This window comes from Nonomuraea sp. NPDC001636 (assembly GCF_040298265.1).
Taxonomy (GTDB): Bacteria; Actinomycetota; Actinomycetes; order Streptosporangiales; family Streptosporangiaceae; genus Nonomuraea.
In genome coordinates, this window is the sequence record NZ_JBEOZT010000049.1 from 1 (window position 1) to 48,884 (window position 48,884).

Genomic DNA, 48,884 nt, shown 5'->3' on the forward strand with positions numbered 1-48,884 from the left:
CAGAGGAGTTCGAGGGTCTCTACTACGCTCAACACCACCCCAACGAACCCATCGCAATCAACCGCTGAGGTCTCCATCAAATTCGGGGCGATTCACTAGAGTCTCTCAATCTCCGTAGTGCTGCCTCCGAGGCAAAGCGTCTATTCATTGCTGGAGATCCTCTGGCGCCAGCCGCCTACGCGGATCTGGCGAATCGTTTACGTGAAGCAAACTTCGCCCCGCATGCAGAGCTGATGCTGAGTGGTCAAGTTGAGGCTCTGAACGCCAGTGGCCAGACAGATGAAGCCATTCGACTGAGTGTCGATCTGGCTTGGGACCATCTCGACCGTGTACGCCCCTGGGAAGCGCATTTTGTACTGCCGACCGACCTCGATCGTAAGGGGAGTACGGCGGTCGTCAATGAAGAATCACGGCGAGTACTGAGCGCCGCAGACGCTGCCGTGTGGGTTGCAAAGGGAGGCGATCTGGATATTTATGTGCCGAAATTCGATGCCCTTTTGGCCGATGATTACAATAAGGTTAGAGCGGCGGTCTTTCTTTGCGAAGAAGCCATCGCTGAGAGTAGGCTGGATATTGTCCGTGAACGTGCTGTGGTCCTTGAGTCACTTGTGAACAGGTCCTCGTCAATCATGGACGAGCAATTGCGGGTATTGGTAGTACGCCTTCAGATGTGCCTTGCTGACGTCAGCGGCGAATGGGAAGACCTCGTTCGGCAGGTGCACCGAGCGCAGCCTCGTCGAGTGCTGGCTTGGCTATATGCTAGGTACGCTCGGTATCTCGCACTTTCTGGGGATGGGGCCGGGTCCCAACATTTCTATCTAGAGGCGATCGAGCGTGCTTCGGCAGAGAAGCTGTTCGATGAAGCTGCTGATTGGCTTTATGCACTAAGAACCGTGCGTTTCTGGTTTGATGTTAGCGCTGGCGATCCACAACATCCGATCGCGCAAGCTCTGCGGCCGCACGCCAAACCAAGCGCCCTTCCCGGGTCTCCCCATACGTCAGAGTTGGCACTCAAGGTTGCGCACGATTACGACAGGCCGCACGAGGCGGTTCAAATGGCCCAACGATGGCGATGGCAAGCTTACGTTCGGGCACAGCTAACAGACGAGCTTCATGCGGAGAAGATTCTGGGTGTTTTGCTCGAGCAGCAGGGGGATGCGCTAGGTGCGGCATCCTGTTACATACGTTCAGGGGACGCAAAGCGTGCGAAATCTGCCGCGAATTCTTTTCCCGAAGAGCCTGCTCACGTGTCTAGCTCCATCCATGTTGCTGTGCCAACCAGTCGAGCTGCTGCATATGCTGTCGTGGCCACGGTATCTGATTTGCTAACTGATGAAGACGTGAAATTGTGGGCAGATAAGGCGCTGGAGGAGATATCGCAGGACGTGGAGGGCTTCCGTTCCATCGACCCGTCGCCGTATGTTTATGCGTTCGATCTCCTCGAATCAGTGGCCGATGTCTTAGACGATCACCGAGCGATGCGTGCGATCCAGCAAATTGAGTCGTTGTTCGCAACCCCAACAGCACGGCTTCGACAGGCCGATAGACAGGTCGTGAACACACTATTGTCCTTTGCTGAACGGGGACATGAGATAGCATTGACCCTCCTTGTCCAACCGCTGCTTACGGATCAACGAATGGCCGAGCTGATCTGTGTCGGTATCAAAAGGGGGAAAAGGTTATGCGGAGCCGCTGAGTCGTCTTCTGTCCTCGGTCGCTCCTGAGAGTCGTCCTGCATGCTTAGCATTGATTCGCGCTGGAGCGGATAGTAATCCTGCCCTGGCTCTGGCCCGTCGGGCGGTTGAGCGACAATTGATGCCTAAATGTGAGGATGCTGGTAAGGATACTCGGCATTGGGACGCTCCTGATGATGCGATTCTCGCATCTATTCTTGATCCGGAGAGTCGAAATGGGTTCGCAACAACATTGCTGCATCGCGCCATGAATCAAGAATATTCTTATCAGGACCGAGCTTCAGATGTCGCTGCTCTGCGCATCCTCGGGCCCTATTTGGATATAGAGGTAAAAGGGCGATGCCTTTCTGGCCTATTGGAGCTTGTGCATGGTTCACACTGCACGGCTCCGACTCGTGAGGGAGCGCGTAACCTCCTTCCTGTTAAAGCCCTGCAATGTGCGGCGGAATTTGGGCCAGATGCAAATCGGTCGCGGGAGATACAAGATTTGGCTCTAGCCAAACTGGGGGAGAATGGTGAGGATTTCCAGTGGAGCATGGCTCGTGTGCTGACGAAATTGCCGCATGGGGACTGCTCCCTCCATCCGGGTCAGTGCGCCAGTCATCCTTATCCCGCGATACGAGCACTGGCTGCGTATCGGTGGGGAGCGGATTCAGCATCGCTCGCGGATGAGGTGGCCCTCAAGTTGGCAAGCGATGGAGACTTCAGAGTGAGACGAGAACTTGCCAACTCCATCGCGAAGGCAGAGGCTCTAGAACCGGGCCGGGCGCAAGTACGGGAACTTCTGAGGAGGGATCCGCGCAGGAGCATTCGCGCCCGGATGGGTCGGTGAAGGGCGCACGTTCGACGCGTTGTTGTCTGCACGCTTGAGGATGTTTCGCTGTGTCCTGCCCCGTGGGGGAGGAGGCAACTGCGTGACGAACTGAGTGACGGCCGTCATTGACGATCTCGTACGCCGACGGACGTCGGCGATCCTTCGGTGCAGATCAGTGCATCTTCATGCCAGGTCGGCACTGCGGTCGAGTTGCCTCGTTGTCGGTGTGAAACACCGCGCCGCACAGGCCGCCGCCGCGGGTGTGCGCCGCGGCCTGCAGCGCGTCGACGACGAGCTCGGTGCGCATGTGATCAGCGATCGACCAGCCTGCCAGCCGACGCGAACACAGATCCACGACCGTGGCCAGGTAGAGGAACCGGCCACCGCTGACGGGCAGATAGGTGATGTCGCCGACGTAGCGGGTGTTCGGTCGCTCGGCGGTGAAGTCGCGCTGGAGCAGGTCCGGCACCGGTGCCGCGTCCGGTTCCGGGATGGTGGTGCGGACCTTCTTCCGTAGCCGTAGCCCGGTGATGCCGTGCTCGCGCATCACCCGTTCCACCCGCTTGTGATTGACCACGATTCCGGCCGTGCGCAACTCGGCCGTCATCCGGGGCGAGCCGTAGGTACCGTCATGCTCGGCGTGGATCCGCCGCATCCGTGCAGCCAACTGCTCATCGGCCTGTTGGCGGGCCAGCCGCGCCGCGGCGCCCTTCAACCATCGGTAGAAGCCCGAGCGCGACACCTGCAGCATCCGGCACAACCGCTTCACGCCGTAGAGCGCTTTGTGATCCTCGACGAACTGAAAGCGGTTCACCAGTTCGTCTCGCCCGCGAAAAGCTTGGCCGCCTTACGCAGAATGTCCCGCTCCTGCTCCAGCTCCCGAATCCGGGCCCTGAGCTGCTTGTTCTCCTCTTCCAACACGTCGTCCGAGGGTAGGTGCCCGGCCAAGGTGTCCTTGCCGGGTCCGACCCGGCCGGCCACTCGTTGCCCGCCTTCACCCCGGGCCTGCGCGGCTCGTACCCACACCCGCAGCGTCTCGCGGCTGACCCCGAGATCCCGCGCGATCGACGTGATCGTCCGGTCCGGCCTCGACAGCACCAGCGCCACCGCGTCGGCCTTGAACTCGGGCGGGTAGTTCTTCATCACCATCAGTGACATCTCTTCCCCTGGACCTCGAGATCCAGTCTCCAAGGTGTCCACGTTCAAGGGGAAAGGCCCGTCGAATGGATCTTTCGCTGCTGGTCAACGTCTTCGCCCTGGTGCTCTCTGTGCTGGCACTCGTCGTGTCGTCGATCACCGCTCTTAAGCAGTACGCCATGATGCGGCACGCGAACGAAGTCCCCATTCTGGTCGATCTCATGCAAGAGTTCAGAACTGACGAATTTCAGCAGTCGGAAACATACGTCATCGAGCGTCTCGCGGCGGAGCATGATCCGGACCTCGGCTGTTCAAGGCTGCCCGATGAACCGAGGCTCGCCGTGAACGCAGTAACTGCCTTCTTCAGCGGATTCGGGGCGTTGGTGGCGATGAGGATGGCCGACGACGCGCTCGTCGTCCCGCTGATCGGCTACCGCGCGAACCGCGCGTGGATCGCGCTGGAGCCCTTCATCCGTCGCGAGCGTGAACTGAGAGGCCCCAACGACGGGGTTCGGTACCTACTTCGAGGACCTGGTGTGTCGTGTACGGGAACGGACACCGTTGGACAGCGGCTACGGTCTGCGATTGAAGAAGCTCCCCTCTGATCCGACCACGTCGTGTCCTGGCCGTTCGACCGAACTGCCGCCCCAAGCGTGCCAAGCCAAAGCAACTCCGGACGGAGGCGTCGCCGCCGCAGGGTGAGCGCGCCGAAGGCGGGACTTCCCCAGACGATATGCGGCTGCGCGCTCACCGGCAGCGCCCTTGCGCCCAGTGACCCGGTCTTGAGGTTCAGGCGCAGTAGCGGCAGATGATCTGATGGAGGTCCTGGTTCACCTGAACCGGCTTGGCGTCCTGGCTCCAGACCTTGATCCACTCCTCCAGCGCGGCCTTGAGCGCGTCCAGAGAGCAGAAGTTGCCCCGCTTCAGACAGCGGCGTTCCAGCTCGGCGAACCAGCGCTCGACCTGGCTGATCCTTGAGGAGTAGGTCGGGGCGAGGTGCAACGTCAAGCGCGGATGGGCCACCAGCCAGGCGTGCAACATCGCTGTGCAGCGCGCCCTGGAGAAGGCCGGCTTCACCAGGGAAGGCGCTGCGCGGCTGCGGGTTCCGCGCGGGCGCGTGGCGCGACAGCGTGCTCTACAGCGTGATCCGCTCCGACCTTCCCGAGCTTGTGTGATCGTCTTCAGTGCGTCCGTGGACTCCACCGCCACGAGTACGCGCGCTCGCCCCTGAAGGGGACGGGGCCATCGCCCTATCCCCGGGTCGGTGCGGGGCTCCGGTCGGCCAGCCGCAAGGTGAGGCCGTGGGGTTCCAGGTGCATCCGCGGCCTCGGGCGTACGGGGGCGGGGCAGGGTTGCAGGCGCCAGGATCGGGTGATGTGGGCCAGGGACAACGTCAGGTCCATGAAGGCCAGTTCATAGCCGATGCATTTGGATTCCCCCGCTCCGAAGGGCAGCCAGCCCTTGGTCCGGTGCGGGTCGCGTCCGTCCCATCTGTGCGGGTCGAAATTGTTCGGGGACGGGAACAGGTCGGGCCGGTGATGCAGCACGTACGGGCTCAGCAGCACCTGCGCGCCGGCCGGGATGCGGCAGGAGCCGATCGCGGTGTCGGCGACGGCCACCCGCGTGAAGATCCAACTGGCGACTCGCCTTCGCAGGACCTCGGCGACGACGCCTCGGGTGAGGGGAAGCTGGTCCATCACCTCGGCGGCCGAGCGCCCCTGGTCGAGCAGGGTGATGGCGTGCGCCTCGCCGGCCACTTCGGTATCCAGGGCGGGATCCTGGGAGAGTTGGTGCAGGGCCCATGCCTGGCTGAGGGCTGTTGTGGTGATGCCGCCGAGAAGCACGGTCATGGCCGTGTCACGTACTTCCCGGTCGCTGAGCCGGTCGTCCTCCGGGTGGGTGGTGAACATGGACATCAGGTCGCCGTGGTCGATGCCGTCGCGGCGGTAGGCGATGATCTCCTCTTGGAGGAAGCGCAGCAGCCGTGCTTCGCTCTTGCGGTAGCGGCGGTTCCGAGCCGTGGGCAGGCGGTTCAGGCCGGGGGCGATCATCCGCAGGATGGTCTGGTGATCGATGAAGTCGGTGACGGCCTGCCGCAGTCCGGCGATCTCGGGGCCGAATTCGCGGCGGCGGAACATGGTCGCCAGGGTGGTACGGGTGGCCAGCGACCGCAGCTGGGGCAGCACGTCGAGGATCTGTCCGGGGCGCCAGGTGGAGGTGAAGGCGTCGAGCTGGGCTTGGATGGTACGGGCGTAGCCGGTCATCCGGCTGGTGGCGAAGGCGGGCTGGGCCAGGCGGCGCAGTCGTTTGTGCTGGGCCAGGGGGCAGGTGGCCATGCCGTCGCCGATGATGGAGCGCATGTTCTCGTAGAAGGTGCCGCCCTTGTCGAAGGCGTGGTCGGGGTTCCTGAGCACGTGCTGGGCGGCCTCGGGCGAGCACACCACGTACGTCGGTGTCCGGCCGAACCGCAGCTCCACCACGTCGCCGAGGTGGGGCAGCGCCGCCAGCAGCCCCAGCGGGTCGGCGAGCAGGGCTTTCATGTGCCCGACCAGTGGCCGGCCGCCCGGTGCCCGGGGTGGCGTGTCGAGGTGTTCCGGTAGCTTCTTGTCCTCGGCGAGTGTCATGGGTGCCCCCTCCATTGCCCGGTTGGCGGCCTACGGGTACGCCCGCCGTCTGCACGCCGGCGAGCAACGGTTTCTTATGGCACGCGTACGAACGCCACGCTGCCGACCTGGTCCGCCGGGTCCGGCAGAGCCTGACGGCTGCCGCTGGCGGTGGCGTTGCTACCGAGAAGGCCTGCTTTGTGGGGCATCACCACTCCTTGAGATCCAACTGCCACCAAAAGTAACGGCACCGGAATGGACGGGGAAGTGCCACCCGTACGGCGGCCAGATGGCGGAGTGGTCACGTTCCCGTATCCCCGCAGCCGGCGACGAGACACCGCCATGCAGCGCTTGCTCACCGTTCACGATGTGAACTGCCGCGTTCAGCTCCTGCGTTCGACCAGCTGGCGGCCGGTCGACGGTGTGATCACCGGCGACCCGCCGGGCGGGCCGCCCAAGGACGAGCGTGTGAAGTAGATGCTGCTGATCTGCAGCAACCCCGCCGCCCAGCAGGCCGTCGCCGACGGGTTCGACAAAGTGATGGCCGAGGTCGACGCGCTGATGAAGGAGCTCGACGACAGCGGCGAGCTGGTCGGCGGCCAGGCCCTCGGCGACCTGGCCATCTCCCGCACGGTGACGGTGCGCGACGGCGTGCCCGCCGTCACCGACGGGCGCTTCCTGAAGGCCGAGGAGTACCTGGCCGGCTACCTGATCGTCGACTGCGCGAGCATCGACCGCGCCACCGAGATCGCCGCCCGCTGGCCCGACGCGCGGTTGCGCGCGATGGAGGTGCGGCTCGTCATCGACGAGGTGGCGGAGTGATCGAAGGGCTGCTGCGCGAGCTCGCCCCGCAGGTGCCCGGCGTGCTCGTCCGCCGCTACGAGCAGTTCGACGCCTGCGAGGACGCCGTGCAGGAAGCCCTGCTCGACGCCTCCGTGCAGTGGCTGGACCAGGGCGTGCCGGACAACCCGCGGGCCTGGCTGATCGCGGTCGCCTCGGTCGGGGCGCCGACCGCGCCATTCTCGACACCAGCCCCGCCGAACCGTGGCGGCAACTCACCTACAAGACTTCCTGGTACGGATCCACCCTGGCGGTTCTCGACCGCTGGTATCCGTCCAGCAAGACCCGTCCGGCAGCGGACGCCGGGCAGGGACACAACCTCGCTCACCCGCGGCGGACGGCTGCAGTTCGGCAAGCACGGCATCGGGCGGGCCGATCGGCGCCGCGCTGCCCGCCGGCAAGACCTGGTACAAGCAGTCGCCGGGCTGGACGAGCGGGATGACCGCCATGGAGGGCGACTTCGTCATCTCACGGTGGAGCTCGGCGGTGACCGCGAGCAGGTTGATCGGGTCGTCGGCGTTCACCGCTTGGGCGAGCACTGCGATGCGGTCGCCCTCCATGCCGTCATGAGGTTGACGGTTGGTGGTGCGTCAACCAAAGATGACGACACGCAGGCGCCAGGTCCGGGCCCGGTCCGGCACCTGATCACCCTGGGCGCCGACGCGTCCGCAACGACCAGTCCCGAACGGGCGCGAGCCCCCACCAGGGGGCCACGGTGTGCGCCGAGCGCTGGGGGATCCCGTGTGCTGCTGACACTCTCGTGGCGGATTCACTGACCTTCGATGGCAGAATCCCCTGGCACTCTCGTGGCACTTGGCACAGGCGGGGAAGTGCCGGGTGCGTGCCGGGGTGACCGACACGGCGCCCGCTGAGCCGAGCGTGATGAGCGCGTGCCGCACGCCGCGCTCGAGGAACCAGGCGGCGGCCCGCTCGGCCGACTCGACGTCGATGACTTCCACGCCGGTCAGCGCCCTGATGCTCTCGTCCACCATCTCGGTGCTGAGGTCCGCGTTGGTGAGAGGGGCATGACGATGTCGTTCTCACCCGACGCGTCCACCCTGATGTGCGCGACGCCCGTACGGTTGCCGACGGAGCGGACCTTCGACAACCCAACGCCGTGGGAGCGGAGCGCCGACGAGACGATCCCGCCGAACGGGCCGACGCAGCCGACCGGCCAGGTGGGCGCCCCCGCACGGGCGGCGGCGAGTGAAGGCGGTGACATCCGCGGAGATGCTCCCGACGACGACCCGTGCGGTTCCATGACGTTTCTTCTGTTTCGAACTGTCAACGCTGAGTCGAGCGTCCCCGAAGGGGGCCGGCTCCCCGGCCCTCAGGAGGCCCGACCGAGCGCCTCGATCGCGCCGATCACGAGATCCCAGAACCGGTCGCGGTCCAGCCCGATCCCGACGTTCGCGTTGGGCTCCCAGTCCATCCGCCGGTGGAGGTCGGCCACGGTCGCCCCCCGGGTGTGCGGGCCGTCCAGCTCGATCCGCAGGCCCACCCGCTCGTACGTCAGGACCGTGGGGTCGATCAGGTACGCCACCGTGATCGGGTCGTGCAGCGGCGGCGCCGGGAATCCCCACGTCTCGTGGTAGGTGGACCCGAAGAACGTGAGCAGCTCCACGCAGACGCGGGCGAGCGGGGTGCCGAGCGCCTCGATCCTGGCGAGCACGTCGGCGGTCACCAGCGCCTGGTGGCTGACGTTGAGCCCGACCCACGTCGTCGGCACGCCGCTGCCGAGCACCTCCGCCGCCGCCTCCGGATCGGCGTACACGTTGAACTCCGCGTACGGCGTGTGGTTGCCGCGATCCGTGGAGCCACCCATGATCACGACTTCCCTGATCCGCTCGCGGTCCTCGGGGTGACGGCGGAGCAGCGTGGCGATGTTCGTCAGCGGGCCGATGGCCACCACCGTCACCGGCTCTGCGGCGGCCGCCAGCGTGTCGTGGATGAGGTCCACGCCGTGGCGGGGGTCGAGCGGGACGTTCGGCTCCCCGAACGCCGGGCCGTCCAGGCCGCTCTCCCCGTGCACGTAGTCGCCGATCTCCAGCGGCGCCGCGAGGGGACGGCCGCAGCCGGCGGCGACCGGAACGCCGACGACGCCGGCCAGGCTCAGCATCCGCCGGGCGTTGAGCGCGGTCTTCTCCACCGTCTGGTTCCCCGCGACCGTCGTGACCGCGCGCAGGTCGATCTCCGGGTGGGCCACAGCGAGCAGGATGGCCATGGCGTCGTCGTGTCCGGGGTCGCAGTCGAGGATCACCGGGATCGGCATGTCAGATCTCCTTCGCGAGCCAGCGGACCGCCCGCGTGAACAGGGTGCGGTAGCCGTCCCAGGAGACGAACTCGTCCGGGCACCAGTGCGGCGCGATGTCGGAGGCCCAGGCGAGCGTGCGCCCGGCCCCGGCCTGCCGTACGGCGAGCAGGGGGTCGCCGCCGACGGTCGCAAGCAGCGTCGCGTCCCCGGGCAGCGCGAACCGGTTGTAACCGAGCAGGTCGGGCCACTGGGCGGGGAGTCCGGCCACGATGGGGTGGGCGTCGTCGGCGAGCAGGCCGGGCACGCCCTGCGGGGTCTCGACGCGGTCGTCGTAGCGGGAGATCCGGGCGGGGAGCACCCGTTCGACCGCCGTGCCGGCGAAGGCCGCCTTGGCCTCGAAGCCCTGGAAGCTCAGGTAGCCGCCGGCCATGGCGAGGCCGCCGCCCTGCTCCACCCAGTCGGCCAGCAGGTCGATCCGGTTGACGGTCTTCTCGCTGGACAGCCAGGTGGCCGGGTGCAGCAGGATGCTGTTGACCCCGATGTCGGAGAGCACGACCACGTCGTAGGCGGCCAGCGCCTCGGGCGTGCCGGGGAACAACGCGGGCACGTCGTGCGCGGGCAGGTGGTCGACCTCGATGCCGTCGGCGACCAGGACGTCCCGCAGCGGATCGATTCCGGTGTGGTAGGTGGTCGAGGTGAACGCGTCGAAGCCCTTGTAGTGGGTCGACACGCTCACCCACGACTCACCGGCGACCAGCACGCGGGTCATGAAAATCGTCTCCTTCTCTCTCTGTGTGTGTGATCAGTGGCCGCGCGCGGCGGCGAGGAAGAGCTCGCGCGGGTTGCCCGCGAGCATCCGGGTGGTGTCGTCGGCGGTCAGCCCGTGCCGGTGCAGGCGCGGGACGAAGTGGGTGAGGACGTGGGCGTAGCCGGTGCCGCCGTGGCGGACGAGCATGGTCTTCAGGAACACGTCCTGGGAGAGCAGGATCCGGTGCCCGAGCCCGGCGCGGACCAGCCAGGCCACCGCGGCGGCGTTCTCCTCGTCGCACGGGGACTGGCCCTCGCCCGGATAGAGGTAGTCCATGCCGCACATGTCGTAGCCGAGGTAGGCGCCGCGCAGGGCGAGGGACACCTGGTAGTGGCGGTCCGCCCCGCTGGGGTTGAGGTGCGAGAGCACGGTGCCGGCGAGCAGGCCGCCCTCCTCGGCTATGACGTCGAGCACGCGGTGGCCGTGCCGCACCCAGCCGGGGAGGTGGACCGAGAGCGGCACGCCGGTCCGGGCCTGCGCCCGGGCCGCGCCGCGCAGCACCTTCTCCTCCTCGGCGGTGAAGTCCGGCGAGACGCCGATCTCGCCGATCACACCCGCGCGGACGCCGTCCACGCCCCCACCGGCGCCCCCACCAGCGCCCCCGCCGACGCCTTCGGTCAGGTCGCGCTCGATCTCGTCGGCGACGTCCGTCGCGGTCATCGAGCGGACCCGGGCCGGATGGGTCTTCTCCAGGTAGAAACCGCAGCCCATGACAATGTTCAGACCGGTGGCTCGGGCGATCGCGACCAGCTCGGCGGGCGCCCGCCCGATCCCCTCGGGGGTCACCTCGAGCAGCGTGCGCCCGCCGCGCCCGGCGAACCTGCGTACCTCCTCGATCGCGGTCCCCGTGTCGTCCAGCGACACGTTGTCGCGGGAGAGGTACGGGTCGTGGCGAAGCCTGCCGAGGAACTCCGTCCGTACGGGCTCGCGGGCGATCAGCTCGCCCTCGGCGTCGCCCTCGGGCGCGGGGTGCCAGGCGAGAGCGCCGTCGTTGCGCAGGTGCTCGTGGCACAGCGTGATCCCGAGGTCGTCGGGGGACACCGGGCCGAGCACGGTCGTCACGGCGGGAGTCCGGGCTGAGGACGTCATTTTCGTATCGCTCCGAACTTCGCCCACACCTTGCTGTTGGCGAAGATGGCCAGCAGCAGGATGCTGCCCTGGACGATCTGCACGTAGAACGGCGAGACGTGCAGCAGCACCAGGCCGTTGGCGATCACGCCGAGCGTGAGCGCGCCGAGGATCGTGCCGAGCATGCTCGCCCGGCCGCCGAAGAGGCTGGTGCCGCCGAGCACGACGGCCGTGATGACCTCCAGCTCGAAGCCGGACCCGGCGTTGGACGAGCCGGAGCTGAGGCGGGTGGCGATCAGCACGCCCGCGACCGCCGCCGCCACGCCGGTCAGCACGTAGACCGTCAGACCGACCTTCCGCGTGTTCACGCCGGTGCGGCGCAGCGACTCGCCGTTGGAGCCGAGGCCGATGACATAGCGGCCGAACGGCGTCCGGGTGAGGACGAGCCAGCCGACGAGCGCGACGACCACGGCGAGGATGGCCGGGACGGGCACCCCGGCGATGCGGCCCTGGCCGATCTGGACGATCCAAAGGTCTCCGCTGATGGGGGTCGAGTATCCCTCGGTGGCGCGCAGCGCCGTACCCCGCATGATCGACAACATCGCGAGCGTGACGATGAACGGCGGGATGTTCTGGTAGGAGGAGAACCACCCGTTCACGAACCCGATCAGCGCGCCGAGCGCGAGGATCGCGACCAGGGCGAGGGTGGGGCTCCACCCGTGCTGCAGCACGATCGCGAGCAGCGACCCGGACAGCGCGACCGTGGAGCCGACCGACAGGTCGATGCCGGAGGTGCTGATCACGAACGTCATCGCGGTCGCGACGATCAGCGTGGGGGCCATCTGCCGCAACAGGTTGAACAGGTTGCCCGTCGTGGCGAACCGGTCGGCGGAGAACGCGAAGAAGATCAGTAGGGCCACCAGCACGACCGCGATCGCGATCGTCTGCGCATGCCGGCCGATGTGGGCGTTGGCCCGGGCCGACCTGGTGGTGACGACCCGCTGGCTGGTTCCGGTCCCGGTGGCGGTCACCGTCGGCTCCCCTCCTTCTCTCCCTCGTCGTGAGCGACGATCTCGGACACGAGCCGTTCGAGGCTGGTGCTCCGGGCGTCCAGGTCGGCCCTGAGCGTGCCTTCGTACATGACGCACAGCCGGTCGCAGACCCGGAAGAGGTCCTGCAGGCGGTGCGTGATGAGGATCACTGAGACGCCTTGGGCCGAGACGGTCTTGATCAGTTCGAGGACGGTCTCGACCTCGGCGACGGCGAGCGCCGCCGTCGGCTCGTCGAGGATGAGCAACTTGGGCCCGAAGGTCACCGCCCGGGCGATGGCGACCGCCTGCCGCTGGCCGCCGGACAGCCCTCCGACGGGGATGTCGGTCAGCGGAATCCGGATGTTCAGGGCGTCCAGGTGGCGCCGGGCGTCGGCGTGCATCTTGCGTACGTCGAGCATCATCCCGCCGGCCTTACGCGGCTCCCTGCCGAGGAACAGGTTCCCGGCCACGTCGATGTCGTCGCAGAGCGCGAGGTCCTGGTAGACCATCTCGATGCCCAGCTCGCGGGCGTCTTTCGGGCTGGCGAAGGCGACCGGCCGGCCGTCGAAGACGATCTCGCCGGAGTCCGGCACGACGGCGCCGGCCAGCACCTTCATGAGGGTGGACTTGCCGGCCGCGTTGTCGCCGACGAGCCCCACCACCTCTCCAGGGCCGACGCGCAGCGTCACGCCGCGCAGCGCGTCGACCATTCCGTAGCGCTTGCGGATGTCGCGCATGACCACTCGATCAACGCGACCCGGCTCTTGGTCCGTCATGTGAATCCCTTCGCCGCTTACTTGAAGGTGGCGCGGTACGGGTCGACGTTGTCCTTGGTCACGATCGTCACGGGCACGTCGATCTTCTTCTTCGCCTGGGCGCCGCCGACCAGGGCCTTGGCCTCCTTGACAGCTTCGTAGCCCTCGGTCTTCGGGTCTTGCTGGACCACCCCGGCGACGAACCCCTCGTCGATGCCGTTGATGGCCTCCTTGGTCAGGTCCCAGCCGAAGACCTTGACCCGGTCGGCCGCGTTCTGCGACTTCACCGCGGCGACCGTGCCGAGCAGGGCCGGCTCGCCCGTGGCGTACACGATGTTCATGTCGGAGCGGGAGGTGAGCAGGTTCTCCGCAGCCGCCATCGCGGTCTCCTGCTTGTTCTGCCCGTCGACGGTCTGCACGATCTTGGCGTCGGCGCCCTCGACGGTCTTGTTGAAGTCGTCCTTGCGGATGTTCTGGATGAAGGAGTTCAGCGCGCCCACAACGCCGATCTTCGGTGCGGTCAGGCCCTGGGCCTGTGCCCACTTGTTGACGAAGTCGCCCGCCTGCCGGGCCGCCGCGGCGTTGTCCACGCCCACCTGGGTGTCCACAGCGGGCGAGTCGACGATCGCGTCCACGGCGACGACCTTCAGCCCGGCGTCCTTGGCGATCTTCACGGCGGGCTTGATGCCCTCGACGTCGATGGCGACCACGATGACCGCGTCGAACTGCTGCTGGACGAAGTTGTCGACGGCCTCGTTCTGCTTGGCCGCGTCGTCGTTGGCGTTGAAGATCGTGAGATCGACGTTCGCCTCCTTCGCCGCCTGCTGGGCGCCGGCGTTCATCTCGTTGAAGAAGATCGCCTGCTGGTTGATCTGGACGAGCCCGACCCGCGGCCGGTCCCCGCCGGAGCCCCCGGAAGAGCCGGAGTCGCCTGAACCGCCACAGGCCGCCGACAGCAGTCCGGTGGCCAGGATCGTCGTCGCCGCTGTCAGGCGGATGAACCTCGTGGATCGTGCCATGAGAGATGAGCCTTTCGGGGGGGCGGGAAGGAATGAGATCGATTGGGTAATCGATTACCCGGGTTTCGGGCATGCTAGTTCGCCTAAAAAGGCACGTCAAGGGTGCGTTTTCCCCGCAGAACCTCTAGTGTTGCCCGTGATCCTGGCCGCGACACGCTCGGCAAGGTCGATTGATAGTAAAGATCAAGGGAAATCGATTACACGATGGGCGTGACGATTCACGACGTGGCACGAGCGGCCGGCGTCTCCGTGGCCTCGGCCTCCCGTGCCCTCTCGGGGCGGCGCAAGGTCACGCCCGAGGTCGCCGAGCGGGTGGCGCGCGCCGTCGCCGAACTCGGTTACCAGCCGAACGCGGTCGCTAAAGCGCTGCGCGACCAGACCACCGGCACCATCGGCATGGTCGTCCCAGGCATCAGCAACCCGTTCTTCACCACGATCGTCGAGGCCGTGGAGCGCGAGCTGCAGAAATCCGGCACCGACCTGCTGCTGTGCGCGTCCCAGTACAGTCCACAGGTGGAGGCCCGGAGGCTGGCGACGCTGCTGGCCCGGCGGGTGGACGGACTGATCATCAGCCCGTGCGACATCGAGGCCAGCGTCCCCGCGGTGCTGGACGCGGCCCGCCGGGTGCCGCTGGTGCAGGTCGACCGTCACATCGAGGGCGGCGGGGCCGACTGGGTGGGCGTGGACGACGAGGCCGGGGTCACCCTGGCGGCCGAGCACGTGATCGCGGGCGGGGCCCGCTCGGTGTCCTTCGCGGGCAGCCGGCTGGTGAACTCCTCCGCCCGCTTGCGGCTCAGCGGGTTCGAACGTACCGTGGCGCGGGCCGGCGTGGAGGTCCTGCCGCCGATGCTGGGTGAGTTCACCGTCGAATGGGGCGTCGAGGCTGGGCGAAGGCTGCTCGACGCCGGCCGGCTGCCGGACGCGGTCGTCTGCGCGAACGACGAGATCGCCGTGGGCCTGGTGCGGTCGCTGCGGCTCGCCGGGGTGCACGTCCCCGAGGATGTGGCCGTGGTGGGGTTCGACGACGTGGGACACGCGACGATGTGCGACCCGCCGCTCAGCACCGTGCGCCAGCCGGTGGAGGAGATGGCGGCGGAGGCCGTACGCCTGCTCGGCCAGGTCAAGGCGGGCGACCCCCGGCCCGCACAGCGCATCGCCATCGCTCCCAGGCTCGTCGTACGGCAGACCAGCCGACCGGTGACGGCCGGCGTCGCGGATTAAGTGACGAAGGAGGCATCGTGAACGAGGCGGTTGAACTGACGCGCGAGCTGATCAGGATTGACTCGGTGGGCGGGGGCGAGGCTGCGATGGCCGATCCGCTCGCGAGACGGCTGTCGAAGGCCGGTTTCGCGGTGCGCACGCACGAGTACGCGCCCGGCCGCACCGGACTGGTCGCCCGCTGGGGGACGGGCGAGCCGGTGACGCTGACCGGGCACCTCGACACGGTGCCGCTGGGCGGGCAGGCCTGGCGGCACGCACCGCACGACGCGGAGATCGACGGCGATCGCCTGTACGGGCGCGGTTCGAGCGATATGAAGGCCGGCGTCGCCGCGCTGGTGATAGCCGCCGAGCGGCACGTGCGCCGCACCGGGCCGAAGGCCGACCTGGAGTTGGTCTTCACCGTGGGCGAGGAGACCGGCTGCGAGGGTGCGGTCGGCATGGTGGCCGAGGGGCTGGTGGGCAGGTCGCGTGCCCTGCTCGTGGCCGAGCCGACAGCCAACCGGGTGCTGCTCGGGCACAAGGGCGCGCTCTGGCTGGAGGCGACCACGCGAGGCACGACGGCGCACGGCTCGATGCCGCATTTGGGTGACAACGCGATCTACAAACTCGCCCGCGTGATCGGCGTCGTCGAGAAGTTCGATCCCGGGGTGCCGGAACACCCCTGGCTCGGTCCGTGCACGGTGAACGTGGGAACCGTGCGCGGCGGGATCAACGTGAACTCCGTGCCCGACCTGGCCGCCGTGACCATCGACCTACGCACTGTCGCCGGTCAGGACCACGGACGACTTCGCGAGCGGTTGCAGGCCGCGCTCGGCGGCGAGGCGACCCTCGGCGTGCTCGTGGACCTGCCCGCGATCTGGACGGACCCCGACGATCCCTTCGTCCGGGCCCTGGTCGAGGCGGGAGCGGGTGCGCCCGGCGACCGCCCGGCCGCCAGCTACTTCACCGACGCCTCGATCCTCACCGCCGCCTGTGGCGGGGCGCCCACGGTCGTGTGCGGCCCGGGTGAGCCCGAGCAGGCGCACGTCACTGACGAGTACTGCACGGTCTACCGCATCGAGGAGGCTGTCGAGATCTACACCGCCGCCCTTGCGCGGTTCGCCTGATCGTATGACGGCTATGAGCCTGCCGATAATGTCATCCGGCCAGGTCATGGCCTTGCTGAGAACCGTCCCGGACCCGGTCACGGACCCGAAGCGAATCGTCGACCTGAACATACGTTGGTGGGACCGGCTCGGCGGTGGTCTCCATCAAATTCGGGGCGATTCAGCCGGACCGCGGGCCGGAGGCTTGAGCGGTGGTTCTGGGGCACCCGGCCCCGCGCTTGCTGAAAGTTACGTTCATACAGGTCAAGCCGCATGTGGATGCTCGTGAAAGGTTCCGTCGAGCTGGTCTTGCCGACACACGTTCAGACCGGTGATCCGCTCCGGCTTGGGCGCAGGCCTGATGTCTCCGTCCAATGGAGTTAATTTGAGACTCGGGCCCTCTAATGGGCGCTTCTTGGAACTTTCGTCGCACGTAAGGAGTCGTTCTTGTAAGTGATCAAGTCTTTGGGGGAAGAGTGGGATCTGCCGGCGTGAGGGCGGGGAAGGCGGCGGCGCGTGGGGAGGAACACCGGCTGGCAGGGCGCTACGAAGCGGCTGTCCAGGAGTTCACCAGGGCCATTCGTCTCGTGCCCGGCTACATCTACGCGCTCGGTTCGCGCGGACTGGCGTTCAGCGCCATGGGAGACGTCGAGGCCGCGCTCGCCGACTTCGGCCGGGCCGTGGAGCTGGATCCCGGCAACGGCTGGCTCTACGCCGAACGAGCACGTACGTTGACCGACGCCGACCGCGAGCAGGAGGCGCTGGCCGACTACGACAGGCTGATCGAGCTCTTCCCGGACGACGGCGGAGCCCACGCCGCCCGCGGCGATCTGCTCTGGCACGACCCGGAGTCAGCGGTCGACGCCTACAGCAGAGCGATCGAGCTCGAACCCGACGACAGCTTCATGGCACTGATCGGGCGGGCCACCCTCTACCGGCTGGACGAACGCCTGGAGGAGGCGCTGGCCGATCTCGACAGGGCCGCCGAACTGGACGCCGACGTGCCGTACATGTTCCTGGAGCGCGGCCGGGTCAACCGGCGGCTGAAGAGGAATGAGCAGGCACTGGCGGACCTGGACCGGGCGATCGAGCTCGACCCGGACAACAGCGGCTCCTACACCGAGCGCGGGTGGGTCAAGTGCGATCTCGGACGGGTCGAGGAAGCGCTGGCCGACGTGAACGTGGCACTGGCCGCGACCCCCGACGACGGTGAAAGTCTCGAACTGCGTGGCATCCTGCACAGGCTCGCGGGCCGGCCCGCGGCGGCGGTGGCCGACCTGGACCGGGCGATCGAGCTGAATCCCGATGCACTGCTGGCCGTCATGGTCCGCGGCCAGGCCCACCAGGCGCTCCAACTGCCCGACGCCGCGTACGCCGACTTCAGCAGGGCCATCGAACTCGGGCTCGACAGCGCTGACACCTATGTCAGCCGTGGTGAGGCGGCGCTGCAGCGTCACATGCTGGAGGACGCGCGCGCCGACGCCGGGCTGGCATTGGAACGCGACCCAGATCACCTCGACGCCCTGGTCCTGCGCCTGCACGCCAACTGGATGCTCGGCAGGCTGTTCGATGCGCACGGCGACCTGATGAGAGCCGACCGGCTCGCGCCGGACTCCTCTGTCGTCGCCCACCGCATCGCGGAGATCAGGCCCATCCTGGACGGCCATCTCGAAGGCGCCCTCATGACGTCCTTCGCCGAGATGGTCGCTGACTCCGCGCGGGAGCTCATGGCGGCCGGGAGCGCTGCCGGGGAGACCCGCAGGACGGAAGTGGCCGAGTTCGCGGACATGGTGTTCGTGCTGATCGATGCGGACGAGCCAGACGTAGGGGACGCAGCGATGGTGGAGGCGCGGCTGGCACGCGACCCTGGTGACTCCTTCGCGCTGGCGGTGCGGGCAATCCTGCACCGGTCCGCGAGCCGCCACGACGCCGCGCTGGCCGATCTCGACGCGATCCTGCGGGCCGATCCCGGCGCCTGGTGGACGGCGGTGCTGCGGCGCACGGTGCCCTCCGGTGACGGTTCGCGGGAGGAGGACAGCGATCTCGTCTGGGCGTACCGGCTCGCGGGGCTCGGGCTTTCACCCAGCGCCGAGGTGGTCTGCGCGATGGCCGCGACCGACGGCGCCGAACTGCTGCGAACGGTGTTCCCCATCAGCGCACGTACGATGCTCGACATCATGGAGGACCCGCGGGGGTGGTGACAGCGGACGCCGCAGATCCGCAGCGTGTCCCACCGGATCCCCGGCCCCGCCTGCGGGCCGATCTGATCGTTCGAGAATTCTCGCACTGTCATCGTGCGAAAATTGTCGAACGATTGAAGGTGGTTCCGTTGGCGCCGGCGGCAACGCGCAGGTGCTGCTCGGCAGAGCGGCCGAGGCAACCGGGAACGGGCGTTCACCGCCCCCCGGCCTGACCAGTGGGTCTACATCACGACACGCAGACAGGGCGTCTGGAAGGCCGCCCCAGGCGAGGTGCAGTCCCCACGGATCCCGACGCGCTGCTGGACTGGATGTACGCCAACATAGGAGATCTACACAATAGCGAGGAGGACCGGCGCAACCGGGCCTACCGGCTGCTCGGCTCATTGCTCGCACAAAACCTGGTGCCCCCGGCACAGGAGGCGGCCGTCTACCGGGCCCTGGCCAAGATTCCGGGGGTGACGGTGAACCCAGGCACGGTCGACGTCGAAGGGCGTCCTTCGGTGGCGGTGGCCCGTGTCGAGGACGGCTGGGTGAGCCACGAACTGCTGCTCGATCGCTCGCTGCGCTGGGACAAGACCGGCCCGCCGCCAAAGGAAGGGGTACGGTCCTCCACCACACGCGAGCGCTGGCAGCAGGTCCACGCCCTGCTCGACCAAGGTGTCGGGCTGCTGGAATGTGCCCGCCGCCCGGGTCTGGCGCTCAACACCGTGAAACGCTACGCCCGGGTCAGCCAACCCGAACGGCTGGTGCGCGTGCCGAAGTACCGGCCCACGCTCGTCGACCCGTTCCGCGACCATCTGCGCCGGCGCCGGGCCGAAGATCCCGCTGTGCCGGTCCAGCACCTCCTCGCCGAGATCAAGGAACTCGGCTACACCGGCAGCCAGAACCTGCTCTACCGCTACATCAACCAAGGCCGTGTCGAATGCGACCGGCCCGCGATCTCGCCCAAGCGTCTGGCCGGCCTTCTTCTCACCGAACCGGGCAAGCTCGCCAGCCATCACGGCGAGCGACTGGATGCCGCCATCGCCGCCTGCCACGAGATGGCCATGCTCGCCGGCCTCGTCCGGGACTTCGCCGCCCTCCTCGAACCCCAGGAGGGCAACGACGAGCGACTGACCGCCTGGATCGACCAAGCGCGTCAAGTCGACCTGCCCCACCTGCACGCCTTCACCCGCGGCCTGGACTACGACCAGGCCGCTGTCAACGCCGCCCTCACCCTCTCGTACCACAACGGCGGCCCCGAAGGCGTCACCACCAGAACGAAAATGATCAAAAGGCAGATGTACGGGCGAGCGGGCTTTACGCTTCTCCGCCACCGCATCCTGCTCGGCCAACCACTGTCCGTCACCACCGAAAGTGGGCCAGACCCCCTGGAGTGATACCCCCGACAGAGTTGTTGTTCTTAAACCCCCGAGGACGTCGGAGTCAGGCCAGAGAGGGCAAGATTCACCAGTACGGCGATGCGGTGGTCGTCGGGGATGCGCCGGGTGAGCAGCCAGCGGTGGTAGATGGGGCCGTACAGCAGCTCGATGATGAGGTCGGGTGCGGCCTCGGCGCGGAGCTGGCCTTGCTGCTGGGCGCGGCGGATGCGGTCGGTGGCGGCGGCAGACAGCGGACCGATGAGGCGCTCCCAGAGGGCGTCGGCGACATCGGGATCATGCTGCGCTTCACCGATCAGCGCGCGGTAGTGCGGTCCGGTGCGGGGATCGGCCAGGAGACGCGCGCCGGCGGAGATCTGAGCGATCAGATCGGCCCGGATGTCGCCGGTGTCAGGGAAGGCGGCGTCCACGGTGAGGGTGGAGAGCAGGGCGTCCATCAGGACGGCCGCCTTGGATGGCCACCACCGGTAGATGGTGTTCTTGCCGACTCCTGCCCGAGTGGCGATGCCCTCGATGCTGAGCTTGCGGTAGCCGGATTCTGCGCACAGTTCCAGGGCGGCGCGCATGACGGCCTGGGCGGCTTCCGGGCTGCGGCGGTCAGGGCGTCTGTCAGCCATGGACAGAGCCTACCTTAGGCGGCACGGAACGCTCCGTGTTGACGGAGCCCTAGGCGTCCATTACCGTTTCTGGCGAAACGGAACGATCCGTGCCGCCTAATGCGTGAAGCGGCAGGGCCGATGCGGCCCCTGAGCAGCGGAGCTGGGAACGTGTACGGGAGGAGCATCGATGAAACTCGCTGTCACGACGTTGGTCTCGTTCGACGGCGTGATACAGAGCCCGGGCGGCCCGACCGAGGCCCGCTCCGGCGGGGTTTGGCCTCGCCGGAGGGGAAGATCAACGAACTGGCCACGTATGTGACCTCGTCCTCGCTCACCCGATCCGAGTGGAAGAACTCGCGCCTACTGCACGGGACGCGGTGGCCGAGCTCAGGTCCCGGTCCGGCCGGGAGTTGCAGGTCCAGGGCAGACCTGCCGGTACGCCGGAAGCCCGCTCGCGGCACCTTGACCGTTGGCGCCGGCGGAAAGGAACAGGGCACCCACGTGAGGGTGAATGAGCCGGGGTCGATGCGGCGTCGCCGGACCGACCTCCTGTACCAGACCCATGTCGCGACAGCGAAGGATGTGAAATCGATGCCGATCACGCTCCCGAATCCGGCCGTGCTGCACCCGATGCCCGGCCAGCCCAGGCTCGTGCTGTTGAAGCCACTGGTCACCTCGCCGCTGATCGAAGTCGGCGAGTTCTCCTACTACGACGACCCCGATGATCCGACCGCCTTCGAGACCCGCAACGTGCTGTACCACTACGGGCCGGAGAAGCTGGTCATCGGCAGGTTCTGCGCGCTCGGTGAGGGGGTGCGGTTCATCATGAACGGCGCCAACCACCGCATGGACGGCCCCTCCACGTTCCCGTTCCCGATCATGGGCGGGTCGTGGGCCGAGCACTTCGACCTCATCACCGGCCTGCCCGGTCGGGGTGACACCGTGGTGGGCAACGACGTCTGGTTCGGCTACCGGTCCATGGTGATGCCGGGTGTCCGCATCGGCCACGGGGCGATCATCGCCTCCGGCGCCGTCGTGGTCGACGACGTGCCCGACTACGCCATCGTGGGCGGGAACCCGGCGAAGGTCATCCGCCGCCGCCACAGTGATGCCGACGTCGACCGGCTGCTGGAGCTGGCCTGGTGGGACTGGCCGATCGACCACCTCACCGAGCACGTCCGCGCGGTCATGTCCGGGTCCGTCGACGAGCTGGAGAAGATCGCGCCGCACCTGCCGTAGCCGGCCCGCCGCATCGAGAGAATGGAGCTGACGCATGCCTGACACCTCCCGCCGTACCCCGTTCGCCGACTGGCTGGGCGGCAACGCCGTATCACTGAAACACCTCGACCCCGACGCACCGCTGGACGACCTGGAGCCGCTGCGCGCGATCGTCGGCGACGTGCGCGTCGTCGCGATCGGCGAGAACTCGCACTTCATCACCGAGTTCGCGCAGCTGCGCGAGCGGATCCTGCGCTTCCTCGTCGAGCGCTGCGGCTTCACGACCCTGGCCTTCGAGTACGGCTTCAGCGAGGGTTTCGCGCTCGACGCCTGGGCCCGGGGTGAAGGCGGCGACGGCGACCTGCGTGACCACCTGGCCGGGAGCATCCCGGTCGGCGTCGACGGGCCGCTGCGCTACCTGCGACGACACAATGCCACCGCCACCACACCGGTGCGCTTCACCGGCATCGACGTCCCGGCCGCCGGCGGTTCCCTGCTGCCCGCGCTGGAGCCGGTCGCCGACTACCTGCGCAAAGTCGACCCGGAGACGCTGCCGGTGGCCGAGGAGGCGATCAGGATCGCCGCGTCGTTCGCCGGTTCCTCCGCGGCGTCGGCCGCCCCGGCCTGGACGCGGCTGCCCGCCGCGGAACAGGACGCGCTGAGCGCGGCGCTGTCACGGCTGCTTGTCCGCTTCCGCGCCGTGGAGGCGCTGTACCTCTCCCGTGGTGAGCAGCGCGACTACGACGTCGCGCTGCGCCGCCTGGAAGCGGCGAGCCACGCAGACTACGGCTTCCGCGTCATGGCCAAGCTGTACGCAGGCACCGGGATGACCGCCGACACCTCGGCCCGCGACAGCTTCATGGCCGGATCCGTCCTGTGGCACCTGGAACGGTCCGCCCCCGGCACCCGGGTCGTCCTCGTCGCGCACAACGCCCACATCCAGCGGGAACCGGTCTTCTTCGACGGGCACCTGACCGGCTACCCGATGGGCCACTACCTGCGCCGCGCCCTCGGCGACGACTACCTAGCGTTGGGCCTGACCAGCGTCGCCGGGCACACGGCCGACATGCGCCTCGACGAGGAGGCCGCCTTCGGCTTCGCCGTCGACAACACCCCGCTGCAGCCGCCGGAGCAGGGCAGCGTCGAAGCGGGCTTCCACGACGCGGGCCTCGGGCTCGGTCTCGCGGACCTGCGCCGCGCCCGCCAGGAGCTTCCTGCGGGCCCTGACCGTACCCGGATCCAGAGCGCCTACCTGCACACCCCGGTCCTTGACGCCTTCAGCGCGATGATCAGCACCCCGATCTCCACGGTTGCCGATCTCTGACGGTTCGAGCGCCGTCGCCCGCCTCGGCCACCACGGTGATGTCGGGCTCGGAGGCGAGCAGAGCCTTGAACCCGGCTCGGATCAGTGGCTGGTCATCGGCCGGCAGGACGTGGATCACGCTTGCTCTCCTTCGGGCACCGGCAGAACCCCTTCCATGCGGAATCCACCACCAGGACGCGGCCAGGCCTGAGCACGCCGCAGGGGTCGGACACGCGCGATGCCGTCGAGGATGGACGGGGCGGGCGGAGCCCCCGCTGAATGGATGGCGTCGGTAACACCTGCCCAGGGGGGCGATGAAGCCCGTGGCTCACGATCTCAACACGCCAGTGCTGGTGTGGCTTATACCAGAAATCGTGCGGTCGCCGAGGTGGCCATCAAGGAGGTTGCACTCCTGGATTGGCTTGCGTTCCAGCGCACGCGCGACTTCGGTGCGGCTCCCGCGCATCCCGGGCCAGTCATGCGCTACAGCGCGGGCTTGGGGAGGTTGCGCGTGCTGATGAGGGGCAACACGAGCGCGACGGCGATCACGGCCAGGCCCGCAGAGCAGTACAGCACGGTCGAGGCGCCGGAGGCGATGGCGGCTTCGGCAGGGGCGGCGGCGCCGGCGGTGCGGCTGGTGTAGACGGCGCCCAGTACGGCGGTGCCGATGCCGGCTCCGATGGAGGCGAGGCTGGTGATCGTTCCGGCGACCATGCCCGCCCTGGCTTTGTCGGTGACGTTCATGGCGACCGCCATGACCGGCGCTCCGGCGATGCCGCCGCCGATCCCCCAGATGAGCAGGGGAAGGGTCAGGAACCATGGCGAGACTGTGGGCGTGAAGGCCAGCGCCAGCGTGGCGGCGCCGACGGCCTTGCAGATGTAGCCGCCGGCGATGACATGGCCGGGGACGAATCGGCTGAAAAGCTTGCCTCCGAGAAGCCCGGCCGCCATCTGGGCGACGAAGACCGGCGTCAGCAGCAGGCCGGTTTGGGTGGGGTTCAGCTGAAGGGAGCCCTGAAAGTACTGCACGAAGTAGACCATGCCGCCGCCGGTCAGGACCCGGGACATGAAGACCGCGATGGCTGCGCCGGTGAAGGCAGGCTTGCGGAACAGGGCGAGGTCGAGAATGGGTGTACTGACCCGGGATTGGAGCACGACGAGAGCGGCGAACAGCGCGGCCGCGATCGTGAGCGTTGTCAGCGTCGCCGCCGAGCCCCGGCCCTGATCCTCGCCGCGCAGCAGCGCCAGGTTGCCCATCGCGAGAGCGGCGATCAGCAGTGCGGTGCCGGTCCAGTCGATGCGGCCGCGCTGATCAGCGCCGCAAGCGTCGGCGGGCAGGATCCGCCTGGAGAGGAGGAACGCGACGACGCTCCCGGCGAGCCGAAGACCGGCAACGGCATCGCCGCCGTGACCGGCCTGCTGCCGAAGTAGGTCAGCCTCAGGGAGACCCTCCTGACAAACGCCGGCGGCCGCCGGTCCGCCGGCTCGCCGGGAGCGGGAACGGCATCGCGCCGCCTTGGCAGTGCAGCGCCAGGACGGCGACGGCGGCCAGCACCGCTCAGCTGCAGCTAGGTGGACTCGCCGAGCCGACGCGCCGCATGGATGCCCCCGTCGATGCCATGGCCGGCGACCGGTCGACGCGGCTCACCCGTCCGACCGGAAGAAGGCGTCAACTCCAGGTCCATGGCCAGTTCGGGTCAGACATCCCTGGACGTTTGTTGTCAAGCAGCGAGGTCGTTTGATCGGTGCGACCAGGCGGTTGCCTGGTCGTAGGGGCTGTGGGTTTTGAGGCAGCCGTGGAGGATGCCCACCAAGCGGTTGGCGACCTGGCGCAGGGCGGCGTTGTGGCTGATGTCGCGGGCTTTGATCTGGTCGTAGTAGGCGCGGACGGCAGAGTCGTGCAAGAGGGCGCAGGACGCTTGGAGGTGGAGGGCGTCCACGAGCCGGTCGTTGTGGACGAACCGCGCCTGGACCACTCGTGTCTTGCCCGATTGCCGGGTGATGGGTGAGGTCCCGGCATAGTTCTTGCGTGCCTTGGCCGAGGCGTAACGGTCCTTGGCATCTCCGAACTCGGCGAGCACCCGGGCGCCGAGAACGACGCCGATGCCGGGCTGGCTGAGGATGACCTCAGCGTCCGGGTGCCGGCCAAAATGGGCCTCGACCTGCCCTTGGAGGGTCTTGATCTCCTGATTGAGGACAGCGATGATCGCAACCAGCGACTTCACGGTAGAGGCGTAGGCGGTCGTGACGAGCGGCACCTGGCCCAGGTGCTCGCCGCGTAGGACCTCCTGGACCGCCTGCGCCTTGGCGGGGATGTCACGGCGGCCCTTCAACGTTCCCGAGATCTGGCCGAGCGTCAGCTTCACCGCAGCCTCGGGGGAAGGAGCCATGGCCAGCAGCTTCAAGACCGCATCCGAGGTGAGGCCGAGGGGCTTGTAGGCCTCCAGCGCGGCAGGGAAGTAATCCCTCAGCGCCACCCGCAGGCGCAGCATGTGGCGGGTCCGTTCCCACAGCAGCGCCTGATGAGCACGGGTGACGACCTTGACCGCCTCGGCGATCTCGGAGTCCCCGGCCACCTGGCGTAGCTGATGCCCTCGGGTGCGGATCATGTCCGCGAGCGCGTGGGCGTCACCCTTGTCGCTCTTGGCGCCCGAGGAGCCAAGGATCTCGCGATGCCGAGCAGCCTGCTTGGGATCGACCCCGAACACCCGGTATCCCGCCGCGACCAGCGCCCGCACCCACGGGCCCCGGTCGACCTCGATACACACCAGCACCTGGGACGGGTCGGCGTCCTCGGCAACGACCCGGCCGACAACGTCGTGAAACCGAGTGATCCCAGCCATGCCCTCGGGCAGCCGCAACCGCTTCAGCACCTTGCCGGACTCGTCCTGGACCTCGACATCGTGGTGGTCCTCGGCCCAGTCATCTCCAACGAACAACACCACGACCTCCACCATCGACAACAGGACACGGAAGCCCGCAGGAGCCAGTCGGCGGACTAATGGACCAGTGCTCACGCCAGACGATCGGCGGGCACGACATCCCATCAGCGATCAAAGACTCCTGACCACCGGTGAGGGCACGATCTGACCCTAGGACTCGAAGTCCGGTCGACGAGAGTGCTCACTCACCAGCGGCTACCAGGCACCGAGTCTGCCAGCGAGGCCGACCCGGTAGGTCCCATTAGACGTCGGGAATCTTGGCCAGGAGCCGGCGGACGCTGTTGTCGCCCCCGAGTTCGGGAAAGTGCGCCATGGCCTGGTCGCAGAATTCGAGGAGCCTGGCCTTGGTGATTTGGTCGGGCAGGACGTATTCGAAGGTGGGGCCGATCTGAAGGCCCTGATGGTCACCGGCCGCCCAATGGCGGCCGCCCCGAGAAGCATCATCGCCGGGACGTGTTCGATGCGATCAGGTACGTCACTGACAACGCAACGAAATGGAGGGCATTACCTGCGGATTTTCCACCTTTCCAAACTGTGTTCGGGTTGTTCAGCCGCTGGACGCGCGCCGGAGTCTTCAACCGGATCCGTGATGAGGTCCGGCGCGCCATCCGGCTGCGTGCGGGCCGGTGCCCCAACCCGGTCGCCGGCGTTATCGACTCCCAGTCGGTGCGTGCTGCGGCCACGGTCACCGGCCGTTCACGCTCCTACGACGCCGGAAAACGGGTGGGAGGCAGGAAGCGTCACCTGGTCGTGGACATGTTCGGCCTGATGGTGATGGTGATGGTGACCCCGGCCGGGCAGCCGGACCACGACGCCGCCCGGGAGATGCTGGCCCGATTGCGGATGCTGCACCCGCAACTCAGTCTGATCTGGGGCGACAGCGCCTATGCCGGGACGCTGGTCGAGTGGGCCCGCCGTTTCCTGCGCCTCACCTTGAAGATCGTGACTAAACGGCCTGGTCAGACGGGGTTCAAAGTGCTCGCGCGACGATGGATCGTCGAAAGGTCCCTGTCCTGGCTGATGAACGCCCGTCGCAACGTGGTCGACTTCGAACGCAAACTGTCGCACAGCGAGGCCCACCTGGCAGTTGCCGCGATCACGCTCATGACCAGGCGGCTGACCAGGAAGAGGCCATCCGCCTGGACCCGGAAGCCAGCTTCTGCGCCGCAGGCCGCCTGAACGTGCCGCCCGCAGGTCCGTGCCCGGATCGCCAAGACATCGGGCAAGAAAGGGCCGCTAAGCTCACGCTGAAGCCGCTGCGACCGCTGTCGTCGCGCGACTTGGGCATGCCTCTTCAGCGCAGCAGGAGATCGATGGCCATCTCCAGTCGTTCGAGGTAGACCTCCCGTGATGCGACCTGATGCTTGAGGCCGATCGATGCGCTGATCATTGTCTGCGCGACAGGAAGAGCGTCCTCTCGTCCTGACTCGGTGGCGATCGCGTCTGTGATGAGTTCCTCGAAACGTCGCCGCGGGCTCTCGATGATCGCCCCGAGGAGGTCGGGATTGTCCTCGATGACCATCGCGACATCGCTCGTCAGCGGGCCGATGTAGCGGCCCGCCCACTGATCGAACGCTTCGACGAGACGCTCTGGAAGGGGTCGGCCGATGTCGGCCAGGACATATTGGACCGCTGTGATATCGCGGTTCAAGGCATGGCTGACCGCAGCACGGAACAGCGTCTCCTTCGAGGAGAAGAGGAAATAGAGCCCGGGCCGGGAGATGCGTGCCGCCCGCGCTACCTCCTCCATGGAGGTCTTCCGATAACCGAATCGCGCGAACGTGACCATCGCGGAGTCCAGAACCATGATCCGACGGTCGGTATCGGCGACTGTCGGCGACGGGTGACCGACCTCGGGACTGCTCATGAAACGAGCATACGAGCGGGCGACGAACTATACAAATCATGTCTTGTATGTATAGTGGCCGCCGTGACCAGCCGCAAACTCATCTCCACGCCCTTCACCTCCTCCAGCACCGCGGACGAGGTGCTGCGGGACGTTGACCTCACCGGCGTCCGCGCGATCGTGACCGGAGGTTCTTCCGGAATCGGCACCGAGACCGCTCGTGCGCTGACCTCTGCCGGAGCGGAAGTAACGCTCGCTGTCCGAAACACAACCGCGGGTGACGCCTTCGCCGAGACGATCGCGAAGTCGACCGGAGGGATCCGGCCCCGAGTCGTCCCTCTGGACCTCGCCGACAGGAGCACCGTCACCCGATTCGTCGACGCGTGGAACGGTCCGCTTCACCTGCTGATCAACAACGCGGGCGTGGTCACCGGTGGCCTCGAACGAACCCGTGAGGGATGGGAGCTGCAATTCGCGACGAACCATCTCGGCCACTTCGCCCTGGCCACCGGCCTGCACGACGCCCTGGCCCTGGGAGCGATGGACCGTGACGGAGCACGGATCGTCTCGGTCAGTTCGACCGCGCACATGCGTTCCGGCATCGACTTCGACGACCTCCACTTCGCCCGTCGCAGCTACGACCCGCAGATCGCCTACGCCCAATCGAAGACGGCGAACTCTCTCTTCGCCGTCGAGGCGACCCGCCTCTGGGCCTCCGACGGCATCATCGCCAATGCGGTGAACCCCGGCGGTGTCGCGACGGGACTACAGCGCAACTTCACAGCGCAGCAGAAGGCATCGCTCGACGCGGCCGAGGCCGCTGGAATCTTCACCTACAAAACGGTCGAGCAGGGAGCCGCCACCAGCATCGTCGCGGCCGTCGCCCCGGAGTTCGCGAACTCCGGAGGCCACTACCTCGACGATTCACAAGAGGCTTACACCGTGCCGGACGATGCCGACCTCGCGCAGCACCCGCACGGCGTCAAGGAATGGGCGCTCGACCCCACTGCCGCCATGCGCCTCTGGACCGTCTCGACCGACCTGCTCCGCCTGACCTCTCGACGCCGCAGCAAGCGATAGGGAGTCAGCCTGCGCAGCCTCAGAACACACAGTCAGCAGGCCGGACAGCCGCTAACTGGCCGCTTTGTCCCGTTCCTCGGCCGCGCGGTCACGTCGTTGGGCAGCCTCATCCCGGCCCGCCGCCACACGGACTCGCTCCTGGGTTTGCCGATCACGGTGCTGCGCGGCTCGATCGCGCCAGTCGGATCGTTCGGCCGTTGCCCTTGAGCGTCACTCATCAGCATCTCCGCCAAAGACCATCGCCTGAGGTAATCGTCGTGAGCCGTCCTTCTAACCGGCCATCGTCCGACGACGCGGGCCTCCACCGCTACGACGGCACCCGGCCCACGCGAGCGGGGCACCCACTCCAAGGTCACTTAAGGGGATCAAAGACGCCCTCTTAACGGCACCCAGGATGCATGACCGGAGACGGCTGGCCAGCGGTGGCGTCCCTGACTCCTGGACGAACAGCGCGACGGAAATGGTGCGGGCGGACGAAGCCCCCCGCTCTCGCTGTCGGCAGGATGAACGGATGGCTGACCTTTACCCTCTGCAGAGCCTGCTCGACAGCAAGGTGAAATCCCTCCATGTCCCCGGTGCCGCCGTCGGCGTGCTTTTCGATGGCGCGGACCACGTCCTCACCACCGGCGTCACCAGCGTCGACGCGCCGGCCCCCGTGACGGGCGACACGCTGTTCCAGATCGGGTCGACCACCAAGACGATCACGGCGACAGCGATCATGCACCTCGTCGAGCGCGGTCGGCTCGACCTGGACGGGCGCGTGCGCCAGTATCTGCCCGGCTTCCAGCTCGCCGACGAGCGGGCCGCCGATGAGCTGACTATCCGGCACCTGCTCACCCACACCGGCGGATTCCTTGGCGATATCGACGACGGCGAGAGCTGGGACACCGGCGCGCTGGCCGCCTCGATCGGTACCTACGACCAGCTGCCCCAGCTCTTCCCGCCCGACGCGCTCGCCTCCTACAACAACGCCGGGTTCAGGCTGCTCGGCAGGGTCATCGAGGTCGTGTGCGGCGAGCCGTACGAGAGCGCGGTCAGTCGGATCGTGCTCGAACCCCTGGGCATGAGCTCCAGCTTCTTCTTCCCCTGGGAGGTCGCGACGCGGTCGCACGCCGTCGGGCACGCCGTCGGAGAGGACGGCCCGCAGGTCGCGCACACGTGGGGGCTGTTTCGCGAAGGCATGCCCGAGGGCGGGCTGGTGTCGTCGGTGCGCGACCAGCTCCGCTATGCCGCCTTCCACCTGGGTGCGAGCGGCGAGGAGCCGGTCGGAGCCGCCACCAGGGAGCTGATGCAGGCGGAGCACGTCCGGGTCGGCGTGCCGTGGACCGGCATCGGGCTGCCGTGGCTGCTGGATGAGCAGGCGGGCGTGCGACTGGTCACGCACGGCGGCAACATCGGTAACCTGCAGCTGTCCACGTTCGTGCTGGTGCCCGAGCGCGGCTTCGCCGTCACCACGCTCACCAACTCCGCGCCCGGCAAGGTGCTGGGCAAGCTGGTGACCGACTGGTGCCTGGAGCATCTGCTCGACGCCAAGCCGCAGGCCGTACGGCTGGCGCTGCGCGAACCCGCGCCGGAGTACGCGGGCAGCTACGACGCGGGGCAGTGGACCTTCGAGGTCGACGAGGATCTGACGGCGCGATTCGTGCTGCGACCCGAACTGGTGGCCGCGGGTGTGGAGGGCATGCCCGACATGCCGCTCGCGCTGGTCGAGGGCTGCGACGACGTGACGATCGCCGCCGACCCGCAGCGTGCCGTCGGCCGCTTCCTGCGAGACGACGCGGGTGAGGTCGCGTTCCTGCACCTGGGCGGTAGGGCGGCCAGGCGGATCCGCTGAATCGGCCTGCCGTCAACGAAGCTGCCACCGGGCACATCCGATCGTATCGAGCCTGGTCAACAGCTCCCCGCTGCTGAGCGGAAGACCCGGCGGAACGGGGGCCCTATCCGGTATCGCCGTGCCCACCACCTGACCTGCCCCAGGAGTCGGCCTGTCGTTAAGGAAGCTGTCACCAAGTACATGCGAGCGCGTTCGCCCTGTTCATTAGGCCCTTTGCGGAGCTTCTCCCGGATCTTTCGCGGTTTCCCGGACGTATCCAATCAGGTGCGGTAGGCATTGATCCGAATCTCGGGGGTTGTGGACCTGTCGGCAGCCCCTGAGAAGAAGGCTCGAGCCGGGCAGCCAGCCGAGCTCGTCGAGGCTCGGCGCGGCCAGCGCGATCGCGCCTTCACCGAATCGCTCGGAGGGCGGGAAGTGGGTGGTGGACATCGACATCGTGTCGTACGGGTTGCCCACATCCGTGGGGCGCTGGTTCAGGAACATCGACGGCCTGTGGTTCAGCCCGTTGAGCCGCCCGAACTCGAAGGCGGCGCGGTTCAGCGTCCAGGCCGTGGAGTCCAGGACGATGGTTCTGTCTTCCCGTGCGTTGTACGAGGCGCGCCCGATTCCGCCTTCGGCGGTGTTGATGATGACGAACAGCGCGCTGCCGGGCGGCCGGGTCCACCCTTGGCTCTGCGCGCTCTGCACGCAGTCCTTCGGCTTGTTCCTGGGATACCAGCCCTCGGCGCTCCACTGCGCGTAGGTCTTGGGGATGGTGTACCAGCCGTGGACCTCGCTGCCTTCCAGGGCGGCCCGGCCGCGCGACTGCTCGGCGACGAAGTCGGCCAAGCCGCCCTTGCCGAGGCCTTCGGTGGTGAGCAGGTCTTTGAAGAACTGCGCGGCCTTGGGCTCCTCAGGCCTATCGAGGAACTTGCACAACAGAACCGAGACCGGCCACTTGGCCTGCACCGGCCTGGCCGCGGCCGGCGCGGTCGGCAGCAGCGCGACAGTGGCCAAGGCGGCCAGCAGTGTCACTGCCGACCGGCGGGCACCAGGGTAGAACATGACTCTCCATTTCCTCTGATTCCAGACGATCAGATCGGCTCAGAGCGTGGGGCGGACGGCGAGGCGCAGGCCCAGGTGGGCGTGCGCGCCGAGCAGCAGCGCGGCGCTGGCATACACCGAAACGTCGGAGCCGCCGAGGGTCTGCGCCAGGACGGTCACCGGGAACCACAGGCCGGCGAGCAGGGGCAGCCAGCGGACCGCTCCCCGCAGGCGGCCCCGGATCGCGACGGCGATCCCGAGGGCGAGCATGCCGAGCTGGCTGAGCGGCCAGCAGGCGTCCAGGATCAGCAGCGGCAGCGGGAACTCGTCGTAGGTGGCGTAGCCGAAGGACAGCGCGTTGGTCACAAACGCGCCTACCAGCAGCGCCATCAGGCCCATCGGGATCGCGCGGGTCCATCCGTCCCCGGCGGAGCGCGTGACGCGCATGGTCCACACGAATGCGAACAGTCCGGCGACGAACACCATGCCGGTGACGGTGTCGAGCGTCTGGACGCCTTCCTGAACTCGGTCGCCGACGATCACGGTGCCGGCGCCCCAGGCGACGGCTCCGGCGGCCAGCAGGAGACCGGAGATCCTGACCTGGGCCGGGTTCGAAGGGGGGTGGGCCACGACGGGCTCGTGCGGGTCGACGTTGCTGGGCACGATGCGGCTGGACATGATGCTCCTCGGGGCGCGGGTCGGTGGCAGCACTTTCCCGCCGGAGCGCCCCGGGCGCCCAGGGAGTACGGCCACGCTTACGGCCCTGGATCGGCCCGGCCCGATCAGGGACCGCTGTCCCGGTCGGGCGAGGACATCGCAGCCCGGCGCAGAGGAAGGGGGATCGGGGTCCTGTCACCTCGGATCAGGATCGCGCACTCGGCTCCATACCGAGGGACTCGGGTTGGAGAAGCGGGCCGACTACGCGGGCCGCGACGGGCGATTCCTCTGTCGGTCATCGCCTTCACCATCGCCGACGGTCGGATCACCGGCATCCACATCGTTGTCGACCCAGCTGACTCGCCTCGATCGACCTACCCGCCACGATCTGAGCAGGGTGTCGTCGTCGGTCGCACATCATCGCGGGCCGACCAGCCGTCACCCCTTCATGGGCCGAGGCCGGCGTCGCGGGCCTGGATGATCGCCTGGGCGCGGTCGGCGACCTGGAGCTTGGCGAAGACGTTGGAGACGTTGTTGCGCACGGTCTTGGGGGACAGTGACAGCCGCTCGGCGATCTGCCGGTTGGTCAGGCCGGCCGCGATGAGGTCGAGGGTTGCTGGAAGGGCTCCTCGCGGGGCGGCCGGGTGGTGGCGAGCCGGGCGAAGTAGCAGGTCACACGTTCGGCCAGCGCGGGGCCGAAGATGACCTCGCCGGTGGCCACCGCGGTGATGGCGCGCAGAATCTCGGTCTGGTCGGCCCCCTTGAGCACGTAGCCGCGAGCCCCGGCGAGCATGGCGGCGAAGACGCTCTCGTCGTCCTCGTGCATCGTGAGCACCAGGACGTGGGTGCCGGGGCAGGCGGCGACGATGCGCTCGGTCGCCTGCACGCCGTCCAGGCGGGGCATCCGCAGGTCCATCACGACGACCTGGGGCCGTAGCCGGGCGGCCTCGGCCATCCCCGTCGGCGGCGGTGCCCACCACCTCGGCCTCGCCGGTGGAGTGCAGCATCAGGCGCAGCCCGTCGCGGTAGACCGGGTGGTCGTCGGCCAGCAGCACGCGAGGCGTCACGGGGCCGTCACCACCCGCGCGGGTAGGACGGCGCGGACCCGGGTGCCGCCGTCGCGGGCGGTCTCGACGACGCACCGGCGGCCTGGATGCAGATCTGACCGCCTTCACCGACAAGGGCATGGCCAGGCTGGCGCGCGCAGCAGGGCGTACGCGCGGCCGACCCCACGCTCGACGACGACGTGCGCGCCGCACAGGAACCGGCGATGTCCTGTCACAAGGACCAGCCCGGCACCGCGCATCCGATGCGGTTGTGCGCCGGCTGGCTGGCCGTGGTCGCGCCCGCACCACATTCCGACCCGGATGAGACTGATCACCGGCGAGCGTGGCCAAACTGCCGTGCGAGCCCCACATGGCGATCGAGCAGGGGGCACAGGGCGAGGCGGGATGACGCGGCCCCGCCGAGCCCGCCGGCCGAGACATATCCCCGCCGAGCACGAGTTCAACGACTACGCTTGCCCAACCGCACCACCCCACCCGCCAGCGACGAAAGGCAATGTTGATGGGCGGAGACGTGGTGGTGTGGTCTCGCGTTCTGACTGAAGGAGTGTCAGCCGTTGCCGATGATGCGGCGGGCGGCGCGTAGTTCGGCGTCGCGGGCGTCGCGGAAGCGGTCGAAGTCTCCGCGGTGGGCGGCAATGGCGTCGAGCTGTACGGCCTTGTCGGCGGCGGACCAGGCGGCGACCAGGCCGGTCGTCTGTTTGCAATCGACGTCGGCTACGGCTACGGCGATCTCTCGTGGCGAGGTCAGGTCGGATTTCATCCAGGCCGGATCGCCGGCGGCGGCCAGGGGCGTGTGGTAGGTGAACCCCTTGCCGCTCATGCACCTGCTCCACGCCTTGAACGCCGCCATGACGGCGGGCATCCGCTGGGAAGCTTTGAACGTGCTGCCGATGTAGCTGTTCAACTTCTGCTGATCGAGCGCCGGTACGCCCTCGGCCACCTGCAGGCGAGCGGTGTGCCGGCAGCCGCCCTGGCCGTCCGGCCCGAACGCCGTGCGGCTCTGGGCGGGGGGCAGTGCCTCGCGTCGTCGCCACACCTGTTCGCGGGCCTGCTGGTCAGGGGCCAGGGGTGGCAGGTGGTAGCCGTACCGCTCGGCGACCTGGGGCTCGATCACGCCGTAGCGTCTGCGGTGCATGGGGTCGCTGTCGGTGGAGGCGGGCGGCGGCAGCATCTCCCAGTCGAGGTTGGCGGCCCGCATGCAGGCGCGAGTGAGCAGGTCCTCGGCGTACTCGATCGTCTGGATGTCGAGCCGGGACAGGGTGAAGGCGTCGAAAGGGACAGTGAGGCCGCGGGCCTCGGCGCTCACGGGGGGAGCTTCCGGTACGGGGACCTTTGGCGGGTGCGCGCACCCGGCCAGGAAGACGAGGCCGGCTGTGGCCACGAGCCGCCCCGCGCGGGGCGGCCGGGCGGGGCGGCGGCGAGCGGCTGGAGGAAAGAGATTCGGCATGGTGTGCCTCCTCGTTGCGCTGCGGGCCGCCGCCCTGCGGCTTGCTAGACCACGAAACGGACGGAGCTGGCGACGTTGTCGAAGTTGGAGGGGTTGTGGCTGTTGTGGGTGAGGTCGCTGTCCTCGGAGTGGGCGAGTGCGGAGTAGGCGGCGCCGGAGTAGTTGGCGTCGGAGTACATCACCGCGCGCTGGTCGCCCTGGTTCCTGAACGAGCTGATGTTGTCGTTGATGCTCGCCCCGGTGCCGGACCAGTAGTTGTTGATGAAGTTGGCGTCGTTACCTGTGAGATGTGCCGAGCGGCCCTCGAAGTCGTCGTGCTCGTACACCGAGAGCGAGCGGGGCGCGGACGCCGCCGCGTCTGCCGGGGGTCCTGCCGCGAGTAGCCCGGAGATCCCGAGCAGCGTGGCGCCTACAGCCGTCACGAACCTGTGCTTCATACGCACTCCCTGGGGTGGGGCGCCCGCTGGTCGCCGGAGGCGCCGCGATGGTGTCGTCCTCGTCGTCCGATCTTCGCGAGGGGAGGGGCGTCGGCGAAGGTACCCGCTCTCATCGCTATGAGTGTTCTTATGGTAACGGAAAGTAGCGGCTAAGTGGTGGCGATGTCCGTACGTGGGGTCCGGCCGGAGTGCGCCAGAAACAGGGGTCCCGGTAGCAATGGCGGAAAATCCAACGAATTTGGCTCCGACCTGCGGTTCCTTCGCAGCAGGCTAGACGGTCCAGGCTGTGCAGGTCAGGCCCTACCTCGTTGGAGTCACGGCCGAAACTACGAGAACCCCCACGAGCTCCTTCTCATCGAGGCTCTGCGCGAGTGGGTGGAGCCCCCGAATTACTCACATGCTCGGCGAGTTGATCCAGTGAGGTGATCTCAGCGAAATAAGTCGGACGATGGGGGATGTTCGGGGCGCCCGTGCTGGCGCTTCGGGCCTTTCGGGAGAAGTCGTCGAAGGCCGTGGATGGACGTGGAGCCTCCGGTAGATGAGTTCTCACCACAAGAAAGCACAACCGCCGAAAGGCTCCACGTGATTGCTCATCGTGCCACGCTCGACGTCTCCCGCGCGCTGATTCACCACGTCGCCCGGTCACTACGGGACGAACGACGGCGGGTGGGCACTCCCAAGGGCAGCCGTGCTCTGACCACGTTCTGGCAAGCGGTGCTTGTCCTGCGCTGGTTCCGGGGCGAGCACGACATCCCCAAACTCGGGCGCGATCATCGCATCTCCCGAGCCACGGCCTACCGCTACATCGCGGAGGGGATCGAAGTCCTGGCAGCTCAGGCCCCTGATCTGCACGAGGCGCCGGCCCGCGCCCACACCGAAGGGCTGGCGTACGTGATCCTGGACGGCACCCTGATCCCCACCGATCGCTGCGCTGAGCAGATCATCAGCGTCAAGGGTGAACTCATCGACGCCTGGTACTCCGGTAAGGCCCATCAGCATGCTGGCAACCTCCAGGCATTGTCGGCACCCGGTGGCTTGCCGTTGTGGATCGCTGAGGTCGAGCCCGGCTCCGTGCACGACCTGACCGCCGCCCGCACACACATGCTGGGCGCGTTGCACGCCGCTGCCGCAGCCGGCCTGCCGGCTCTTGCCGACAGCGGCTATGACGGCGCCGGAATCGGCATTCATACGCCGATCAGGCAGCCTGATGGGAACCAGATCCTCAGCCCGGACAACCGCACCTTCAACCGGCTTCTACGCGCCCTGCGCTGTCTCGGCGAACGCGGATTCGCCCTGCTCAAAGGCCGCTGGCGGACCCTCCAGCACATCACCGCCAGCCCCAGCAGAATCGGCGACATCGCACGCGCGGCACTCGTCCTCACCCATTTCGAGCACGATTACCTGCCGGCAATTGGCTGAGATCAGGCCGGCATCGTCGTCGCCGTCGCATGCCTGATCGCGGCGACGCTGCTCATGCCCACGAAGCACAAGCGCGCCGCGGCCGAAGTCCTCAAGGAAACCAAGAGATTCCCGGCCGAGACGGACGTGGAGGTTCAGGGCAGCGACACCGTGTTGGTGATCAGCCGCAGGCGGTCACTGTGGGGACCGCTCACGATCGTCATGAAGTACTCCGACAAGGAGTGGGACGAGGCGTTCGACGAGATCGCGCAGGACCCAGGCATCTCGACCGTACCTGTCACGAGCTACATGATCTTCCGATGGGGAGCGGTGCGACTGACAGACACCATCACGGTGATGTCCTCGCATGCGCGCCTTCCCCGAACCGGCCAGAAGCAGCCGACGAGGTGGAGCAGATACCGCAGACAGGCTCGGGAGGAGTGGTTTCAAGCCAAGACGGGGCAGTCGAGGGTGACCGAGACGGAGTTGCAATTTCTCACTGAAGCGCTGCGACGGGGGACAGCCCGCTCAACGGAGAGCGGATAGACGCTACGCCACGCCACGAGCGGAGCTGGTCAGCCGTCACGCCGCACATGGGGCTCACCGAACACGCCGGACACGTGCCTACGAGTCTTGAGGTCCCGCTAGAGCGTGTACGGAGCGCCACCACCCACGACCGGGAGTTCGCCGCCGGGGCGCGGGCCGCGCTGCTGCCGCACCGGGGGCGGTGGGCGGTGTCCTACCTACGGCTGGGACATCAGCCGGGGGAATGACAGGCGTAGGAGACCGGCGGTGCCGAGCGCGGTCGAAGATGCGTACGACCCTAGTCGATCCGCGACCGGAGGATCCACGTACGCCTGCACGGCAGGCCATTTCAAAGGACACGAAGGGCAGCGGGAGCGACCACCGTAGGGCTGCGACCGGTAGGCCGCGACCCTACGTGGATGACGAGGTTACCGGCAGGCCTTGCTGGTGGACCCGCTGCCGTTCTGGCCGCCACGGCCGCCGTTCCACTGCACGGCGGCGCCACCCCAGGCGCACATGTTGTTGGCCCAGAGCATGTTGCCCCAGTGGCGGCCGCCGTTGCCGGCGTGGAACGCGAACCGGTCACTCCGTCCGTCGGCGGTGTAGATGTTGATGCTCCCCGTGGCGGAGGACGCCGTGGAGATCTCGGTCCAGTTCGTCTTGCACTTGCCCGACCACATGAGCTTGATGGTCCCGACCTTGCCGTTGATCCGGCTGTTGATCGCGGCGGTCTTCACCACACGGGCGGAGTTTCCGCAGCCCGACTTGTAGGGGTCCTGGTGGTCGTACGGCTTGGCGGCAGCCTGGGCGCTGGCGGGGGACACCGCGACGAGCGCCGCTGCCAGCGCGCCGATCGCGGTCGCCACGACTCGAACCCTCACGAAGAACCGACTCCTTCTGTCAACGAATAGAACTGATCCGGAACCCTAGCGAAGATCAGCTCCGCACGGTCAAGGATCTGTGATTCATCTAACGCCGCCTGCGCCGCCGCAACAACCCGTGAGGCGTACCGTTCGGTCAGCGCGTAACCGGCCCACGGGGTCCTCGACCACACTTGTCCGGCCGGTCCCCTCCGAGGTCAGTGAGCGCAGGTGATGATCGTCTCGGCCAGGTCGCGCAGCGGGACCAGCAGTTCCGGGTACGCGGCGGCGTTGAGCTCGTACAGGCGCTGGGCGCCCCTGCGCCGTACCGTCAGCAGGCCGGCCTCGCGCAGAACCTTCAGGTGGTGGGAGATCGCGGGCTGGGACAGGCCGAGACGTCCGGCGATGTCGCCGACGCTGCGCGGCGCGGCCGACTCCAGCAGGAAGACGATGACGTCCTGCCGTCGTTCGTCGCCCAGTCCGGTCAGCAGCGGCCTGGTCCGCGCGAACAGCCGCGCGACATCCTGGCTCACGGGTTCAGCCCTTCCCGCAGCGCCTTCAGGTGCCGGACCGGCAGGCCGCGTCCGGCGCCTCACACGAGTGGATGAACATAGCCGGCCAGCCGGCCCGCCCGCAGTACGCCAAGGACCTCGGCCTCGCGCTCACCAGCTTCGAGGAATGGGCTCGGCAGCACCTGCGGCCCGCGGCTTGACACAGATGGGGCGGCCGGACCGGCTGCTCGGCGTCATCCCGGACCTGGTCCTCATCCCTGCCCCGACCATCGCCTTGCTGATCTCAGCTGTCAAGATGGCCCGCCACGCCTGACTGCTGCGCACCTGCTTGCCTTACATCCCTGACACTCCTTGAAGCAGCTGACCGGCTATTTCGCTCGTCAACCAAGGTCACCATCGAAGACGGGGCAGTCGAGGGTCATCGAGGCGGAGTTGCGCCTTTTCGCTGAAGCGCTGCGACGGGAGACGGCCCGCTCCAGGGAGAGCGGATAGGCGCTACGCCACGTCAAGAGCGGAGCTGGTCAGCCGTCATGCAGCACGAGGGGCCTATCGCACACACCAGACACCTGCCTCCGAGTGGAGGGGCCGCTAGATCGCTGATGTGAAATTCGGTGATCGGCTGCGAGCGTGACGAAGGGCGTCCATGGTCGGTGTGTGAAGACTGACCTAGACGCCCTTCTGATCGCACTCTATGTGTATCTGGACGATCACGTGATGCCCTCGCGGGAACGACCTCGCCGGCGGGGCCGTCCTCCGGTGCTGACAGCCGCCGAGGCGGTGGTCGTGGCGGTGGCCCAGGTGCTGCTGCGATGCGATCAGGAGCGGTACTGGTTACGGACAGCGGCGGCCCGGATCGGTCATCTGTTCCCGCGGCTGCCCTCCCAGGCCGTCTACAACCGGCAGTTACGGGATCTGGGACCGCAGATGTCGGCGGCGGCGTTGTGGATCTCCCGCCAGATCCCGACCTGGCATGAACCACTCAGGCTGATGGACGGCACCCCGGTCCGCTGCGGCGCCTCACGGGTGAGGGTCAACCGGTCAAGCCTGGGCGAGATCGCCGGATACGGCATGGACAAGTCCCACCATGCCTTCTACTGGGGCGCCAAGCTGATGTTGATCACCACTGCCGACGGCGCGGTGACCGCTTTCAGCCTGGCTCATCCCGAAGAACTCGACGAACGCACGCAGGCTCTGCACCTGCTGCACGTCCACCAGGTCGCGCCTGGACCGTGCCCGATCGTGTGCGACAAGGGTTTCGCCGGCGCCGGCATCGAGGCGGCCGCCGCTGACCTGGGCCGTCCATTGATCCGGCCGGCCCGTCAGGACGAACCCGCGTCTGCTGTGCCGTTCCCCGGCTGGCTACGCCAACGCATCGAAGCGATCATCTGGACGTTGAAGAACCAGCTCGGCCTCGAACGCCACGATGCCCGCACCACCGACGGCCTTTGGGCGCGGGTCAGCCAACGCGTCCTCGCCCTCAACGCCGCGATCTGGCACAACTGGAACACCGGCGCCCCCGTGAAACGGTCATTGACCGCTGCTTTGATCTGCTGCAGCCCAGATGTCCCACCGGCCGCCGAGCAACCATAGGGTCCACACCAGCGTCAGGACGGCCGCCGGGAACCGCCGCCGCAGCGCGAGACTGGCGTAGACCAGCAGATCAGCCCAGAACGACACCGGAAAGGCAGGGAACCCGGTCCCGGCGTGGTCGTAGTAGGGCCCTTCGACCAGCAGGAAGCCGCAGGCCAGCACGGCCAGCAGCCCGTCGGTGACCTGCGGGTGGTCGTTCCACCATCTGCCGAGGCGACCCATGAGGACATGACGGTGCGGGGTGCTGCCCTCATCGGCGGCGCGCCGGGCCACCAGTGCTTCCACATGAGCCATCGGCCCACCCTGCCCCGCGAGCCGGCCGACCCGGTTACATCCGGTTGAACGACACCTGAACTCCCGCCCGCCTCGACGGGTCCGGCGGACGGGTCCATCACCTGGAGCGGGACCACCACGCAGTGGCGCGACTCCCACGGCACCGGGGCCGGGCGGGAGATCGACGCGCTGCCGGCCGCCCACGCGGCGGACCCGCCGTGGGGCCATCGCATCTGCGCTGAGACCGAGGTCGGCCCCGGCACCGTGTACCCGATCCTGGAACGTCTGGAACAGGACCGGCTGGATCACCGGTCAGTGGGAGCCGGGCACACCACAGGCGCGGCGGCCGGCAGATGTACGCCGAGGCGCTGGTTGTCAGTAAGAGCCTGCTGACAAAGGCTTGAGTGTTGGCGGGCATGGGCCCGTAGAGAGCTGGTCCACTCTTGTTGATGTAGCCCTGGTAGGACCATTGGGACAGCTGGACGCGGAAGCTGTTGACGTTCTCGATGCCGAGGATGGCGGCCAGTTCGCTTCCTCGCCAGGCTCGCCACGGCTGCGCGGCCAGGAGTTGCAGAACCTTGCCGCGCCGGTCGGAGCTGGACAAGACCGGCAGCGGCGGCGGGTCGCTCCAGCGGCCAGGGGGCGGCAGGCCGGCCAGTTCGCGCGTCAGGCGGCGGGTCATCTGGTGCACGGTGGCCCATCAGATCAGGGCTTCATGATGGTCGGGTCTGCGTTCTTAGATGCGCACCAGGCGGCGGTAGCGGATCAGCCAGGCGCATGTCCGCTCCACCGCCCACCTGCGGGGGAGCACCACGAAGCCGCGCACGTCGTCGCTGCGCTTGACGATCGTGACGGCCAGGCCGAGGACCTGCCTGGCCCAGGTGACCAGCCGTCCGGCGTAGCCGCCGTCGGCCCAGACCAGGCCGATGGTGGAGAACTACTCGCGCAGCAGTGCCAGGACCGGATGCGCGCCGTCGCGGTCTTGCACGGACGCGGCGGTGACCATCACGCACAACAGCAGCCCGAGGATGTCCACCACGACGTGCCGTTTCTGCCCCTTGATCTTCTTGCCCGCGTCGTACCCGCAGGCCGCCGCGCCGACGGTCTCGGCCGCCCGGACCGTCTGGGAGTCCACGCAACCGGCCGTCGGCAGCTCGCCCCGTCCAGCCAGAACCCGCAACCGACCGCGCAGCCTCCCGGCCAGCAGTTCGGGCAGACCACGCCGCGACCAGCGCACGAAGAACGCATACACCGCCTCATGCGGCGGGAAGTCGACCGGCAGGGCCCGCCACTCGATCCCGTACCGGGTCACGTAGCCGATCGCAGCCAGCACCGCTCGCAGGTCATGCACCATCGGCCGGCCCGCGACCGCGACCAGTTCGGCCATCACCGCCCGCCCCTCGGGCTCCAGCGCCGACCATTCGGCATCGGTCAGATCCGACGGGTATGCCGGTTTCCGGCCGCGACATGCGCATCCCGGTGAAGCGCAACCGCTGGCGTTCACGGCCGCGGACATGTAGACAGACAACCACGGGCTCCTGGCCGCTGAGCTGCTTAGACACCATCTCAGCTACCGGGAGCCCGCTCCTGTTCACCGGTCAACAGCCCAATCATGACCACACCCCGGCACTCATCTGACCCGAGCCCCGACACCAAATCCCTTTGTCAGCAGGCTCTAAGGGATCTCGCGGTGACGACGTGATCACTGACTAGGCACATCATGCATAGCTCGCATATATAGTTGCGCCCGCCGGTATCCAGCGAGGGAAGACAGGGGGGATCTTCCTGATGAGCAGCCGCTTCGGGTCGATCGCAAAACTCAGCGGTTGGTGGACATCCGCACTGCTGGCGGGCCTGGGATTCGGTGTTGTCACCAACCTTGCCCAGGGCTGGCTTCCAGGCGCCTGGAACCAGGTCGCCAACTCCGGTGCTGTCTGGTGTGTCCCGGCGTTCGTCGTCGGCGCCCTGCTTGCCGGCTGGGCGTCAGCGCGGTCGGCGGCCGTCGCCGGCCTGTGCGCCTCGATCGGTCTGGTCGTCGGGTATTACGGGTACGCGGAGTTCGGCCGTGACGGCATGGGCAGCTTCGCCTATCCGCTGGTGTGGCTGGTGATGGCGGTCATCAGCGGCTCGTTGTTCGGTGTGGCCGGGCTGTGGTGGCGGAACGGACGCACCATCCGTAACCGTGTCATCGGGCTCGCCGCGCTGGGAGGTGTCTTCGGGATGGAAGGCATCTTGTACGCCTTCGTCCTGCATTACGCCCCGCAGGCATGGGTCTGTCTGGCCGTCCTGGTCCTTGTGCCGCTGGTGCTGGCACGTCGGCAAAGAGAGCGGATGCCGACCCTGCTGACGGCCCTGGCCCTCGCGCCTCTGGCGTACCTGGTCATCGGACTCCCACTCCAGTTCGTGACGGTATGAGGTGGATCGCAGACCGCAGGCACAGTGAGGCCGGTCTCCTGGCCGACCTCGCGCCTCATGTGGCGAGGGGTTCTTGAGGGAGCCGCCTCTACCACCTGGGCCACGGGAGGCACGTGTCGCCGAGCGCTCAGGGGTGCCCAAGGCGACGCTCTCCGAGCTGTTCCCGACCAAGGCCGAGCTCTTCGAGGCAACGGTGCTCGCGGCAGGCGGATCGCCGGCTCCGGAACCGGTCGAGATCCCGGCCGGCGACCTCTCTGCGGGCTTGGTGATGGGCTTCGGCACGCTGCCTGTGCTGCAGGCGCCAGGGGGCTATCGGCGGGAAGCACACTCCGCGGGAAGCGCCGACATCGACGATCCGGAGCTGGCATCCGCACAGTTCCTCGGCATGATCGTGTGCGCGACGAAGCGGCCCGAACGATCGCCGCGCGCTTCGCAACACCCTGACGTGATCATCCGCGTTCGGGGCAGTGCCCAACCGTAGGCGTACAGCCCCTCCTCGCCCGGCACCGCGCCATGCTGGAGCAGAGTGCTGCCGCCGCCGACAGCGCCGGCACGGCCGAGCGCAAGGCGCACCGGGTGCACGCCGCTCGCGTCGCAGCCGCCGGAGTAACCGTCCCACCAGCGTTGTCGCGGCGGCGGGCGCCGCTCATCCCCGTACGACCGGACCAACCTGGAGTCGGGCGACGCAGCCGGTCACCGCTGTGACCTGTGGGAACGCTCTACGTCAGGGCTGGTGGCACGGACCCGAGCGGAGGGCCTGAAAGTCCCAAAGCTCGCGAACCGACGGGATGTTGTTGCTCTGCGGTGGTCGTCAGGGGCGCTCGGGCATTCTCTGCGTTACGTGCCGCGGTCTTGAGCTCGGAGTCCGACCCAGCCGTGGCGATCACGGCGTCGCGGAGTGGCTCGTCTCTGCGGCGACGTCCTGGTCCGCGATCCACATGCAGCCGCTGTCGGGGCTTCCGGAGAGCCGGATGACCGCGTCCAGGCGGTCACGCGTACGGGTCAACGCGGCGATCTGGGCATCGATGCGACTACGCTCGGCGGCGAGCCGGGCACGTGACTCCGGGGTGTTGACCTTGGCCTCGACGCAGGGCAGCAGTTCGGCGATGGTCCGGCTGGACAGACCGGCCGCGTAGAGCATCTGGATCAGCTGGACACGGTCGGCCGCCGACTCGGGGTAGTGGCGCTGCCCGGAGCCGCTCCGGTACGCGTCCAACAGTCCCTGCTCCTCGTAGTAGCGCAGGGCCCGCACGCTGACGCCCGACCGTGCCGCCAACTCGCCGATGCGCACCGTGACCTCCATCACAAGACTTGCCTCTGACGTCAACGTCAGGTTTTAGCTTATGCGGCATGCAGATAAACGGAGCACATGTGCTGGTGACCGGGGCCAACCGCGGCCTCGGACGGCAATTCATCCTGTCTCTCCTCGACCGCGGCGCAGGCAAGGTGTACGCCACTGCCCGCCGCCCGGAGCTCATCGACGTACCGGGGGTCGTCCCGCTGCGCCTCGACATCACGGATCCGGCATCGGTCGCCGCCGCGGCGGCAGCGGCACCCGATGTCAAGATCGTCATCAACAATGCGGGAATCTCGACCGGGGCGAATCTGGTCAGCGGGGACCTGGACACGATTCGCCGCGAGATGGACACCCACTTCTATGGCACCCTCAACGTGATCCGTGCCTTCGCGCCCCAGCTGGCCGACGGCGCGATCCTCAACGTCCTGTCCGCGATCTCGTGGCTCGCCTACGACGGCGCAGGCGCATACCACGCCGCGAAGGCCGCCGAGTGGGCGCTCACCAACAGCACACGGTTGGAGCTGGCCCCCCAGCGCACCCTGGTGACGGGCCTGCACCTGGGCGCCGCGGACACCGACATGATGGCCTGGTACGACGGCGACAAGAGCGCCCCCGAGGTGATCGTCGCGGCGGCCCTCGACGGTATCGAGGCGCACCGGCCCGAGGTGCTCGCCGACGACTGGAGCCGCCAGGTGAAGGCATGGCTGTCCGAGGACCCGAATGTCATCTACCGGGAAGCGGCGGCCGCCCTCACAGCCTGACCTGCTGCCCCCGTAGGTCACCGCACTCGCGGCCGTGACTTGATGCGCCGCCGGCGAACGGTGGTGCTCGGCCACCTCGGCCCGCCCGGACCGGGGCCGGATCCACGGCACCGCCGGATGCCCCTCGACGGGCCAGCTGAGCTGCCAGTCGACCGGCTCGGCGAACAACTCCGCCGTCCGCTCGGGACCGCCCGCGCCGATCCGCCGCAACAACTCCTGCGCGATGTCCCGCGTGTCCCTCTCCATGCCCGCAGTCCTGAGGCCCGCCTGGACGCCATCGATCACCCGGCAGGTAACCCCCGGCGGCATCCCGGCGGCATTCCAAAGGAATCCTTGACATCGCGGGTGCGGGTGGCGGAACATTCCAAGCATGTCTTTGGAATCTGCGGGGCGGCGGCTGGTGCTCGATGACCCGGCCGCGATGCGGGCGTTCGCCCATCCGGTCCGGCTGGCGCTGCACGAGCTGCTGTTGCGGTCGGGGGCGACCACCGCCGCCGACGCCGCCCGCGAGGTCGGGATCAGCCAGGCGCTGGCCTCCTACCACCTGCGGCAGCTGGCCAAATACGGCCTGGTGGAGCAGGCCGAGGCGCGCGACGAGCGGGAGCGGCCCTGGAAGGTGACCGCGAGCGTCCAGGTGTGGGATGACGACGTCACCGGGTCCGAGCGGTCGGCCGCCCGCAGTCTGCTGGAGCAGGTCCTGGCCGAGCGGGCGCTGTCGCGGCTGGTGGAGTGGCAGGAGGCGCGGCGGGGCGAGGAGGAGCCCTGGCGGGGCGTCGGCGGCATCGGCAACACCTACCTCTACGTCACCCCGCAGGAGATCACGGCGCTCGGCGAGGCCGTCGCCGACCTGCTGCGGCCGCTGATGGCCCGCGTGGACGACGCGGCGGCCCGTCCCGAAGGGGCCCGGCCCGTGCTGGTGACGCAGATGGTGATCCCGCTCGCCCCGACGGCCTCCGGTGACTGAGCGACGCTCCGCGGCCGCGGAGACCGGCCGGTCCGGTGGGCGAACGGCCGAGGAGCCGCCGGGCCAGGAGGGTGCGGCTCGTCAATGGCCGGCGCGGGACGGCGGCCTGCGGTGGTGGCCGACGCGGCAGGCCGGCCTGCGGTGGTGGCCGGTGCGGGGCGGTGGCGGGTGGGTCTCGCCCGGCGGCGGGCGGGGGTTCGGGCGGTTTCTGGTCGCGTCCGTCGTGTCCCAGACGGGCGACTGGGTGATCAGCACTGGGCTGGCGTTCCACGTCTACCGCCTGACCGGCTCCACGCTGTCCACCGCGATCATGCTGCTGGTCTCCCGGCTGCCCGACGTCCTGCTCGGGTCCGTGGCCGGGGTGCTGGCCGACCGCTGGGACCGCCGCCGGTTGCTGGTCGTCACCGACGTGCTGCTCGGGCTCGGGTTGCTGCCCCTGCTGGCGGTACGCGGCCCCGCCCAGGTCTGGATCGTCTATGCGGTCGCCCTGTGGACCGGCGTGCTCGGCACCCTGCTGGCCCCGGCGCAACGGGCGCTCGTCCCGCAACTCGTGCCCGCTTCCGGGCTGGTCCGGGCGAACGCCCTGCACGGTCAGAGCGGCCAGCTCGCCCGGCTGCTGGGGGCCATGCTGGGCGGCGTCGCCGTCACGGCCGGTGGGCTGCCCGCGATCGTCCTGCTCGACGTGGCCAGCTTCGCGATCTCCGCGGTCCTGCAGGCGACCCTGCGCGTCCCGGCCAGGTCGCCGGTCGTGGCGCGGGCGCCGTCCGTCCGCGCCCAGTGGGCCTCCGGGGTGCGGTCAGCCATGGGGAATCCTGGCATCCGGTTGCTGGTCGCGTACATGGTGATCACGGGGCTGGGCGAGGGGATCTTCGCCACGCTCGCCGCCCCCTTCGTGGCCGACGTGCTGGGCGGCCAGGGCGACGCGTACGGGCTGTTCCTGTCGGTGCAGGCGGTCGGCGGGCTGGTCGGCGGGCTGGCCGTGGCCCTGCACCGGCGCGACCCCGCGCCACGGGTGCTCCTCGGCTGGGGCACGGTCGCGTTCGGCCTGCTCGACCTGGCGCTGTTCGCCTACCCCCTCGCCCTCGACGCGTTGTGGCCCGCCCTCGTCCTGATCGCGCTGGCCGGGCTCCCGGCGGCGGCGGCGATGGCCGGGTTCGCGACACTGGCCCAGACGGCCACCGCCGACGAGCGCCGGGGCGGCCTCATCGGGCTGCTCGCGAGCGCCCAGGCCGTCACCTCGCTGCTCGGCATGGCAGCTGCCGGGGTGCTGGGGGAGGTCGTCGGCATCGTCCCCGCGTTGTGCCTGCACGCGGCGGGGCTCGTCACCGCGGGCGTGCTCGTGCTGACGAACCGCTCACCCCACCCGCGGCGCGCCGCTTCCGGCCGGAGTCAACCATGACGTTTGTCATGGAGGCGTCTCTGACGGTCGGCACTACACCCGGCGCCGCCACTCCCGGCAGGCTGGTCCCATGCTGAAACTCAAGGACGGCGGCCCCCGGCGGTCGCCGCGCCGGCCGCCGGGCGTTACCGTCGGGCCCTGTGACGGGTGACGCGGCGGTGGGGGAGGTGGAGTTCAGCCGGGGCCGGACGGCGGCGCGCGCCGGGTCGTGCGGGTGGCTGCTGCTGGCGGTGTGGCCGCTGTGGTCGTTCTTCTCCTCGCGTCCCGGCGTGCTCGCCGTGGTGTGGGTGGTCGCGGCGGTCGCGGTCTTCGTGGCGTGCTGGCTGCGGATCATGTGGCGGGCGCTCAGCGCCCTGGGCGCGGCGACGCTGACCTGGGCGCCGGTGGGGCTGGTGGCCGCCGCGCTGGCGCTGCTGCCGGTGCTGCGGGCGCCGTGGGCGTACGTCGGGTTCGTGTTCGTGGTCAGCGCCCTGTCGGCGTGCCTCTCGCGGGTCGCCTTCGTCGTTTCGGCGGCGGTGACGATGGTCGTGGTGGTGGCCGCGCTGACGGCGTACGGGCGGCCGTTCGAGCAGGTCTGGTGGGTCCCGCTGGTGATCCTGGTCGAGGCGGTGACGGTGGCGAGCCTGAAGCACCTGGGCGAGATGGTCGCCCGGCTCGACGCCGCCCGCGCCCACGTCGCCCGGCTCGCCGTGGACAACGAACGCCTGCGCTTCGCCCGCGACCTGCACGACACGCTCGGCCACACGCTCACCTCGATCACCATCAGGAGCCAGCTCGCCGCCCGGCTGGCCCGTACCGACCCGGAACGGGCCGCCCGCGAGATGGCCGACGTGGAACGCGCCGCCCGCCAGGCGCTCGACGAGGTGCGCCACGCCGTCGCCGGCTACCGCGCCCCTTCTCTGTCGGGCGAGCTGCGCACGGCGGCCCACAGCCTGGACCTGGCCGGGATCCGGCTGGAGGTCTCGCCCGCCGCCGGGCCCGTCCCGGCCGCCGCCGAGACGCTGCTGGCCTGGACCGTACGGGAGGCCGCCACGAACGTCGTGCGCCACAGCCGCGCCCGCCACTGCCGCATCGACCTCGCCGTCGACGACCACACCGCCACCGTCGACATCCGCGACGACGGCCCCGGCCCCGAATCCGCCGGAGACGCGGTCAACGGCCCCGGCACCGAATCCGCCGGAGACGCGGTCAACGTCCCCCGCACTGGACCCGTCGGGGACGCGGTCAACGGCCCCGGCACCGGACCCGTCGGGGACGTGCCCCGCGGCCCGGGCACCCGGTCCGTCGGAGACGCGGTCAACGGCGACGACACCCCCGACCCCGGAGCTGAAGGGCTCGGGACCAGCGCCGAGGCGGCCGGCCCCGCAGCCTTCAGGGGCCCGGCCGACGGAGGCAGTGCCGCCAGCCCCGCAGCCGCCGGGGGCGAGGCCGGAGCCGAAGGGGGCAGGGCCGAAGGGGGCAGGGCCGAAGGGGGCAGGGCCGAAGGGGGCAGGGCCGAAGGGGGCAGGGCCGAAGGGGGCAGGGCCGA

43 protein-coding genes and 4 pseudogenes are annotated in these 48,884 nt (G+C 68.5%); 22 read left to right on the forward strand and 25 right to left on the reverse strand.

The genetic code is table 11. The annotated features are described in order from the left end of the window. Positions 1-233: 233 nt before the first annotated feature. Positions 234-1,724: a hypothetical protein gene (locus tag ABT158_RS47985; RefSeq protein WP_352365643.1), complete on the forward strand. Its 1,491-nt coding sequence runs from the start codon at positions 234-236 to the stop codon at positions 1,722-1,724. A gap of 995 nt (positions 1,725-2,719) precedes the next feature. Here ABT158_RS47985 and ABT158_RS47990 read toward each other — a convergent pair. After that, positions 2,720-3,657: pseudogene (locus ABT158_RS47990) on the reverse strand (IS3 family transposase); the annotation flags it as partial. 74 nt (positions 3,658-3,731) lie between these two features. On the opposite strand from ABT158_RS47990, the gene ABT158_RS47995 reads away from it, so the two are divergent. Continuing rightward, complete coding sequence (locus tag ABT158_RS47995) at positions 3,732-4,250, forward strand: hypothetical protein (protein WP_352365645.1); 519 nt, start codon at positions 3,732-3,734, stop codon at positions 4,248-4,250. Between the two features lie 184 nt (positions 4,251-4,434). Here ABT158_RS47995 and ABT158_RS48000 read toward each other — a convergent pair whose 3' ends face one another. Both ABT158_RS48000 and ABT158_RS48005 read right to left on the reverse strand, forming a co-directional pair. Then, positions 4,435-4,686, reverse strand: a complete 252-nt coding sequence (locus ABT158_RS48000; protein ID WP_352365647.1) for a hypothetical protein — start codon at positions 4,684-4,686, stop codon at positions 4,435-4,437. 209 nt (positions 4,687-4,895) lie between these two features. After that, positions 4,896-6,269, reverse strand: coding sequence for a cytochrome P450 (locus ABT158_RS48005; protein WP_352365649.1), 1,374 nt, complete (start codon positions 6,267-6,269; stop codon positions 4,896-4,898). Between the two features lie 456 nt (positions 6,270-6,725). On the opposite strand from ABT158_RS48005, the gene ABT158_RS48010 reads away from it, so the two are divergent. After that, positions 6,726-7,070: a YciI family protein gene (locus ABT158_RS48010; RefSeq protein ID WP_352365650.1), complete on the forward strand. Its 345-nt coding sequence runs from the start codon at positions 6,726-6,728 to the stop codon at positions 7,068-7,070. Then, positions 7,067-7,864 (forward strand): hypothetical protein, encoded by a 798-nt coding sequence (locus ABT158_RS51390; protein ID WP_502911630.1) that lies wholly within the window; start codon positions 7,067-7,069, stop codon positions 7,862-7,864. Before ABT158_RS48010 ends, ABT158_RS51390 begins: the two co-directional genes overlap by 4 nt. A gap of 554 nt (positions 7,865-8,418) precedes the next feature. On the opposite strand, the gene ABT158_RS48020 is transcribed toward ABT158_RS51390, so the two are convergent. Genes ABT158_RS48020 through ABT158_RS48045 form a run of 6 tightly spaced genes read right to left on the reverse strand, consistent with a single transcriptional unit; the run spans position 8,419 to position 14,023 of the window. Continuing rightward, positions 8,419-9,360 (reverse strand): nucleoside hydrolase, encoded by a 942-nt coding sequence (locus ABT158_RS48020; protein WP_352365652.1) that lies wholly within the window; start codon positions 9,358-9,360, stop codon positions 8,419-8,421. A gap of 1 nt (position 9,361) precedes the next feature. Next, on the reverse strand, positions 9,362-10,111 hold the full coding sequence (locus ABT158_RS48025) for a glutamine amidotransferase (RefSeq protein ID WP_352365654.1): 750 nt from the start codon (positions 10,109-10,111) through the stop codon (positions 9,362-9,364). 33 nt (positions 10,112-10,144) lie between these two features. Next, positions 10,145-11,212, reverse strand: coding sequence for a phosphotriesterase family protein (locus tag ABT158_RS48030; RefSeq protein ID WP_352365656.1), 1,068 nt, complete (start codon positions 11,210-11,212; stop codon positions 10,145-10,147). Between the two features lie 23 nt (positions 11,213-11,235). Further along, positions 11,236-12,249 (reverse strand): ABC transporter permease, encoded by a 1,014-nt coding sequence (locus tag ABT158_RS48035; RefSeq protein WP_352365658.1) that lies wholly within the window; start codon positions 12,247-12,249, stop codon positions 11,236-11,238. Further along, complete coding sequence (locus tag ABT158_RS48040; RefSeq protein WP_352365660.1) at positions 12,246-12,986, reverse strand: ATP-binding cassette domain-containing protein; 741 nt, start codon at positions 12,984-12,986, stop codon at positions 12,246-12,248. Before ABT158_RS48040 ends, ABT158_RS48035 begins: the two co-directional genes overlap by 4 nt. A 56-nt stretch (positions 12,987-13,042) precedes the next feature. Next, entirely contained in the window at positions 13,043-14,023 is a 981-nt protein-coding gene (locus ABT158_RS48045; protein WP_352365662.1) for a substrate-binding domain-containing protein, read from the reverse strand. Between the two features lie 204 nt (positions 14,024-14,227). On the opposite strand from ABT158_RS48045, the gene ABT158_RS48050 reads away from it, so the two are divergent. From ABT158_RS48050 to ABT158_RS48065, 4 genes and pseudogenes are all read left to right on the forward strand, one after another. After that, positions 14,228-15,244, forward strand: coding sequence for a LacI family DNA-binding transcriptional regulator (locus ABT158_RS48050; protein ID WP_352365663.1), 1,017 nt, complete (start codon positions 14,228-14,230; stop codon positions 15,242-15,244). A gap of 17 nt (positions 15,245-15,261) precedes the next feature. Beyond that, on the forward strand, positions 15,262-16,350 hold the full coding sequence (locus ABT158_RS48055) for a M20 family metallopeptidase (protein WP_352365665.1): 1,089 nt from the start codon (positions 15,262-15,264) through the stop codon (positions 16,348-16,350). Positions 16,351-16,820: 470 nt separating this feature from the next. Further along, entirely contained in the window at positions 16,821-18,530 is a 1,710-nt protein-coding gene (locus tag ABT158_RS48060; protein ID WP_352365667.1) for a tetratricopeptide repeat protein, read from the forward strand. Between the two features lie 584 nt (positions 18,531-19,114). Beyond that, positions 19,115-19,909 (forward strand): annotated as a pseudogene (locus ABT158_RS48065) (transposase); the annotation flags it as partial. Positions 19,910-19,932: 23 nt separating this feature from the next. Here the strand turns inward: ABT158_RS48065 and ABT158_RS48070 are convergent. Next, entirely contained in the window at positions 19,933-20,526 is a 594-nt protein-coding gene (locus tag ABT158_RS48070) for a TetR/AcrR family transcriptional regulator (protein WP_352365669.1), read from the reverse strand. Positions 20,527-21,099: 573 nt separating this feature from the next. Here ABT158_RS48070 and ABT158_RS48075 point away from each other — a divergent pair. Then, entirely contained in the window at positions 21,100-21,747 is a 648-nt protein-coding gene (locus tag ABT158_RS48075; RefSeq protein ID WP_352365671.1) for a CatB-related O-acetyltransferase, read from the forward strand. A 34-nt stretch (positions 21,748-21,781) separates the two neighbouring features. After that, a complete protein-coding gene (locus ABT158_RS48080; RefSeq protein WP_352365673.1) occupies positions 21,782-23,050 on the forward strand; it encodes an erythromycin esterase family protein in 1,269 nt (422 codons plus the stop codon). Here the strand turns inward: ABT158_RS48080 and ABT158_RS48085 are convergent. The 3 genes and pseudogenes from ABT158_RS48085 to ABT158_RS48095 form a co-directional block, all read right to left on the reverse strand. Next, positions 23,046-23,168: pseudogene (locus tag ABT158_RS48085) on the reverse strand (DNA-binding response regulator); the annotation flags it as partial. The gene ABT158_RS48080 and the pseudogene ABT158_RS48085 sit on opposite strands and share 5 nt — an antisense overlap. 344 nt (positions 23,169-23,512) lie before the next feature. After that, positions 23,513-24,370, reverse strand: a complete 858-nt coding sequence (locus tag ABT158_RS48090; RefSeq protein WP_352365710.1) for an MFS transporter — start codon at positions 24,368-24,370, stop codon at positions 23,513-23,515. A 380-nt stretch (positions 24,371-24,750) separates the two neighbouring features. Continuing rightward, the gene (locus ABT158_RS48095) at positions 24,751-25,971 is read right to left on the reverse strand and encodes an IS110 family RNA-guided transposase (protein WP_352365712.1); all 1,221 of its coding nucleotides are present in this window, start codon (positions 25,969-25,971) and stop codon (positions 24,751-24,753) included. A 369-nt stretch (positions 25,972-26,340) separates the two neighbouring features. On the opposite strand from ABT158_RS48095, the gene ABT158_RS48100 reads away from it, so the two are divergent. Beyond that, positions 26,341-27,150: an IS5 family transposase gene (locus tag ABT158_RS48100; RefSeq protein ID WP_352365714.1), complete on the forward strand. Its 810-nt coding sequence runs from the start codon at positions 26,341-26,343 to the stop codon at positions 27,148-27,150. A gap of 115 nt (positions 27,151-27,265) precedes the next feature. Here ABT158_RS48100 and ABT158_RS48105 read toward each other — a convergent pair whose 3' ends face one another. Beyond that, positions 27,266-27,838, reverse strand: coding sequence for a TetR/AcrR family transcriptional regulator (locus ABT158_RS48105; RefSeq protein WP_352365675.1), 573 nt, complete (start codon positions 27,836-27,838; stop codon positions 27,266-27,268). Positions 27,839-27,901: 63 nt separating this feature from the next. On the opposite strand from ABT158_RS48105, the gene ABT158_RS48110 reads away from it, so the two are divergent. After that, positions 27,902-28,897, forward strand: a complete 996-nt coding sequence (locus ABT158_RS48110; RefSeq protein ID WP_352365677.1) for an SDR family NAD(P)-dependent oxidoreductase — start codon at positions 27,902-27,904, stop codon at positions 28,895-28,897. Positions 28,898-29,408: 511 nt separating this feature from the next. Continuing rightward, positions 29,409-30,731: a serine hydrolase domain-containing protein gene (locus tag ABT158_RS48115; RefSeq protein ID WP_352365679.1), complete on the forward strand. Its 1,323-nt coding sequence runs from the start codon at positions 29,409-29,411 to the stop codon at positions 30,729-30,731. Between the two features lie 204 nt (positions 30,732-30,935). Here ABT158_RS48115 and ABT158_RS48120 read toward each other — a convergent pair whose 3' ends face one another. The 6 genes from ABT158_RS48120 to ABT158_RS48145 form a co-directional block, all read right to left on the reverse strand. Next, entirely contained in the window at positions 30,936-31,775 is an 840-nt protein-coding gene (locus ABT158_RS48120; RefSeq protein WP_352365681.1) for a hypothetical protein, read from the reverse strand. Between the two features lie 39 nt (positions 31,776-31,814). After that, a complete protein-coding gene (locus ABT158_RS48125; protein ID WP_352365683.1) occupies positions 31,815-32,432 on the reverse strand; it encodes a hypothetical protein in 618 nt (205 codons plus the stop codon). Between the two features lie 425 nt (positions 32,433-32,857). Then, complete coding sequence (locus ABT158_RS48130; protein WP_352365716.1) at positions 32,858-33,082, reverse strand: LuxR C-terminal-related transcriptional regulator; 225 nt, start codon at positions 33,080-33,082, stop codon at positions 32,858-32,860. Further along, entirely contained in the window at positions 32,998-33,327 is a 330-nt protein-coding gene (locus ABT158_RS48135; protein ID WP_352365685.1) for a response regulator, read from the reverse strand. The genes ABT158_RS48130 and ABT158_RS48135 overlap by 85 nt, the downstream gene beginning before the upstream one ends. A gap of 698 nt (positions 33,328-34,025) precedes the next feature. Next, the gene (locus ABT158_RS48140) at positions 34,026-34,784 is read right to left on the reverse strand and encodes a hypothetical protein (protein WP_352365686.1); all 759 of its coding nucleotides are present in this window, start codon (positions 34,782-34,784) and stop codon (positions 34,026-34,028) included. 185 nt (positions 34,785-34,969) lie between these two features. After that, the gene (locus ABT158_RS48145; protein ID WP_352365688.1) at positions 34,970-35,362 is read right to left on the reverse strand and encodes a peptidase inhibitor family I36 protein; all 393 of its coding nucleotides are present in this window, start codon (positions 35,360-35,362) and stop codon (positions 34,970-34,972) included. A gap of 582 nt (positions 35,363-35,944) precedes the next feature. Between ABT158_RS48145 and ABT158_RS48150 the strand changes: the two genes are divergently transcribed. Both ABT158_RS48150 and ABT158_RS48155 read left to right on the forward strand, forming a co-directional pair. Further along, positions 35,945-36,781: a transposase family protein gene (locus tag ABT158_RS48150; protein ID WP_352365718.1), complete on the forward strand. Its 837-nt coding sequence runs from the start codon at positions 35,945-35,947 to the stop codon at positions 36,779-36,781. Between the two features lie 54 nt (positions 36,782-36,835). Beyond that, positions 36,836-37,306: a hypothetical protein gene (locus ABT158_RS48155; protein ID WP_352365690.1), complete on the forward strand. Its 471-nt coding sequence runs from the start codon at positions 36,836-36,838 to the stop codon at positions 37,304-37,306. Positions 37,307-37,713: 407 nt separating this feature from the next. On the opposite strand, the gene ABT158_RS48160 is transcribed toward ABT158_RS48155, so the two are convergent. Beyond that, positions 37,714-38,166 (reverse strand): DUF2690 domain-containing protein, encoded by a 453-nt coding sequence (locus ABT158_RS48160; RefSeq protein ID WP_352365691.1) that lies wholly within the window; start codon positions 38,164-38,166, stop codon positions 37,714-37,716. Between the two features lie 197 nt (positions 38,167-38,363). Continuing rightward, complete coding sequence (locus tag ABT158_RS48165; protein WP_352365693.1) at positions 38,364-38,678, reverse strand: ArsR/SmtB family transcription factor; 315 nt, start codon at positions 38,676-38,678, stop codon at positions 38,364-38,366. Between the two features lie 633 nt (positions 38,679-39,311). On the opposite strand from ABT158_RS48165, the gene ABT158_RS48170 reads away from it, so the two are divergent. Further along, complete coding sequence (locus tag ABT158_RS48170) at positions 39,312-40,247, forward strand: transposase (protein ID WP_352365695.1); 936 nt, start codon at positions 39,312-39,314, stop codon at positions 40,245-40,247. Here the strand turns inward: ABT158_RS48170 and ABT158_RS48175 are convergent. After that, positions 40,185-40,541 carry a DUF7134 domain-containing protein gene (locus tag ABT158_RS48175; RefSeq protein WP_352365697.1) on the reverse strand — a complete coding sequence of 119 codons (357 nt, stop codon included), beginning with the start codon at positions 40,539-40,541 and terminating at the stop codon, positions 40,185-40,187. The genes ABT158_RS48170 and ABT158_RS48175 overlap by 63 nt on opposite strands. Positions 40,542-41,256: 715 nt before the next feature. Beyond that, positions 41,257-42,036: pseudogene (locus ABT158_RS48180) on the reverse strand (IS5 family transposase). A gap of 272 nt (positions 42,037-42,308) precedes the next feature. On the opposite strand from ABT158_RS48180, the gene ABT158_RS48185 reads away from it, so the two are divergent. Both ABT158_RS48185 and ABT158_RS48190 read left to right on the forward strand, forming a co-directional pair. Continuing rightward, positions 42,309-42,935 (forward strand): DUF6518 family protein, encoded by a 627-nt coding sequence (locus ABT158_RS48185; protein WP_352365699.1) that lies wholly within the window; start codon positions 42,309-42,311, stop codon positions 42,933-42,935. Positions 42,936-43,068: 133 nt separating this feature from the next. Further along, positions 43,069-43,416, forward strand: coding sequence for a TetR family transcriptional regulator C-terminal domain-containing protein (locus tag ABT158_RS48190; RefSeq protein WP_352365701.1), 348 nt, complete (start codon positions 43,069-43,071; stop codon positions 43,414-43,416). 402 nt (positions 43,417-43,818) lie between these two features. Here the strand turns inward: ABT158_RS48190 and ABT158_RS48195 are convergent, their stop codons facing one another. After that, positions 43,819-44,226, reverse strand: coding sequence for a MerR family transcriptional regulator (locus ABT158_RS48195; RefSeq protein ID WP_352365720.1), 408 nt, complete (start codon positions 44,224-44,226; stop codon positions 43,819-43,821). 59 nt (positions 44,227-44,285) lie between these two features. Here ABT158_RS48195 and ABT158_RS48200 point away from each other — a divergent pair, with 59 nt between their 5' ends. From ABT158_RS48200 to ABT158_RS48215, 4 genes are all read left to right on the forward strand, one after another. Further along, the gene (locus tag ABT158_RS48200; protein WP_352365703.1) at positions 44,286-44,993 is read left to right on the forward strand and encodes an SDR family oxidoreductase; all 708 of its coding nucleotides are present in this window, start codon (positions 44,286-44,288) and stop codon (positions 44,991-44,993) included. Positions 44,994-45,363: 370 nt separating this feature from the next. Further along, positions 45,364-45,957, forward strand: coding sequence for a winged helix-turn-helix domain-containing protein (locus ABT158_RS48205; RefSeq protein ID WP_352365705.1), 594 nt, complete (start codon positions 45,364-45,366; stop codon positions 45,955-45,957). After that, positions 45,950-47,356, forward strand: a complete 1,407-nt coding sequence (locus ABT158_RS48210) for an MFS transporter (protein ID WP_352365707.1) — start codon at positions 45,950-45,952, stop codon at positions 47,354-47,356. Before ABT158_RS48205 ends, ABT158_RS48210 begins: the two co-directional genes overlap by 8 nt. Positions 47,357-47,496: 140 nt before the next feature. Next, a partial coding sequence (locus tag ABT158_RS48215; RefSeq protein WP_352365708.1) for a sensor histidine kinase occupies positions 47,497-48,884 on the forward strand: 1,388 nt, incomplete at its 3' end.

Bases quoted from the DNA above. Each gene is read 5' to 3' on its own strand.
- ABT158_RS47985 (WP_352365643.1), top strand. From the start codon at position 234: ATGCTGAGTGGTCAAGTTGAGGCTCTGAACGCCAGTGGCCAGACAGAT.
- ABT158_RS47995 (WP_352365645.1), top strand. From the start codon at position 3,732: ATGGATCTTTCGCTGCTGGTCAACGTCTTCGCCCTGGTGCTCTCTGTG.
- ABT158_RS48000 (WP_352365647.1), bottom strand. From the start codon at position 4,686: ATGTTGCACGCCTGGCTGGTGGCCCATCCGCGCTTGACGTTGCACCTC.
- ABT158_RS48005 (WP_352365649.1), bottom strand. From the start codon at position 6,269: ATGACACTCGCCGAGGACAAGAAGCTACCGGAACACCTCGACACGCCA.
- ABT158_RS48010 (WP_352365650.1), top strand. From the start codon at position 6,726: ATGCTGCTGATCTGCAGCAACCCCGCCGCCCAGCAGGCCGTCGCCGAC.
- ABT158_RS48020 (WP_352365652.1), bottom strand. From the start codon at position 9,360: ATGCCGATCCCGGTGATCCTCGACTGCGACCCCGGACACGACGACGCC.
- ABT158_RS48025 (WP_352365654.1), bottom strand. From the start codon at position 10,111: ATGACCCGCGTGCTGGTCGCCGGTGAGTCGTGGGTGAGCGTGTCGACC.
- ABT158_RS48040 (WP_352365660.1), bottom strand. From the start codon at position 12,986: ATGCGCGACATCCGCAAGCGCTACGGAATGGTCGACGCGCTGCGCGGC.
- ABT158_RS48045 (WP_352365662.1), bottom strand. From the start codon at position 14,023: ATGGCACGATCCACGAGGTTCATCCGCCTGACAGCGGCGACGACGATC.
- ABT158_RS48050 (WP_352365663.1), top strand. From the start codon at position 14,228: ATGGGCGTGACGATTCACGACGTGGCACGAGCGGCCGGCGTCTCCGTG.
- ABT158_RS48070 (WP_352365669.1), bottom strand. From the start codon at position 20,526: ATGGCTGACAGACGCCCTGACCGCCGCAGCCCGGAAGCCGCCCAGGCC.
- ABT158_RS48075 (WP_352365671.1), top strand. From the start codon at position 21,100: ATGCCGATCACGCTCCCGAATCCGGCCGTGCTGCACCCGATGCCCGGC.
- ABT158_RS48080 (WP_352365673.1), top strand. From the start codon at position 21,782: ATGCCTGACACCTCCCGCCGTACCCCGTTCGCCGACTGGCTGGGCGGC.
- ABT158_RS48105 (WP_352365675.1), bottom strand. From the start codon at position 27,838: ATGAGCAGTCCCGAGGTCGGTCACCCGTCGCCGACAGTCGCCGATACC.
- ABT158_RS48115 (WP_352365679.1), top strand. From the start codon at position 29,409: ATGGCTGACCTTTACCCTCTGCAGAGCCTGCTCGACAGCAAGGTGAAA.
- ABT158_RS48120 (WP_352365681.1), bottom strand. From the start codon at position 31,775: ATGTTCTACCCTGGTGCCCGCCGGTCGGCAGTGACACTGCTGGCCGCC.
- ABT158_RS48125 (WP_352365683.1), bottom strand. From the start codon at position 32,432: ATGTCCAGCCGCATCGTGCCCAGCAACGTCGACCCGCACGAGCCCGTC.
- ABT158_RS48135 (WP_352365685.1), bottom strand. From the start codon at position 33,327: ATGGACCTGCGGATGCCCCGCCTGGACGGCGTGCAGGCGACCGAGCGC.
- ABT158_RS48145 (WP_352365688.1), bottom strand. From the start codon at position 35,362: ATGAAGCACAGGTTCGTGACGGCTGTAGGCGCCACGCTGCTCGGGATC.
- ABT158_RS48155 (WP_352365690.1), top strand. From the start codon at position 36,836: ATGCCCACGAAGCACAAGCGCGCCGCGGCCGAAGTCCTCAAGGAAACC.
- ABT158_RS48175 (WP_352365697.1), bottom strand. From the start codon at position 40,541: ATGGCTCATGTGGAAGCACTGGTGGCCCGGCGCGCCGCCGATGAGGGC.
- ABT158_RS48185 (WP_352365699.1), top strand. From the start codon at position 42,309: ATGAGCAGCCGCTTCGGGTCGATCGCAAAACTCAGCGGTTGGTGGACA.
- ABT158_RS48200 (WP_352365703.1), top strand. From the start codon at position 44,286: ATGCAGATAAACGGAGCACATGTGCTGGTGACCGGGGCCAACCGCGGC.
- ABT158_RS48205 (WP_352365705.1), top strand. From the start codon at position 45,364: ATGTCTTTGGAATCTGCGGGGCGGCGGCTGGTGCTCGATGACCCGGCC.